This window comes from Liquorilactobacillus sicerae (assembly GCF_029916425.1).
GTDB lineage: Bacteria > Bacillota > Bacilli > Lactobacillales > Lactobacillaceae > Liquorilactobacillus > Liquorilactobacillus sicerae.
Genome location: NZ_JAHAVQ010000007.1, coordinates 57,672 through 115,342, shown reverse-complemented (window position 1 = coordinate 115,342; position 57,671 = coordinate 57,672). Strand labels below are relative to the sequence as shown.

The following is a 57,671-nucleotide window of genomic DNA, read 5'->3' as shown; positions in this document are numbered from 1 at the left end:
AATTACTGTTAAGTTAGGGTGAGGTGGGAGGAAATGATTGAGCTAACATCATTAAATGGTTCAAGATTTTACTTGAATCCAGACTTAATATATCGTGTCGAACAAGTGCCTGATACTACAGTTACTTTGACTACAGGTAAAGTCTTAGTAGTTAAGGAAAAAGCTATTCAAATTAGACAGTTAATCATTGACTATCGGCATCAAATTTTAGTTGGGATCCAAAGAAGAGTTTAGAGTAAGGTGACTGATAATGGCAGATGAAGAAAATGGCAAGAAAAAATCTAAGGGAAGAAAATGGCTGATTATTATTCCACTCGTTTTGGTTTTAGCCGTTGGAGGTGGAGTCGCTGGGAATTATCTTGCTAGCAAATATTTAGGTAACGAAAATAAAACGGAAAAAAAAGAAAAAACTGGTGGTGTAGCTGCTAGTAAAGAAATATATCCGATGAATAAGTTTTTAGTTAATTTGGCAACTGATGGCTCAAGTTCTCAAAAGTACATTAGTATAAAACTATCATTAGTTATCTCGAAGAAAGATGCATCTGGTGTCAAGAAGAATCAAGCTTTAATTAGAGATAGTGTAATTAATGTATTACGCCAAAAAAAAGAAAGTGATATTTTGTCTGGGCAAAATGCTACGCCACAATTGAAACAGGAGCTTGTAACGACGATCAATCAGAATTATGGGAAGAATGTGGTGTCTGAAATATTTATTACGGATATGGTGATCCAGTAATTTGGAGGGGAACTATGCTTTTAACAGTCATTAAAATGATCATTGGTTTAGTGATCGTTATTTATCTAATTAACATTTTTTTGAAATATCTGAATCATTATTCATTGAAGACTAATAAAGCATTACGAATTTTGCAGAAAATTCCAGTTAGTAAGAGTTCATCAATTGGAATTGTTCAGATTTTGGATCATGTGTATGTGATGAGTTTTTCTGAGAGTCAAAATCAAATTTTGTTTGAGTTGTCAGTGCAAGAAGCTCATAAATTATTAAAAATAATTGATCAGCAAAATTTTTCAGATACGAAACAAACAAAACAAGCTTTTCAGGAATTGATAAAAAAATTTCAAGATAATTTGCAAAGTAGATATGATAATAAAAAGAGGAAGAAGTAAATGAAAAGAAAGGTTTTTTTACCGTTAGCAGCAGGGCTTGCAACTTTAATTTTTACTTTAAATATAGCAACACCGGTTTTAGCTATTAATGCGAAAAACCTTTCTTCAACAGTCAACAATTTACTGGGGAGTAATGGCAGCTCGTCTCAGATTATTAATACTTTTTTACTGTTAACAATCTTGTCTTTTATTCCGCTTTTGCTAGTAATGACAACATCTTTTACACGAATTATCATGGTGCTTTCTTTTACGCGAAGTGCTTTAGGTACACAGTCAAATCCTCCTAACCAAGTGTTGATTGGTTTGGCTTTATTTTTAACTTTTTTCATTATGCGGCCTACATATAGTAATATCTATCAGCAGGCAGTAGTTCCATATGAAAAACAAGAAATTACCCGAACACAAGCAATTAATCGTTCGGAGATCAGCGTCAAGAAATTTATGTATCGACAAACACGTCAAAAGGATATTCAACTATTTGTTTCTCAAAGTGATCATCCAAATCAGAAATATAGTTCATATAAAAAGATACCATTAACAATTATTACACCTGCGTTCATTTTAAGTGAATTAAGAACGGCCTTTAGTATTGGTTTCTTGATTTTTATTCCTTTTTTAATTATTGATATGGTAGTTTCAAGTGTATTGATGTCAATGGGAATGGTGATGTTGCCTCCAGTGATGATCTCATTACCATTTAAACTTTTATTATTTGTACTTTCTGATGGTTGGTATTTACTGGTGGAATCTTTAATTAAAAGTTTCAACAGCTAAGGAGGAACACTAGATGTCAGTTGAGTTAGTCATGGATATAATGCGAGATACATTTATTCGAGTATTATTGGTTTCTGGACCGGTTTTGATAGTGGGAATGATAGTCGGTTTAATTATTAGTATTTTGCAGGCTACTACTCAGATTCAGGAACAGACATTGAGTTTTGTGCCTAAACTAGTGGCTGTATTTTTAACTTTGATTCTTACTGGGAATTTTATGATAAATATATTGTTGGAGTTTGTTAAATATATATTTAAGCTGATTTCATCACAGTGAGGAGAGACATGCTTTGATTTCGAATGGTCAAATTCAGGTAGTGGCACTTTTATTGTGCCGAATCATGTCATTTATTGCGGCAGCTCCCGTTTTTTCACAGAAAGACTTTCCCAATCTAGCAAAAATAATTTTGGGGTTTGGTATTATCGTATCAGTTTACCCTCAAATTGATAATTATCATGTAATAACTAGCCTAATAGCCTTTTTACTGATAGTTGTTAAAGAAATCTTGGTTGGATTAGCGATGGGATATATTGGGCAATTAGTTTTTAATGCAATCTCAATCGCTGGACAAATGATTGATTTTCAAGTTGGTTTTTCAATGGCTCAAGCTTATGACTCAACTTTTCAGGTTATGTCTTCGCAATATGGGAAAATGTATTATTGGTTAGCTGTGGCACTCTTTTTTATGATGAATCTTCATCAACAACTGATAATCGGTGTCATTAAATCTTTTAAAATAATTCCTTTAACTGGTGGGATGGCAGATGGAGCTACTATCCAGGGTGTTGTTAGATTATTTTGTCGTACATTTATAATGGCGATTGAATTAGCAGCACCTTTGGTAATCACGATGCTGATAGTTAATTTATTACTGGGCATTATCTCACGTTCAGTTCCGCAACTGAACGTTTTGATGCTTAGCTTATCATTGCAGGCGGGGTTGAGTTTTTTAATAGTTTTAATTATGTTGCCAAACATTGTTGATACGTTACAGCAAGTTTTACCACATAGTGTTACTAATATGGAAGAGTTTGTCAGAGCACTTAAATAAGAGGTAAAAATGAAAGATAGAGATAGTAAAACTGAAAAACCAACTGCTTATCGATTACGTCAAGCAAGACGTGAAGGAAATATACCGCGAAGTCAAGATCTAAATTCTGCAATTTTATTACTTGTTTTTGCCTGCGTTTTTGTTCCATTATGGGAATTTGTAGTCGAACATATATTGCCTTACATGATCGAAAATTTTGAACAATTAGCTAATTATCGACAAATGATTACAGATTTACCTAAGATTGCAGTTCAAATAATGCTTATGATACTATTTCTTTCAGCTCCTTTTTTTGCTATCAGTCTTTCATTAGGCTTTTTAACGAATTTTTTACAGGTTGGGGTAGTTTTTACTGCTAAAACAATAAAACCGGATTTTAAAAAAATCAATCCATTGAGTGGCTTTAAACAAATTTTTAGTATACGAGGATTGGAAAACCTGATAAAAACAATTGCTAAATTTTTAATAGTTGTTTATTTCTGTTATCAAAAGTTTATGAAGTATTTGCCCACGCTGTGTAATCTAAGTGATGTTGAACCAGTCCAAGATCTTTACTTTTTATTGAAATTTGCCCAAAGCCTTTCACTTGAAATTTCAATTATTTTGCTTGTTTTGGGATTTTTTGATTATGGTTTTCAATTTTATACGCATCGACGGGATTTGAAAATGACTAAACAAGAAGTAAAAGACGAGTTTAAGCAACGTGAAGGAGATCCAAAATTTAAGTCAAAACGCCGTTCTAAATATATAGCTATGATTCGTAACTCTCTCCAACAAGTTAAAAATGCAACGGTTTTGGTTACAAATCCAACGCATTTAGCATTGGCAATTAAATATGACAAAAATGATGAAGGTGTGCCGGTTCTGTTGGCTAAAGGTGCAGACCGGTTGGCACAACGAATGAAAGAAGAAGCCAAAAAGCAGCAAGTGCCAATTATTGAAAACCGGCCCTTAGCATGGGCACTTTATCGTCAAGTTGAACCAGGAGATTTTGTCCCAGTAGAACTATATGAATCAGTAGCTGAGGTTATTGCAACAGTTTACAAATTAAATGAGGAAAATCAGAATAAAATTTGAGAGTAAGGAGCGTCAAGTATTATGAATCGAATATTTGGCAAAAATATGACTAAATCTGATATCTGGGTGTCTTTTTTAGTCGTTACTATTATCGCATTAATTATTATCCCATTACCCAGCGTGTTGCTGGATATTTTGATCGTTATCAATTTAACTCTCTCAATGAATATTTTATTAATAACTTTATTCACTAAATCAGTATTAGAGTTTTCTTCATTTCCAACTTTACTGTTGTTTACTACGATGTATAAATTGGGCTTAAACATGGCGTCAACTCGCTTAATTCTAACTGATGGTAGTGCTGGTCAAGTTATTAGCGCTTTTGCTAATGTGGTGACGGGTAGCAATTACATTGTTGGGATTATTTTATTTGTTATTATCATGATTGTTCAGTTAGCAGTTGTGACTAATGGTACAGGACGAGTTGCAGAAGTTGCTGCTCGCTTTACTTTGGATGCCATGCCTGGGAAACAAATGGCAATTGATTCTGACTTGAACTCAGGAATAATTGATGAAAAGGCTGCCCGAAAAAAGCGTGAAGATTTACAGCGTGAGGCTGATTTTTATGGCTCAATGGATGGTGCTAGTAAGTTTGTTAAAGGTGATGCTATTGCTAGTATCTTAATAGTTTTGATTAATTTGATTGGCGGACCGATAATCTTTACAGTTAACGGAAGTTTATCAATTACTGAAGCATTGAGTCAATTCGGAAAACTTTCAATTGGTGATGGTTTAGTTAGTGCGATCCCTTCCTTATTAATTTCAATTGCTACTGGTGTTATTGTTACTCGTTCTGATAATGAACAATCTTTTGGATCTTCTTTATCAGCTGATATATTACGTAATCCGCAACTATTTAGAATTATTGCTGTGGTTTTATTAATTTTATCAGTTGTTTCCGGTTTCCCGTTCATCCCATTTGCATCAGTGGGGGTTATACTTTTTTTCATCAGTTCTCTATTGGAAAAAAGAACTGTCAGGACGTTATTGAAGAAAAAACGCCAAGAGCAAAAACTGGAACTAAAGAAGAAAAAGTCAAGTCAGCAGGTCAAACAATCAGTCGCCTCTTTTCAAGTTGACCCTTTGGCAATTGAAATCGGATATGGCTTGATTTCTTTAGTAGACAGTTCAATTGAAAATAGTTTAATGGACCGGATTGTTTCAATTCGTCAGCAAATTGCTAAGGAGTTGGGTATCTTAATTGGTCCGGTTAGAATAAGAGATAACTTGTATTTAGAGTCGAATGAATATTCAATTAAAGTTCGTGGGAATGAGGTAACAAAAGGTAAAATTTATCCGAATAAGTTTATGATTATTGCTCAGGATAATGATAAGTTTTCTTTTAAAGGTATCAAAACTAAGGATCCTGCATTTCATTTGGATGCTCTCTGGATTGATGCTAAGGATAAAGAAAAGGCAGAATTACAAAATTATACAATTATTGAACCTTTGACTGTAATTGCAACTCATTTAAAGGATATCATTTCCAAGCATGCAACGGAGCTATTAGGCAGACAAGAAGTAAAAAAACTGTTAGAAGGAATTAAGAAACAGTCAGGAGTTGTAATTGATGAGTTAATACCAGATGTCATGCGTTTGGGGGAAGTTCAAAAAGTATTACAAAATCTTTTAGCAGAGCAAATTCCGATTAATGATCTGACAGTTATTTTAGAGACCTTAGCTGATTATGGACCGGTTACTAAGGACACCGAAGTTTTAACGGAATATGTTCGTCAAGCATTGAAAAGAACTATTGCTGCTAAATATGCTGGTGAGTCGCAGTTAATTAATATTGTTACAATTCATCCACGCGTGGAAGAAATGGTTGCTCAAAATATTCAAAAAACACCGACAGGATCCTATCCAATTTTAAAATCAGAAGCAGTTAATCAAATTTTGAAAGCTGTAGGAAAAGTTCAAAAGGAATTGGTAATGAAGAATACAAATTTTGTTATTTTGGCATCGCCCAAAATCAGATTAGTGTTTAGAAAATTGATTTCAATGAATTATCCTGATATTGCGGTTCTTTCATTAAATGAAATTCCCAATGAGGTTAAGATTCAAACCGTTGGAAGTATTGATTTTTGATAATTGATACAGGTTGGAAGGAGTCTTTTAATGTATGGCGAAAAACTTGAAGACAAGGTCGTCAAATATTTGCCTTTAGTTGAAAAGGTTGTAAACCGAATCTCCATAAAAAATTCTGAATATGAATATGGGGACTTATATGATACAGGGGTCATTGGTTTAATTGATGCTTTACAAAAATTTGATAATAATAAAAAAGTTCCATTTGAAAGTTATGCTAAAATCCGGATCAAAGGAGCGATTATAGATGAGGTTCGTCAACATGCCAAACTTTCTCGTTATAAAATGGCAAGAATCAACAATTATTATCAAGTTAAACAAAATCTTGATCAAAAACTGAAAAGAGAAGCTACGGATCAAGAAATTACTCAAGCAATGAATATCTCAATTGCTCAACTGAATGAAATTTATGAAGGTATTCATTATTTAGCAAGTATTTCATTGGAAAGTACTATTTTTCCGCAGTCAGATTCATTTTCATTGGAAGATGTTTTAGAAGATTCTAAAGCGCAAAATGGTGAGAGAAAGTTGTTATACCAAGAAAAGAAAGATGCTCTTGTTTTAGCGATCAAAAGGTTAAGTCAGCGTGAGCAACTGGTTTTAAGTTTGTACTATCAGCAAGGGGCAACTTTGAAAGAAATTTCTAAAATATTAGATATCTCGGTTGCTCGTGTCTCCCAAATTCATGGAAAAATAATTATAAAGCTTCGAGACTTGATTGAGGAGGAAATGAAATGATCAGAGGATTAGATACCCTTTATCAAAGTGTCAATATTTTGGAAAAAAGGCAAGAGAATACTAGTGCGAATATTGCAAATATTGAAACAACAGGTTATCAGGCAAAAGAATTATTTCAATCAACTTATAAAGAAGTTCAAATGCATAACTATCAAGGTGGAGAAGATAACGATCAGCGTATCGATTATGATGGTTTTACGTATGGCAATTATATAGCGGGCTCTTACTTGGATTCTTCTAAGGGAGCACTTGAATCAACTGGTCGTTCGACAGACTTTGCAATTAATAGTGATGGTTACTTTACAGTTAGAATGAGTAATGGACAAATAGCTTATACAAGAAATGGTAATTTTGAACTTAATGATCAAAATCAATACGTTACACAAGAAGGCTATCAGGTATTAAGTGCCAACGGAAATCCTGTGACAGCAACGACGACGGGGACTCCTGATTTTGGTATTGTTTCTTTTGATGATGATCAGACACTTCAAAGCTTAGGTAATGCTTATTATTCTAGTCAAAGTGCGGGTACTCAAGTTGCTTCGCCTAACATTGAACAAGGATACCTTGAAGAATCAAATGTATCAGCATCAGATGAAATGGTATCTTTAATTCAAACTTCGCGGGAATTTGAAGCCAATCAAAAGGCCTTAAGTGCAACTAACCAAACCTTAGATAAAGCAGTTAATTACCTTGGCAAGATTTAGCTTGGGGGGATTTCATAATGAATGTTAGCGATATCTTATCAATTAATCAAAGTGGACTAGATGGACTTCAAAATAGTTTGGATACTATTGCAAATAATGTCTCTAATGTTAGTACAGTTGGATATAAAAGTCGAGATACAAGTTTTGGTGAGGCACTAGAAAACTCGATTACCCAGCGAGATGCGAATTATGATACTAGTCAACAAGAAAGTTTAGGAATTGCATCTGGTATGACAGCACAACAGGAATCAATCAATTTTACCCAAGGAGATTTAAAGTCTACTGACTCACAATATGATTTAGCAATTGAAGGCAACGGATTTTTTGGTGTTCGAGATTCCAGTGGGCAACTTTATTTAACAAGAGATGGAGATTTTCATCAGGATGCTGACGGTAATATAGTTAATAGTAGTGGATATAAGCTTGATATTCAAACAACAATTCCAGAGAGCCAGTGGCCACAAGGAACTTTAACAGTTAGTTCATCAGGACAAGTGTCAATTGAAAGTGATGGACAAACTACCCAAGTTGGTACGGTAACTCTTTATCAGCCGACAGATTTGCAGGATTTGCAAGAAGTTGGCAATAACTTGTACCAGTTAACTGGAGGAAATCTATTATCTTCAGCGAATGGAGGTTCCAACTTTGGAAGTATCAAGCAGTATTGCCTAGAAGATTCTACAGTTGATTTAAGTGATTCCATGAGTAATTTAATCTTAACGCAACGAGCATATGAACTAAATGCGCGTTCGTTAGAAACGACAGATGATATATTAGGCACAATTAATCAATTTACAAGTTAGAAGGCTGTCAATGATTAAATTTGAACATGTTTCCAAAGTTTATAGCGGTGGGACCCAAGCTTTAAAAAACATTTCATTCAAAATCGAACAAGGAGAATTTGTTTTTTTAGTAGGATCTAGTGGAGCTGGAAAAACTACGACCTTAAAGTTGATGGATAAAGAAGAATCGCTAACTATGGGATCAATTCAAATGGGAAATATGTTTGTCCAGAAAATAAAACCGCAGCAAACTTATTTATTACGACGACAGATTGGAGTCGTCAGGCAAAAGGATATATTCATTCCAAAATTAACAGTATTTGAAAATCTTACTTATGTTTTAGAAGCGTTAGAGTTTGATGAAGATCAAAAATCACAACGTGCAATTCAAGTTTTAAAGACAGTTGGAATGTTAGCTTATAAAGATAATAAAATTAATGAACTATCAGTTGGTCAGCAAAAAAAAATTGCAATTGCTAGAGCGATAGTTAATCATCCCTTTGTCTTATTGGCAGATGAACCAACAGCTAATTTGGATCCTAAATCTGCAATGGAAATAATGAAGCTTTTTTTCAAACTAAATATGAACCAGACAACAGTTATTATGGCAACTCATGATAGTACAATTGTCAATACTTTACGTCATCGAGTGATTGAGCTTCAACAAGGGAAGTTGATCCGGGATGAGAAAAATGGAACTTACTCCATATTCTCAGATCCTAAAGATGTTTATATTTGGTAAGCATCAGACTTAATTTCTTAAAAATATTACCGATATTTATTATTGGTAGTAGTGCTCAATATTTAGAAAGGAAAAAGGTGATGATGTTTATTTCGGACATTTGATTTTCGGTAATCATAAATTAGTTGTTAGAAGGAGTTAACTATGAAAAAAAAGTTTAGCAGTTATGCAAAAATAATTAAATGGTCTTCATTTATTCCATTTTTGTTAGCAGTTTTGGTTTTAATTTTTTGTTATTACATTGTAATTAAGCCGAGCGAAAGCGCCGCTCTAAATTCACGTTTTAATCTTTTTTCAATAATAATTTCCTTAGTTTTTTTAGTATTGTCAGTTATGTCAAATTTTGTTACGCCCGGGAAGAGTTCTGGAGATCTAGAAAGATTAGAACAGGCATTTGAAAAAGTCAGTGCCGGGGATTTGACCAGTGTTAATAATTTAGAAAAAGTCAAACTGGGGAATACGCTACTGGATAATTTTAAAAGTAAATTTATTGGGATTATTAATATTTTTAAGTCGGTAATTATTGGTTTAAAAGATGAAAGCAAACGTTTGGGGGACATGGCAAGTTCACTTTCCAAAACGACGGCACAGTCTAAAAGCTCAGTTGCTAATGTCAAAGACACAATGACTACTATCGCAAATTCTGCAAGCAAACAGGCTACTGAAGCAGAACAGACTTCAAATGACATGAAAGAATTAGCCGGCAAGATTGAAAAAATTCATCATGAGATCGATCGGATGAATGAGTATGCTGATACATCACGAAAAAGCAATGAAACCAATTCTAAAGTCATGGTCAACGTCTATAATACTTGGGAAAAAGAGCGTAATAATCAAGGACAACTCGTTAAAGAAATGAATGATATGAATAAGGATGTGCAAAGTATTGGGAAGATCGTTCATTTAATTAACGATATTTCTGGACAGACTAATTTATTGGCTTTGAATGCTTCAATTGAAGCTGCACGAGCGGGAGAGGCTGGCAAAGGGTTTGCCATAGTTGCGGAGGAAATTCGCAATTTGGCTGAACAAAGTGGTCAATCAGCCAAGAGTATTACAGAAATAATTGAAGCTATTCGCAAAAAGTCGGGACAAATGGTAACAGCGCTAACTGATTCTTATTCAAATGGCGAAAAGCAAACCGAAACGATCAACACAGCGATTGATTCTTCGAAGCAGATTTCATCAGTGGTTGAAAAGTTTGTTGATAGCATTGAATTAGTAAAAGAGCACATTAATGGAATTTCTGAGGAAAAAGATTTGGTTGCTAAATCAGTCAATTCGATTTCAGCATCAATTTCTGAAACTTCAGCTGGGACAGAAGAAGTTACTGCAAGTATTGAAGAGTTTTATCAGGGGTTAGAGAATCTTGAAAAGACGGTTAAAGAAATTGATGAATCTTCAAATATTCTGAAATTCCAAGTTGATAATTTCAAGATCTAATCAAAGGGGGAAAGTGGTTTGGATCAATATGTAGTTTTTAAAAGTCATGATCAATATTTTGCTTTGCCCGTTCAGGTGATTACCAGGATAATTGAAACTGATGATTTTATTTCTTTGCCGGACGTACCTGATTTTGTATTGGGGGTTTTTGAACATCAAAAACATATGATTCCCATTATTGATTTACGCCGCAAGCTGTTTAATGAATTTACAACAAAATCTGATGCAACTAAAGTCATTTTGTGTGACTGGCAGGATCAACATTTAGGACTTTATGTTGAAAATATAATTGGAATTGAACATCTAAAGGAAACAGATTATGAAAAAGAATTGACCAAAGCAGATCTAAAACATGACTATATTGGAAAGTTTTTAAAATTAAAAGATCAAGTAGTGATTTCTTTAGAATTAGAGTTCTTATTTGATAATCAGCAATCAGAGAACTTAACATCGACTGTCGAAAAACTTGAAAAAGCTGAGGAAAATGCAAATGACGATGAATCCCAAACAAGTTGAGGTAAGAATCGGAATTGCAGAATATAAAATTAGCCAAGCGCCCAATCAGTTGCTAACGGTTGGCTTGGGATCATGTATCGGAACCATCATTTATGATGAACAGACTAAGATTGGCGGTTTAAGCCATGTTATGCTGCCTGATAGTAAACCATTTGCTAGTCGACCAGGCTTGAATCCAGCAAAATTTGCAGATTTAGCGCTTCCTTTAATGGTTGCGGAAATGAATAAAAAGATACCTCATCCGCATTTTAAAGCAAAGATCGTTGGTGGTGCCAATATGTTTAATTTTAAAACAAGTTCTACAAGCCAAAACATTGGTGCGCGAAACAGTGCGGCTGTTAAAGCAACATTACAAAAATTAAAAATACCGTTAGTAGCATCTCATGTTGGTGGAAATAGCGGTCAAACAATGGTAGTTGACTTGAACACTTTTCAAGTTACAGTCAAAATAGTTCATCAAAAAACAGTGTATTTATAAGGACTGGTCGATTATGAATGTTTTAATTGTTGATGATTCTGCTTTTATGCGGAAGGTTATTACTGATTTTGTTAAAAAAATTCCTTGTGTTAAAAATGTTGATTTAGCACATAATGGTCAAGAAGCACTTGATAAAATAAAGCTAAATAATGATATTGATTTAGTGCTAATGGATGTGGAAATGCCAATAATGGATGGCTTGACTGCCTTAAAAAAGATAAAAAGTTTCCAACGAGATTTACCAGTCATGATGCTCAGCGCACTGAATAATCGTCAAGTAACCATTGAGGCACTTGAAGCTGGAGCTGCTGATTTTATTGAAAAGCCAGTTAATTTGTTGAGTATTAGTCAAGACTGGACGGACGATTTTAAAGCCAAAGTCTTAATGGTTGGAGATAAAAAGAATCAATTTCAACATATAAACCATGGTACTGTTGGTAAGGATTCAACCAGCATTATTTCACGTCCAATGCCTGGAGCAATCAATGCTTTGGTAATTGGTGCTTCAACAGGCGGCCCGAAAACATTGTTGGAAATTATTCGCAGTTTGCCACCAGTCTTACGGATCCCGATTTTTATCGTGCAGCATATGCCAAAGGGCTTTACAGCATCTTTTGCGCAACGCATGAACTCAGAGACTAAATGCACAGTGGTTGAGGCAAAGGATGGCATGCCAATTCAGCGACAGGTCTATCTTTGCCCAGGGGACTACCATATGACTTTAGAAACTGGGAAAATAAAATTGAATCAGTTACCAAAGCTTCACGGAACGAGACCAGCAGTTGATTACCTTTTTATATCTGCGGCTGAGGTTTATCGAACAAATTTGGTAGCTGTTTTGTTGACTGGAATGGGTCGTGATGGCGCCAAGGGGATGGCTGAAATTCAGGGCTTAGGTGGTTACAATATTGTCGAGGATGAACAAAGCTGTGTAATTTTCGGGATGCCCGGAAGTGCAGTTGAATTAGGTGTAGTTAATGAAGTTTTGAGTTTAACTGCTATCAAAAAAAGAATTAATCAGATAACTAGGTGAAACAAATGGAACTAAATTTTGATTTTTTTAATAAGTGGGTCCAGATTAAGCTAGGTATCAATCTTTCTGACTACAAGCAACGTCAAATGCAAAGAAGAATTGGCAACATCATGCGTGAAACGGGGGCTCAAACTTTAGAGGAATACGCTCATATTCTGGAAAGAGATAAAGCTGCTCGTGAGGCGTTTGTGGAACATTTGACAATTAATGTTACCGAGTTTTATCGCAATAAAGAATTATTTGCTAATTTTGAAGAACAATTATTAGCGACGGTGATTCCGAATGTTTCGGCTCCTAAGATTTGGAGTGCGGCTTGTTCAGATGGTGCTGAACCATATACTTTATCAATTATTGCTGAGAAGAATCATTTATTAGGAACGAAAATTGTTGCGACCGATATTGATAATGATATTTTAAAAAAAGCCAACATTGGAATTTATCGCAAAGATCAAGTTAAGAATCTTTCTTTACAAGATGTAAAAAAGTATTTTGACCAAGTCGATGATAGTCATTATCAGATCAAACAATTTTTAAAAAGTCGCATAGTTTTTAAAAAACAGGATCTATTAAAGAATAGTTACGAAAGAGACTGTAACGTAATTGTTTGTCGCAATGTCACAATATATTTTAAGCCGGAAGTTCGTGATCGAGTATATCAGAAATTTAGTGAGTCACTGGCCCCGGGAGGTATTTTGTTTTCAGGAGCAACCGAAGCAATTAACTTTCCTGAACAATATGGACTGCGAAAAATAGATTCCTTTATCTACCAAAAAGTATAAAGCAGAAAGGGGCTGAAACTAATGGATGATAACAGTGCTTATCGTGAACTTTTTTTTGAAGAAAGTGAAGACAACCTTCAAAAACTGAATGATAATGTATTGGAACTAGAAAAAGAACCCGATAATAAGGATTTAATCAACGAAATCTTTCGTGCAGCCCATACGTTAAAGGGTAGTTCAGCGACAATGGGTTATGATGTTATGACGAAACTTACCCATCGAATGGAAGATATTTTTGATTTATTTAAAACTGATAAATTAAAAGTTAATGGAGACCACATTTCGCTGATTTTTAAGTGCCTGGATAAATTAACAGAGTTATTAAATGATCTGCAAGATGACAAAGATCTTAGTGAGGATCAAATCAGTGAGCTAATTACTGAATTAAATAAAGTAGAAACGAGCGCAACTGGTAAGTCAGTTGAGGATAACTCTGACTCTGTAAGCGGCCAAGAAGACAAAAAACCGCAGACTAAACTTGATACGGTTTTTTCAAACTTGGAAGAACCGGATTTAGATGTTGTTGAACAAGCAAAGAATTCTGGCCACAATATTTTCACAATTGCAATTCGGCTAGATCAAGGTACCTTATTGAAGGGGCCGCGGGTCTTCTTGATCATGCAAAAGCTTGATGCAGAGGGTGATGTGGTCCATACAGAGCCAACAGCTGATTTACTAGAAAATGGTAATTTTGACACGGATTTTAAGTTAGTCTTTGTAACGAATAGTTCATTAGAAGAAGTTAAGTCAATTATCAATAGCAGCAGCGAAATTGATCAAGTGATCGTTGAGAGTTTTGATGGAGAAAAAGCAATGAAGGCTCAAGAGGATCGTAAGAAGAATCCACCGGCTCCTCAAAAAGTCGAAGCTAAGCCTAAAGCTGCTGCACCGGCTAAAAGGACTGCAAAAAAGCCAAAAAGCAGTGAAAAAAAGCAAGAAGCAGCACATCATCCACGCAATCAATCGATTCGAGTTGATCTTGGACGTTTAGATCGCTTTTTGAACCTAGTCTCGGAACTGGTCGTTTATCGTAATCAAATGGAAGATTCAAGCCATCGCAATGATTTGGATGGAATTAAGGACTCACTGGAACAAGTTTCAAGATTAACTTCAGAGTTGCAGGATTTAGTCCTTCGAATTCGAATGCAGCAAGTTAGTCTGGTCTTTAGTCGTTTCCCGCGGATGATTCGTGATTTGAGTCGGGATTTGCATAAAGAGATGGATCTTGTCATCATTGGTGAAGATACCGAACTTGATAAAACCGTTGTTTCTGAATTGGGTGAACCATTGATTCATATGTTGCGTAATTCAGCTGATCATGGAATTGAGGATCCAGATACACGTGAAAAATTAGGTAAACCGCGAAAAGGGACAATAACTCTTTCTGCTTACCAAGAAGGAAATCAGGTTATTATTACTTTGGAAGATGATGGCAAAGGTGTTGATCCGCAAGTTATCAAAAAGAGCGCAGAGGAAAAAGGAATCAATACTGACGGAATGTCTGAGGATGAATTACGATTATTGATATTCCATCCTGGATTTTCAACTGCTAAAAAGATAACTAATATCTCTGGCCGTGGAGTTGGCTTGGATGCGGTGAAGACTAAAATTACCAGTCTAGGTGGTTCAATTGAAATGCGCAGTCAGGTCAATGTTGGTTCGAAGTTCATTATTAAATTGCCGCTGACTTTATCGATAATTCAAGCATTGATGGTCAAAATTGGCAATGAAAACTTTGCAATTCCATTAGATGTGGTTGAAAGGGTCGTAATGCTAGATGAAAGTGAAATCATTTCAACAGCTGAAAATGAGGTTTATCGTTATCAAGGTGGAATAATTCCGATTATTAGAACAAATGAACTGCTGAAAATTAAATCCACTGCTGAGGACAAAAAGTTTGCCATCATCGTTAAGAGTGATCAACAGTATTTCGGGATTTTGGCTGATCAATTGATTGGACAAAAGGAAATTGTCATTAAGAAAATTGATCCAGTTTTGCAAAAAATCAATCGCTATCAAGGTGCAACAATTTTCAATAACGGGTCAATTGCACTGATTTTAGATGTTAACGCACTATGCCAAGGTAAAGGAAAAGTTAAATCATGAAATATACCGATTTACAAATTGATGGGTTACGTGAAATAATAAACATCGGTGGTGGGAATGCAGCCACTAGTATTTCCAAGATGGTTAGCCAAAAGATCGAGATGAAAGTTCCAGAAGTTAAAATTTTAACATATTCAGAACTGTATCAAAAAATCTTAGCTGATGATGTTGAAGTTATTGCTGTAATTAGTAGAATAATAGGTAAATATGAAGGTGCAATTTTGTTTGTTGTAACCAATGATGCAGTTGATCAATTATCTAGTTTGATATTAGGAAATTCAGATCAGCAAGAACAGCAGATAAAACTTTCCGCTATTAATGAATTATCGAATATTGTTTCAAATTCATTTTTAAATGCGATTGGCAAGGTGATAAATGCTCAGTTGATTTCTTCACTGCCACAAATTACTAATGATTTCTTTGGGGCAATAATTAGCAGTGCTTATATGGCATTTGATAATTATGATGAGCAAATTATGGTAATTCGAAATGAGTTCTCTTATTCGAAGCAAAAATTAGATGCTTCGCTGTTCTTAATTCCCGAAGAGGGCGTTTTGGACAAAATGATTGAATCATTAGGAATTTGAAAGGAGTATATAGAAGTGGGAAAAAAAATATTAATCGTAGATGATGCGGTGTTCATGCGAATCAAATTAAAAGATATTTTGGAGAAAAATGGTTATGAGGTGGCTGGTGAGGCTCAAAACGGGAAAGAAGCTATTGAAAAATATCAAAGTGTCAGTCCAGATTTAGTGACCATGGATATTACGATGCCAGAAGTTGATGGAATTCAAGCTTTAAAGAAGATCCGAGAAAATGATGGCAGTGCCAAAGTTATTATGTGTAGCGCGATGGGACAGCAAGGAATGGTGATGGATGCCATCAAGGCTGGAGCAATTGACTTCATTGTTAAACCATTTGACACGGAACGGGTTATTAAAGCTGTTGATAAGGCACTTTCGTAAACTGCGGGGAGATGTAGCAGATGCAGATGATTTTATTTAAATTGAATCAGCAGTATTATTTGATTTCAGCAGCTTCAGTTGAAGAAGTAATTGATACAGTTGAAATTACACCAGTTCCCTTAGCACCTAAATGGGTCAAAGGACTGATCAATTTAAGAGGAGCTGTGATGACGGTCGTTGCTTTTTCAGATTTAATCAATATGTCGGAACCTAAGGAAAATAAGAATATTTTGATTATGAAAAAAGATGATCAAAGGAAGGGCTTATTGATTGAAGAAGTTATTGAAATTCTTAATGTTGATTCTTCCGAGATCGTTTTAAGCAGTGATAGTAAGAAGAAGAATCCGGATTATTATTCAGGAGTAGTTTCTTTTCCCGATAAGGTTGCTAATGTTATTGATATTAATAAAATTATTTTTTAAAGCTTAAGGAGGAGTTGTTATGGATCAAGTATTGTCCCAGCAAGAGATCGATAAATTGCTGAAGGCTATGAACAATGGTGAAATTGATCAAGAAGAAATTGAGGAACAGACCAATAACACTCCTAAAGTCAAGCCTTATGATTTTAGAAGGCCATCTAAGCTTTCTAAAGAATATGTCAATACATTGCATATGATTTTTGAAGATTTCTCTAAAATGGGAACTAATGTGTTGTCTAATTTATTAAGGGTAAATGTTACGTTTCATTTGGCATCAATCGAACAGATCAGCTTTGATGAATTCATTCACTCGATTCCGCGAATAACCTTAATCGGTTTATTTCATTCTAAATTAGCGGAAGATGATTCAGTAATGAAGGGAATTCAAATGGTTGAGATGAACCCACAATTATGTACTAAATTAGTTGAGTTATTGTGTGGCGGAAGCGAAAACTCGGTAAAAGAAAATCAAAATGGCGGAATAGAAGTCGATGAAAAGAAGTTTACTGATATTGAATTAGCGATTCTTAAGAGTGTACTGGAGGAATTAGGAAAAACTTTTCAAAACTCATGGAAAGATATTGTGGAAATTAAGACATTTTTGGATAATGTTGATGTTAACCCACAATTGCTTCAAAGCATGTCACCTAATGAACCGGTAATTTTAACTACTTTTTCACTAAGTATTGGTGATCTTAAGACATTTTTGAATATTTGTATTCCTTATGTTTTTTTTGAAGGTATTAGTGATAAGCTTAGTTTTAGGAACTGGTTCGATTCAAGTCAAAAATTAAGTGAAGATGATGAGCGCGCATTGCAACGTGGTTTAGATAATGTTTTGGTGAATTTAGAAGCAAGATTGGGGAACGCTAAAATGGAGGTATCCGATTTACTTCATCTTGAAGTTGGGGATGTAGTTAAGCTGAATTGTAAAACTGTCGACCCACTTCCTACTTATGTGAACGGTATGCCGTATTATTATGCCAAGCCTGGCAAAAAAGATGGTAATTTAGCAGTTGAGTTATTAGATAAGTTGGAAGGAGACGCGGAAAATGAGTGATAGTTTATCGCAAGAAGAAATAGACAAGCTAATGCATGCTGATGATCAGACTACATCTTCGCCAGAAAAAAAGACTAAAGAAAGTGGTGAAACCCCGGAATCTGAAAAATCAACAAAAAATGAAACTCAGTCTGAATCAGATCAAATTGATTTAAAAGATGAAAAGACAAAAAAAGATGTTATTGGTGAAGTTGGTAATATTTCAATGTCACAAGCGGCAACCACTTTATCTTCAATTTTAAATCATCGGGTAACAATTACAACTCCGCATGTTACTAAAGTCCATTTTAAAGATTTGATTTCAGAAATTACAACGCCCAAAGTTGCCATGACTGTTGCTTTTAAAGAAGGTCTTGGTGGGACGAATTTAATGTTACTGAAAGTTAAAGATGCAATAATAATTGCTGATTTAATGATGGGCGGCAAAGGTGAGCCCAAATCTGATCAATTTACAGAAATTGAATTGAGTGCTGTTTCGGAAGCTATGAATCAAATGATTGGTTCTGCTGCAACAGCAATGGCAACAATGATCAGTCGAAAAGTAGATATCCTGCCGCCAAAAGTTAATGTATGGAAAGAACCAGAGAATATTAAATATGACTATATTGAAGATAATCAAGAAATTTACAAAATCTCATTTTCCTTAGATGTTGAAGGCTTGATTCATAGTGAGATTATGCAAATCTTTACTGAAGATATGGTGGAAGATATCGTTAGTTCGATGGTAGCTGATAAAGCTGAGGTTGTCAAAAGGGATCAACCACAGGAGCAAAAAGAATCAGCTAAACAATCACCACAGTCAGCACAGGCGGTTCCAAATTCAACAACACAAAATAATAATTCAAACTCCAAAACTAATAAAGCAATTATTAAGGAGCAAGCAGCCGACACTTCGAAGCCGCAAGCAAATGTTAATATTAGTAAACCAGAATTTCAAACCTTGAAGGAGCAAAAAGCGGAAAAAGCTGATAATCTTGATTTAATCTTAGATGTTCCTTTGAATTTGAGTGTGGTGTTAGGTAGAACGGAAAAAACAGTTAGAGATATCCTATCTTTTAATTCAGGTTCAGTGGTAGAACTTGATCGGTTAACAGATGAGCCTTTAGATATACTGTTAAATGGAAAATTAATTGCTACCGGTGAAGTTGTTGTCATTAATGAGAACTTTGGTATTCGAATAACTAATATTGTTTCACAACGTCAGCGAATTGATCATATGGGCTATGAATAACTTTTCCGCAAAAAAGTTGAACAAAAGTGTTTAACTTTTTTTTTATTATCCGATTCATTATACTAGAGTAAAAATAGAATTAAATGGTGGTTTTAATTTTTTGAAAGCTAATTGGTATCAAAGTGACCAGGCCATTATACTTAGCTATTGGTTTTAATTAATGCTTACTTAATATTAACAAATGGTCATAGAATATAAAATAAGTTTTTTAATAATAAAGTTGTGCTGTGAAGGAGGGATTGAAAATGAAAATTGAGGGTGACTATGGAAATAGTTTAAATGTAAATTTAAACGAATTACGATCAAAACTGTCCCAATTAGCTGAGGAAGACTCTACAACAAATGGAGTGGATAGTGAATCAAGTAGTAGTGTTAGTAGCGTTAAGTTTTCTGATGCAGCAAAAAATATATTGGGTAGTGAAAAAAGTGACCAAGATATTGATACTGAAAAAGTTGATTCAATAAAGTCTGCAATCTCTTCAGGAGAATATAGTATTTCACCAGAAAAGATTGCTGATGGAATTTTAGGAGAAATTAAGATACAAGAGGCTTAGTTTATGAAAATTAATGAATTTGAAAAATTGCTTAAAAATTTTTATGAGTTATTGCTAAAAGAAAAAAATTGTTTGATTAATAATCAACCAGGAGAATTATTAAATATAGTAGATAAGAAAAAAGGATATTTAGAACCTTTTCAAAACTTTCATGACAAACCAACAGAAACTGTTAAAGTCTTAGTTGGTCAAATTCAGCGTCAGCAGCGAGAAAACTTATTATTAACTAAACAAGCAATAGGTTTTGAAGAAATGTTGCTAAAAGCTATTCGAAGTAATTTAAAAGGGTCACCTGTTTATTCACAAAGTTCACATCAGAAAATTACTGAGCAACAAACTTCATTAATTGATTGGCAAGCATAGAAAGAAGGGGGGATTGATTTATGAGTTTATTTGGGGCATTACAAGTTTCCAAAAGTGGTTTGAATGCAGATCAGGTTGCTTTGGAAACAACGGGAAACAATATATCGAATGTTAATACTGATGGTTATTCTCGTCAAGAAGTAGATATTGAAGAAAATTCAACAATTTATGAAGCAAGTATTAAAGGGAATTTAGGGACGGGTGTTGATGTCGATGGAGTCACAAGAACAGTAGACGATTATGTCCGTTCTCAAGAACGTGATGCAAATTCAAATTATCAGTATTATTCAACTAAATCTACTGAGCTGGGAGATCTAGAGGACATCCTTGATGAACCTTCAGATAATGGCTTAGTTACACAATTATCAACTTTGACGACTGCTTGGAATACTTTAGCTGAGGATACTGATTCAAGTACTGATAAAACTTCAGTTGTTGAAGATGCTAATACTTTAGCTGAAACGTTAAATCAAATGTCAGATGATATTTCTGATTTGCAAAGTAATATTACAGATAACGTTGTATCAGATGTAGCAAGTTTTAATAGTGACTTAAGCCAATTGCAAACGGTTAATAAAGAAATTTATACAATGGTAAACGATGGACAAACTCCCAATGATTTGCTTGATGAACGAGATTCTTTATTAAAAGATATGTCTGGGTATACAGATATTAGTACCACCTTTGACAGTTATGGAAGAGCCTCAGTATCAATTGATGGGCAGGATGTTCTAACTGCAGATTCTAAAAGTAGTTTAAGCGTTGTTACTGCTAGCAGCGATAGTGGATCGACTGTTGCAAAGAACGGGGATACTGATGATTCTGAGACTGTTAGTGATGATTATGATGTAAATACAATTTTATTAACAACAACTGACAGTGACGGAAATACTTCTTATAGCACACTGGATGTAACCTCTGGTTCAATAGGTGGGTTGAAGGATTCTAGCAGTGAAGTAACCACTCGTTTGCAAGAATTGAATAACTTCGCTGAAACTCTTGCTAAGACGGTTAATACAGTTTATACAAGTGGTGAAAGTAGTACATCTGGTTTCTTTGATTTAGGTGATGATGATAATTATGCTAAAAACATTGCTGTTGAATCTACATTGACTGATGATGCTGATAATTTGACAGCCGGTACGACCAGCAGCTCTGACGAAACTACAATTGCTTCAGCAATGGCTGATTTAGCTGATACGGATTTTGAATTTCCAGTTACTGATTCGGAATTAAGTTCTTTTAGTAGTTCAAGCTTAAGTTTTAGTTCAACAACCAGTAGCGGTGAGACTTATTCTGAGGCATTCAGTAATATTGTTACAAAGAATGCAACTTCTAAATCGGAAGCGGATGATTTATCGACTTCAACAGATTCGGTATTATCTGAACTTGAAACTCAAGATGAATCAGTTTCGGGTGTTTCGTTAACTGAAGAGTTTAGCAATTTAATTCAGTATCAAAGAGGCTATCAAGCAAATGCTAAGGTTTTAAACACGATCTCTGAAATGCTTGATACTTTGATTAATGATATAGAATAGGAGTGATGGATATATGAGGGTCGCAGACAGCACAGTTTATAATAGTTTTATTTCAGGCTATGAAGTGACTGACAGCAAACTTCAAAATACAATGGAGCAGCTTTCCAGTGGAAAGAAAGTTAATTCAGCTTCTGATGATCCAGCAGCAACATCAAAAATCATTAGCTTAAATACTGCAATTTCTCAAAATGATATGTATTCAACGACAATTAGTGATTCAATTTCATGGGATGAGTCACAAGATTCCGCTTTGAGTTCAATCAGCGATGTGATGCTTAATATTAGAACCTTGGTCGAAGAAGCTGCTAATAGTACTAATAATTCAACAGATTATTCAGCAATTAAAGATGAAGTTGAGCAAGATATTAAACAAGTTGTTTCAACTTTAAACACCAAATATAGCGGTAGTTATATTTTTGGTGGAGGTGATAACTCTACAGAACCGTTTGAGTTAGAAACGGACTCTGATGGTAATATTACCGGGTTGACTTATAATGGAGATTCAAAAAATTTAACAAGAGAAATTTCAAGTGGTACAACAGTTAGTTTATTTGCGGATGGTAGTGAATTTTTAACAGCTGATAGTAGTAGTTCATCTGATAGTTCGTCAACAGATAGTACATCTTCAACATTAGGAAGTTACTTTTCTGATTTAATTTCTGCACTAAACTCAGGGGATACAAGTTCATTAAGTGGTGACTTATTAACAGAAACGGACGACTATCGCAATAACTTTGTTAATATTAGAGCTAGTATTGGTTCATTAACAGATCGTTTGGAAACTGCCTCAGATCTTAACAGTACTAGAGAAACTAATCTAAAATCTGATTTATCTGATGTGCAAGATGTCGATGTTGCAGAGGCATATACTCAATTTTCAGAAGAAAAAGTCGCTTATCAAGCTGTTTTGGCAATGGGGACAAAAATTTTAGATACCAGTATTTTAGACTACATCGATTAAAATGCTTACAAGTATTAATCAAGTTTGATTTTTCTAAAGATTGAAAAATGAATTTTGTTTTGAAATTTTTTTCTCTTGAAAAGAGCGTTGCATTGAGTAAATTATCTAGCTTCAAATTGAATAGCTTGAGTAGTTAGTTTATCTGTTCTTTGGGACAGATTTTTTTGTAATAACACTTGTTGAGGTCAATTGTAGGGTGTAGAAAAGAGTTTTTTGAATTAGTGCTGTCAAGAGTGGGCTAAAATTCTTCGCAGCTCTTATCTTCACCAGTGCTGGCAATGGATTGCACTTGTTATTTTTAGTAGAGTTTTATTATATCAGCTCTACAGAATAGTTTATGCCAATACTTTTTTTATCAGCTAATTTTATTTAATTGATTATTTGTTTTTAAGATAGCAAATATGCTGATCATGTTCTAACTCAAGTGGGTTATTGTTTTAATATGTAGTAAAGAGTTTACAAATTTTAAAATAGCTCCAAGTGAATACAATATTTTGTCGTTCTTTTTTTCTGAATTTTTTGGAGTGTTTAAAGTTATTACAGAGTAATATGATAGCGGCAATTATGATTAGGGCTTTAGTGTTTAGCACAATATATTTTTTAAATCTTGAATTAAAGCCTTCTTTTCACCTTCAGTTAATGATCTAGAGGCTTATTTTTTTTAAAAATAACTATTAAATTAAATTAAATGAAACCGATATATATATTCAGAGGGGGACCTCAGAAATTGAATCTAATTAAATGGAGGAGTTTATTATGAGAATTAATACTAATGTATCTGCAATGACCACATTGCGTTACTTAAATGAAGCAACAGATGCTAAAAGTGATTCATTAACCAAGCTTTCATCTGGTTCAAGAATTAATAGTGCTTCTGATGATGCTGCTGGCTTGACTGTTTCCGAAGGGATGAAAGCACAAATTGGTGGTACAGAACAAGCTGAGAATAATGCTGAAGATGGTACATCTTTAGTTCAAACAGCTGAAGGCTCGATGAGTGAAACGCAAACGATTTTGGATCGGATGCGTACTTTGGCAGTTGAAAGTGCTAACGGAACTTTAACTACAACTGATCGTGATTCTATTGATGATGAGTTTTCAGAACTGACTGATGAAATTACACGTTTAGCTAATTCAACAACCTTTAACGGTATTAGCTTATTATCTGGTGGTTCAACTGGTACAACCTTTACTTTCCAAATTGGTGCTTACAGTACTTCAGAAAATCAAATTAGTGTTACTATTGCCGGAATGACTGCTGGTGCTTTGGGCTTGTCTTCTGTATCAATTACAACAGTAACTGCTGCTGAAGCTGCTATCTCAGCAATTGATAGTGCTTTGACACAAGTATCAAGTGCTCGTGCTACACTTGGTGCGGTTGAAAACCGTTTGAGTTATGCGACAAGTAACCTGGAAACTGAAGATGAAAATACTTCTGAGGCTAATTCCCGGATTCGTGATGTTGATATGGCTGAGGAAATGACAGAATATACGAAGCAGAATATTTTGGTACAAGCTTCAACAACGATGCTTTCCCAAGCTAATTCAATGCCAAGTACCGCTTTGACGTTATTACAAAGCCTTTCATAATTTAAGTTATGCGACGAGTGATTTGGAAGCTGAAGGTGAAAATACTTCTGAAGCTAATTCTCGGATTCGTAATGTCGATATGGCTGACGAATTGGCTGAATATACAAAGCAGAGTATTTTGGTATAAGCTTCAACAGCGATGTTTTAGCTAATTCAATGCCAAGTACCGTTTTGACGTTGTTGCAAAGCCTTTCATTGTTAGAATAGTTATTAAATTTTTAAGGAGTTGTTTATTTATTATAAACAGCTCTAATACATAAGCCGTTACTAACCATTTATTTTGCGAAAGAAGGTAGAATAAAATGGATGATAAACATATTACATCAGTTGAAGCTATTTCAGCTATTTTTGAACAACCAGATATGGATTTTACAAGTCAACTAAATACTTTCTTTAAAGGGAAGTTAAAAAAAAAAGTCTTTAGATCACTCCAAACATGATCAAGAAGAAAACGTATGGGATTTAGATGATTTGACAAATAAGATTTCAAAATTAAATCAGGAGTTGCATGTTAATAATATTTCAGCTAGATTTAAAATATACCAAAAGGACAATGGCATCTTTGTTCAAGTTATTGATTTAAAAAGCAATAGAACTATGGAAGAAATTTCTATTGCTGAGATTTCAAAACAGTCTGATAATTTAATTGATAAGGAAGGATAGTGATTAAAATGTCTAGTTTTACGTTGGATGGAATTAGTTCAACACTGGGAACTTATTCAGGTGTTACGGCTGGGACAATTGTTAAGTTGTTAACATCCAGTTCTCTTTATGTAAGGAGAGCCGATGCAGAGGATGAAATTTCTGAGATTGAAACCAAGGAGTCAGCTTGGAGTACAATTAACTCGGAATTATCTTCTTTTTTAGATGATTTAGAAACACTTCAGTCAGACGATACTTATTCGACTAAAACTGCTAGTTCATCTGATTCGAGTGTAGCAACAATTTCTGGAACAACCGATGCAGATGAGAACACTTATACGTTAAAAGTTGATCAATTAGCGACAGCTACGAAGATTACGGGATCATCAATTAGTGGCGTTAGCAGTAGTACATCTGAATTAGGTGTATCAGGAACGTTAACTTTAGCAAATTCAGATTCAGATTCAGAAAGTGCTAGTATTTCAATTAGTTCTACTGATACTTTGAAATCAATCGCAACTAAAATTAATGCTTTGACAGAAGATAGTACGGATTCAGACGGAAATACAACTGAAGGAACGCACATTAAAGCTTCAATTATTGATAGCCATTTGGTATTAACCAGTACAACTGATGGAGATAATACAATTACCTTATCTGGAGAAGACAGTGATGGAAATGAATTAGCTGATGATTTGGGCTTATCTTCTGATGCTGGAGCAACAACTAGTAGCGGGCAATCGGCTATATTTGAACTAGATGGATTAACAATTACACGAAACACAAACACAGTTGATGATGCTATTGAAGGGGTAACAATTACGTTGAACAGTACCAGTGATAGTGATGTAACCTTATCACTGACTAATGACACTTCAAATATTGTGACTGCTGTTGAAAACATGGTGTCTTCTTATAATACTCTAATGGATACAATTGATGATGATTTGGATGTTGGTGATCCAAGCTCATCTTCGAATACTACTGGCCCATTAGTTGGAGATACTCAATTGATGGTACTACAAAATACATTAAGTAGCTTGATAACAACTGCTAATAGTTCAAGTTCGATTAATGCGAATTCATTGGGCATAGGCTTCACGGATACTAGTGGGACTTTGAGTGTTGATACAGATGAATTAGAAGAAGCAATCTCAAACAATGCAACTGCTGTAAAAAACTTTTTCTATTCAGAAACGACAACTTCTGATGGTAATATTGTTCTCTCTTCTTCAGGATATACTACTAAATTATCTGATTTGGTCAATGAATATGTTTCAAGTGATTCAGTTTTAAGTTCAAGTGTAATAGATACAGTTGAAGAGACATATGAGAATCAAATTGATGACTTAAATGATGAAATTGATACGTTTAATGATCAATTAACAACATTAAAAGAACAGTATGTTGACAAATATACCGAACTTGATTCAGTTATTATGGAAGCTGAGGCGCAGCTAAGCGAATTTTCAAGTCTAAGCGATTCATTATCTTCGTCTTCATGAGTTTTATCATAATTAGGGGTCGATAGTTATGGAAAAAGTAAACAACGGGCAGTATGATCGAGTTAAAGAATTAAGCAAAATTTTGGCTTTATTACAGCAATGTGAAAAAAGACCCGAAGATGGTAAAAAAATTTTCTCAAATATTCAGTCTAAATTGGATTTTTTGAAACAAAATAATTTATTAGTTAATTTAGATAGTGAATGCCAAGAACTAGTAAAAAAAATAGTTTATCATTATAAAAAAATTTTACCGATGTTAAGACAGAATAGAAAGGCCCTTAAAAAAGAATTATTAGAATTGACTTATTCACAAGATGCGATTCGAACATACTTAAATCATCAAGGATATCATCATTTAATTAATTTAAAATTTTAAGGGAGGAAAAGTAATGGGATATCGTGAAGTAAGCAATGATTACTTAAGAACTCAAGTAATGAGTGCTTCGCCAATTAAATTGATTGTTATGCTTTATGAAGGGGCTATTAAAAGTATGAAAATAGCCAAACTGGCTATTGAGCAAAAGGATGTCCCTCGAGCGCATCGTTACTTGCAAAGTGCTAAAAAAATTGTTAATGAATTGAAAAATTCAGTTGATACAAGCGTTGAAGGGGATATTCCAGAACATTTGATAAGTTTGTATGAGTATTGTAGCAATCAACTAGCTGTTGCAAACTTAACTAAAGATACCAAGCCAGTGGATACTGTAATTCATATTATGACAGAATTACTAAGTTCTTGGGAAAAAATAGCTAAACAGGATTAATTAAAAATGATTAATAGTAATTTAAGGGGTAGTTAAATGGTTAATAGTAAAGAAAACAATGCTGTCTTAAAGTTTATCAAAGAAAATCAGCGTCCGTTTAGCTGTACCTTGACAATATCATTATTAGTTTCTAACAGCATCAAGACAATTCAAAACTGTCTTGATTCTTTGGTACCATTACTTAATCAGGTTTCAAGTGAATTAATAGTAGTTGATACAGTTGGTGAAGAAAAAAGCGATGGCTCATTAGCAATTGCAAAAAAATATGCTGATCGAGTTATTCATTATAAATGGAATGATGATTTTGCCGCTGCAAGGAATGTTGGATTAAAAGCTGCTAAGGGCGAATGGTTTTTATTTATTGACGATGATGAGTGGTTTGAAGATGTTTCGGAATTAGTTGCTTTTTTTAAAGAACCTGCAGCTATGAAACACTATTGTGCTTTGGCATTTAACAAGCATAATTACTTCAGTGTGGGTAGTGATTCATATAATGATATTATGGTCACTCAATGTACGCGATTATTCAAGAGTACAAAGTTCAGACATCCAATTCATGAGAATTTACATCCTATTGTATCGCCGATTAAGCATGTTAATTGTTACGTTCATCATTATGGTTATGCAGGAGAAAGAATCAATAGAAAGCTTGATCGTAATAAGCCGTTGATGATTGAGGATTTAAATCAAGAACCAACTAACATGCATTTATGGGCACAATTAATTACAAGTTATGATCCCTCAATTGACCAGGAACGAGAAATAATATTAAAAGATATCAAAAAAGCTATTGTTGAGTTCCAACGTTTTAAATTGAAGGGGCCAGAGAACTTTAGTAATTTTGTGGTTGTTTTTTGTTGGAAATTAGTCTGTTTATCAGTTGAAAAAAAATGGAGTGCTATCATTCACCAATGCCAGCAATTTGTTGATATGTATGGAAAAAGGCTTTCAAGTTTTCAATGGTGTGCGATAGATTATTATTTATTTAATGCTTTGATTAATAGTCCTAGAATTGTGCAGTCAAGGAAAATTCTTTGGGATGTTCTAGAGGATTACTTGAACAAGCTGGAACTTTTGGAGAAGACAAGCCAAAGTGGTGTCGATGAATATACACCATTTTTAAGTGATAAAGTAAGTTATAAATGTTTTTATAAATTCTTCAATGATTTATTGCAAGATGCTAAAGTTAATAAGGATTGGTTAAGAATAAGAGGATTTATTCGTAAATTACCATTAAAATATGCTGAAAAAGAGTACAATCATATTTTACCTGTAATTATAGAATCAGTTCTGGCTGGTGACCAACAACAGATAGAAATGCAATATTTATATAATCTGGCCTTTTCAAAGGATGGTCTTATAAAAAAGCAAAATGTAGTTTTTGCTGAAACTATGCTAAAACTTAAGCACGATCCAGAAAAAAGAGTTAAATTAGAAAAGTTATTAGCGAAGCTGCAGGGTAATAGTAGTTATTTAGAAATTCAAAGAGCTATTTTTTATAATTATGATAAGAAAGAATTGCAAGGCTTAATAAGACGCTTATCAAAGAACCATCTAATAAATGATCAAATTGATGGAGAAGAACTTTTTCCGTTACTGATTGAAAAGGGAGTTAGTCCAGATTATTTTGTAAAAAAGCTATCATATAATAGGTGGAATCAAGTAATTCAGACAGTTGCTGAAAAATTAGTTTTTGATCGGGGAGAGTTACTTAATTTTATTTCGAAAGTAAGACAAACATGGGTAGAATGTATCTCGCGTCAAATGCTGATTGTTTTATTGCGTAGAATGTATTTGTTTAGCAATTTTTCGACAATTACAGAAATTCATAAGCAATTGCCTATATATATAGCAGAAACAATTGATTTAGGGAAGAAAATATATAGTGCAGAATTGTTTGAAGATCAAGATAAAATTTCTTTGTTGCCAACAGAGTTTAAATTTGCTTTGAAGATGAAAATGGCTTTACAGTATTTATCTGAAGGTAATCAGAAATTGTATTTAAAGAGCTTGAGAATGGCTCTTGGGGATTTACCAACGTCTAAATTTATGATCAGTAAGTTAAAGTGGGAATTTATTAATAAAAGGACGAAGGTAGATAAAGTAGATCAAAAATTTGAGTTGCTTGGGAAACAAGTAAAACAGCAAATTCTCTCCATGCTGTTAAAAGGTGAGAATGAATCAGCATTACCTTTGATTAAGCAGTTAAAAGAATTAATGCCGACAGATCCTGAAACTGAAAATTTATATAAAGAAATAATGAAACGGATTTAAAGTTCTTCTTGTTATTTCGACACTGAGGCTGTAACAAAGCAGGAGTTTTGTGTCAGCCTTTTAATTAATTTTTAGGGGGAAATTCGTTTTGAAATTGGGACTATCAATTTGCATAATTACTAAAAATGAATCTGCAAACTTAGCAAAATGCTTAGCATCGGTCGGCGCTCTAGCGAATGAAATTGTTGTTGTTGATACGGGTTCAACAGATCAAACATTGAAAGTTTGTCAAAAATATACCAGTCGAATATTCGCTTATAGTTGGAGTAATAATTTTTCAGCAGCTCGAAATTTTGCTCTTACTAAAACGACCAACGACATTGTCTTAATGATTGACAGTGATGAAGTGCTAAAGGATTATGATTTAAAAACGTTGAGAGAGTCTATTGAAAATCTTGGTCAATCAATTGGTCGTCTAACGCGAAAAAACTATACAAACTGGAATTCAAAAAGTGCCCAGATAAAAGCAGAGAAAATAAGTAGAGTTTTTTCAAAAAAATATTACAGGTATATTGGCCGAGTTCATGAACAATTAGTTAGAAATGATAGCTCGACAAAAAAAATTAATTACATTGATTTACCGATTGTTTTGGAACATTTTGGCTATCAGCAAAGAACTAATTTAAATTTAAAAGCAAAAAGAAATTTAGAACTTTTAAAGCTTGATTTAGCAGATCATCCTGATGATCCATATATTCTTTACCAAATTGGAAAATGTTTTAATTTCTTACAACGGGATGATTTGGTAGTTTGTTATTTAAAAAAAGCTTTAGCCGTCGAAAAGAATCCTTTTAAGAGTTATGTTTATGATTGCGTTGAAACTTTAGGATATGCTTTCAATAGAACTCATCAATCTGAATTGGGAATTAGATTGCTGCAGCAGTATTCAATTTATCAAGGAGTTGCGGATTATTGGTTTTTACTGGGAATTTTACAGATGAATGCGGCACTATTTGAACAGGCAGTGGCTTCATTTTTACGGGCTACAAAATGTAAACATTTTAACACCTTAGGAATTAATAATTATTTATCTTATTATAACATTGGAGTTATTTATGAAGTTCTGGGAGAAAAACATAAGTCACTGGAATTTTATCAAAAGTGTGGAGATTATGCTCTGGCTAAAGAAGGTTTAAAAAGAATCAATGCTAATTAAAAAATGGGTTTGATAGCTTTGAAATGAATAGTCCCTAAAGTTAGTGGTTTATTTTAAGTTTATTGATGTCGTGATTAGTCCTAATTTGTAATATGTGTGTTGTTTAATGTAGAAAATGAGCAAAGTAATTTATAACATGAGGGAAGAATACAAATGATTTTTTTTAAGAAAAAGAAAAAAATTCTAGAGTTAGTAGATGCTACTCAAGAGATGGTCGGGCTCTTAGATCAAGAGCTTGATTTGAATAAAGCGCTGGCTAATTGTATGAAAGCAATTGAGGTAGTTGAGGATAACTTGGAGGGCGAACTGCCTGCATCAGCTAGATCAAACCTAGATGACTTGCAAGTTATCCATGATGCTTTGCAACTGGTTTATCAAAAAGAGATTTCATTAAATTCAGATTTGATTCATAAATTACAAAATATGCTCGTTTCTGTTCAAAAAAATTTAAATCGAGCAATTCCAGTAAAATTGAACATTGCTTTTATGCCATATAAAGTAACTATGTGGGACAGTTTAGCTTCAATTTATGAGGCTGCTAAAAAGGATCCAGCTTGCGTTGCTAAAGTAATCCCAATTCCATACTATCAGTTGGCCAAGAATCGAGCAACTCCAACTTATGAAGGGAAGCTTTTCCCTAAAGATGTTCCAGTAACCTCTTATCAAGATTACAATTTGGCTAAGGAAGAGCCAGATATTATTTTTATTCATAATGCTTATGATCAATTTAATACGATTACGCGTGTCGATGAACGCTTCTTTACTTCAAATTTAAAAAAATATACTGATATGTTGGTGTATGTACCTTATCATATTACTAACTTTATTAGACTTAATAATAATAAACAGTATATTGCTTACTCAATATCAACTATGGCAAACATTGACAAAATTGTACTTGCAGGTCAATTTGTTAAAGACGCAGCAATTAAATATGGAGTACCTGAAGAAAAAATAATAGTAGCCGGTTCTCCTAAAATGGATGCAGTTTATCAATTTGCAAAAAGAGCAAAAACGATCCCTGAAAAATGGAGCGATCAATTACAAAATAAGTTTGTTTTTGGATTAGATATTAATTGTATGGATTTAATAAATAATCCATTTGGAGAATTTGCTTTGATTGAACAAGTTTTTGATGCGGCACGGATGCTACCAAATTGTGCAGTTATTTGGCGACCGCATCCTTTAACTAGGACGGCGATTGTCCATTATATTCCACAGATGTTAACGAAATATGACAGCCTAGTGGCAGAAATTAAAGAACATTCAGTAAGATATCCAAATATAGTTTTCGATGATGGTTCGGAATATTTAACTTTTTTTAATGCTACAGATGCATTTATTTCAAATCCTGGGTCGTTGATGACTTTATATACGATTACTGAGAAGCCAATGATTATGTCTACTGGATCCTTTGGTAACGAAAATTTACTACCTGAAAAAGCCTTTTATTATTTTTATGATACAGAGTATCCTTGGTATCGGATTGCTGAAGGCCTTGTGAAGGGAAAGGATCCAAGACAAGAATTTCGTAAAAATTTAGCGGAAAAATTATATACAAATACAAGAGGCGATAGTGGTCTTACAATTTTGAAGATCATCAAATCTGCTATAACACAATGATATTTCACTTACAAAACATGGCAATATTAGGGAGAGTTTGATAGATGAGAAAGCTAAACATCTTTTTAGATAATTTAGGTCGATATGATTTCGATAAACTAAAAAAGAAAGCTGAAAACTTCGACGTTATTTCTTTCGATGTTTTTGATACCTTGATTAAAAGAGATGTACCAAGACCAAAAGATGTTTTTAAGATTATTGAAAAAAATTATAAAGTGACAAATTTTTATGAAAATAGGGTTGAAGCTGAAAGGACCGCTAGAAGAAAGCTTAATTTAAAAAAAGATGTTACTTTAAATGATATTTATAAATTTTTCTCTGATAATGCTGTGGATATTGAATATTTAAAAAAACTAGAAATTAAGACTGAATTGAAGGTTTGTAAAAAAAATCTTGCAATATTTGATTTTTATAATTATTGCAAAAAAAATAAAAAAGTAATTATAATTTCTGATATGTACTTGCCTAGGAAGATTATTAATGAAATTTTGATAGAAAATGGATTTACGGGATTTAAAATGCTCTTTGTTTCTAATGAGGTTGATCGAATTAAATCGGACGGTTCTTTATTTGAATATGCGATGAAAAAAATCAAGGCTAAAAAAATTTTACATATTGGGAATTCATTTAAAGCAGACTATAAACCGTCATTGAATTCAAAAAATATTAGATCTTTCAAGGTTCCTACTAATTTTTTTAGAACTTCTTCCAAAAACAGATACTTTTTATATCAAGAACGAGTTAAACAAGAAGAAGCAGATTTTTTAACAGCATTTATAAATAATCATATAAAACTGGATGATTATTACTACAGTGTTGGTTTTAAAGCTTTAGGTCCAATTTTGTGCGGCTTTACAAGGTGGTTGCATGATGAATTTCAAAAAGAAAATTTCTATAATATTCTTTTTGAAACCCGAGACAGTCAAATTATAGAGGACTGTTACAAAATATTATATCCAAATGATAAAAATATAAGTAAATTTTCAAAGTTTACAGTTTCTAGAAGGTCAATTTTAGTTCCAGCATACTATTTATTGAAAATGAATTATGAAGAAATTATAAACTCTTTGCCAGTCCCTAGAACGACTACAATGATAGCAATCTTTGATGGATTAGGTTTAAATGTTGACAATTATGAGCAGCAATTAAAAAAATACGGATTTAAAAAAGCTGAAAAAATAAATAAATTGAGAGATCAATTTTCAAAAAATAAAAATTTTCAAAAACTTTTTGCAGAAATATATCAGGACATAATTGAGAACTCAAAAAAAGAGTTTAAGGGATTGTTCGAATATTTAAGTAAGTATGATTTTTCGAAAAAGACAATTCTAATAGACCTGGGCTGGAAAGGAACCACTCAAAAGTATCTTTATGAAATTTTAAATAAACTAGATATTGAAAGTAATCTAGAGGGAAGATATCTGGGACTGGCTAAAGCTTCAAAAGAAAATTTGAATGGTCAGAATGCTAAAAGTTATTTATTTGATAATTTTAATAGCAGAAATGAAAGAGAACTTGAATTACCATTTATTGGTTTATTGGAAACCTTTTTTTTAGAGAGAACAGGATCCGTGAAAAATTATTCCGTAGTGGATGGAAAGGTGATTGTTAATAAATATAAATACGAGTATGAGGAAAGTAGCAATGATATTGGGCAGATTCAACAAGGTGCTTTAGACTTTGCACAACAGATTCAATCAAGTGAGTTGTTTAATTATTTGGATTTTTCTAAAGAAGTAGTTTTTGAAAATATGTTTAATTTGGGATGCAATCCGACGCTTAATGACATAACTAAGTTTGAAAAATTTAAATTTCTCTCCAGTGGGGAAAACGTAAGTCTTATAAATAAAAATAGTGGAATTTTAAATAGGAATAAAATATATGATGATTTTGGTATTTCTCAATGGAAAATCGGATTTTTGAAAAGTTTGTTCAGATTAAATTTAAATTATATTAAATTATATGAGCATTTTAATAATAAGCAAGGCATAAGCAGTTGGTAAAACCTTATTTTTCAATAAAATTATTGAGTAATATTTTAGGAGTATGATGGCAATGAATATCGCTGTTATTTTTGCTGGTGGAGTTGGCAAAAGAATGCATAGTAAGGATATACCTAAACAATTCTTGAAAATACATGAAAAACCAATTATAATTCATACCCTTGAATTATTTGAAGATAGTTCGGAAATTGATGCTATCATAATTTCGTGTGTCGGCAATTGGATAGGTTATTTGAACGATTTAATCATAAAATACAATCTAAGAAAGATTCAAAAAGTTGTCAAAGGGGGACGAACTACCCAAGAGTCTATATATAATGGTTTGCATGCAGCTGAGTGTATAAGTAATGGTGATGAAGACATTGTACTAATTCACGATGGTGTACGACCATTAATTAATAAAGAAACGATCCATAATAATATTGTTTCTGTAAAAGCACATGGATCGGCAATTACTTCAACAAAAGTTAAAGAAACGGTTCTAATAGTCGATGATAATGAGGCAATTAAGGGCGTTCCTAATAGAGCATATTCACGGTTAGCTCGAGCTCCGCAAAGCTTTTATCTAAAGGATATTCTTGCAGTTCATCAAAAGGCCATTCAACAACAAAAGCTTGATTTTATAGATTGTTGTTCCATGATGCAGTATTATGGGAAAAAATTATTTTTAGTTGATGGACCACAGGAAAATTTAAAAATTACTACTCCAGATGATTTTTATATGATGCGTGCATTGCTGGATGCTAAAGAGAATGCACAAATTTATGGAATAGAGGATTATGATGAGTGATATTTTAAAAAAGGATATGGAAACTTTTGCGAATAGTGCTTTTCCTTTTGAAAGCTTCTGTGGTAAAAAATTTTTGATTACTGGTGCTACAGGACTGATTGGATCATTAATTGTCAAAACTTTGCTTTTCTTGAATGAGAAAAAAAGTCTTAATATCAGTATTTGGGCAAATGTCAGAAATATTAATAAAGCGATCAAACTATACGAGCCTTATTTGAAAGACACTGCACTGCATTTTTGTGTAGCTAATTTGGGTAAAGATAAGTTAGTTTGCGATGATAAAATTGATTTTATTATTCATGCGGCTTCAGTGACTGCTTCAAAAGTTATGGTTACGGATCCAGTTGGTACAGTAAAGACATCAGTTATCGGTACCAAGGATGTTTTAACTTTTGCGGTTCAAAATAAAGTTAAGTCAGTTGTATATATTTCTTCCATGGAGGTTTACGGGGAAGTTGCTGGAAAAGAAAGAGTATCCGAAGAAAATCTAGGTTATATAGATTTAACTAATCCGCGATCTTGTTATCCTGAAGGGAAGAGAATGTGTGAAATGCTTTGTACGGCATTTCACACCCAATATGGTTTAAACGTTACCTCAGCTAGACTTGCACAAACATTTGGTGCGGGAATTTTACCAACGGAAAATAGAGTTTTTGCTCAGTTTGCTAAAAGTGTAGTGAATGGTGATGATATTGTACTTCATACAACAGGAAAATCTGAAGGCAACTATGTTTATACAATGGATGCAGTAGGAGCAATATTGCTTTTATTGTTAAAGGGTATTCCAGGTCAAGCATACAATATATCAAATCCTAAAAGCCATACCACGATAAAAGAAATGGCTAAATTAGTGGCTGTTAGGTTCTCAAAGGGGAAAAGTCAGGTAGTTATTGATATACCTAAGGAATCTAACTTGGGATATGCACCAGAAACAAAGTTATGGTTAGATATTTCTAAAATTAAAAAACTAGGTTGGTATCCGACAGTAGGATTGGAAGAGTCTTATAAAAGAATGATTATTTGGTTGATTGAGCAAAAAACTAACATGTAATTTAAATTTTGCAGGCTAATAGTGATCTTCGAATTGAATAGAACATGACTGAAGTATTTGAATAATTAGGTAAGGTGAAAATCAATATGAAAAAATGTGTTGTGGGGATACCAATTTATAAGGCTAGTTTAAATGCTTTAGAAAGAATTTCATTACGAAGAATCAGCCAATGTTTTAGGAATGAAGATATTGTGTTTATTGTTCCTAAAAATTTGAATTTTGATTTTTCTGATGAGCTTTTAGATTATCAAGTGTTTCGTTATCCAAATAAATTTTTTAAAAATCGTAAAAGTTATAGTCAATTACTATTGTCCACTACCTTCTATGAATCTTTTAAAGATTATGAATTTTTACTGATTTGTCAATTAGACGTCTTTGTATTTTCAAATCGTTTAAATGAGTTTTGTGATTTGAATTACGATTATATTGGAGCACCGGCCTATTTTCCTTTTGGAGCAAATGTCGGAAATGGAGGATTTTCACTTCGAAAAATAAAAAGTTGCATTAGAATGTTAAAAATGAGAGATAAAATATATTTGAACAATTTATGGCAGATAGATTTAGAGTTATTAGAAGATCAGTTTTTCTCTTACTGTGGAATTAGACCGGAATTAGGTTTTAAAGTACCAGATGTTAAACTGGCAGAAAGTTTTGCAATAGATGCCTATTTTGATGATGGACATTATAATACAGAAAAAGAAGTTCCATTTGCTATACATAAGTTTAATTTTGTTTCTTCTTTATGGAAGAAAAAAATTTGTGATATTGGTTTTAAATTGCCTAAAAATACCATAAATGAAATTCAAGCTTTTAAAAAAGGAGTTGAACAAGTAAAAAATGGATATTGGGAGTACAAATTGTATCAATCTCCAAATTTATTAAAATTAAAGAAAGTATTTGATAGTATATTCCCTTTTAAAGTTATATCAATATGGGGATTTGGAACTAACGGGAATCGTTGTCAAAACTTGCTTAAATTAGTGAATATAAGAATAATATGTATATATGATAATGCCTTTACATATACCAGATTTGTGAACGGAATACTGTACACGAATCTTTATCAAACAGGTTTGAAAAAAAACATTCCGATTTTAATTTCAACATCAAATTTTGAGGATGAAATTTCTGATAAATTGATGGCTTTAGGTTTGAAAAAAAATAAGGACTTTTTTTTATTTAGTGAAATTGAAAAGGAAATTCTTAAAGCTTATTTTGATTACTAATATAGTTAGATAAGTTTGCTTGCATCAATTGACTAAAACAATTGGTGGCTAACAAGGATGCTAATTTTTTATAAATAGTTGTGTTACAAGAAATGAAAACATGTATTAGTTTAGATAGTTCAGTGATGATTGAAGCTTAAGTCGCGAATTCAAACATCTGTACAAGGAGTACTAATTTGAAAAAAATTTATTTATATGCAAGCATTAGGAGATTAAATAAATTTATTAATAAACCTTCTTCATTAAAGTATGGAGAAAATATGGTTTCAATTGAACAGAGATTATTAATTCCTGGAGTTTTTAAGTTTTTAAAAATACTGACAGGAAGTTATTTGCCTTGTAAGAAAAGAAAATATTATTTTTCGATAGTTGCCATTGTTAAAAATGAAGGTGAATATCTTAAAGAATGGTTTAATTATTATCTTTCTTTGGGCGTGGATCATTTTTTTATCTATGATAATGGAAGCTCAGATAAAACACAAAACGTTATAAGAGAATACAAAAATTGTATTACTTATAAAAAGTATGATGGTTATGCAAAACAAATGGATGCTTATAATGATGCATTAAATAACTTTGGTAAATTAACAAAATATATGGGCTTTTTAGATATTGATGAATTCATAGTGGTAAAAAATGGTAAGGGTTTAAAAGAAATTTTTGATAAGTTCTTTAGTCTGCCCCATGTAGGGGGAATTGTAATAAATTGGCAAATTTTTGGTTCCTCACATTATAAAAAAAAGCCACAAGGATTAGTTACGAATAATTTTGTTTATCGGGCTAGAAAGGACTTCTATACAAATAGACATATTAAAAGTATTGTTGATCCAAGAAAAACAATAGGTTTTATAAATGAACCACACAGTGTATGCTTTTTACCAGGTTTTTGGGCGATTAACGAAAAAAAAAATAGGGTTGATGGGCCTTTAGCAAATGAAGTGTGCACAGAAATTATTCAATTAAATCATTATTTTACGAAATCAAAAGAAGAATTTATTAAAAAAAGGCAAAGAGGACAAGCAACGGTGGAGAAGCCAAGGACATTAATGGATTTTACTTTCCATGATAAGAATGATTTATTTGATGATACATTAAGATCTTATAATAAACTCCATAATCTTAAATAACTTTGCCGAAAGCACAAAATGTTTTGTGTAAGGTTTTAATAACATTGTTAGATCAGAAAAGAATTCCTCAAAGCCAATTCAAAGATATTTAGTTCATGCTACAAGTAATATTAAAAGAATGCAATTGCTTAAGGATTTTAAGGCTAAGCTAAAAATAAACCAGTTTCATTGAAGTTGTAAAATTAGTTTGCCTAAACATTTTAGCATTTTTGAGTTCTTATTTTTTATATTTGTATTTTTATTAACAATTTCCAGTTTTTAACCGATATAAACTACTAGGTTCGGTCTCTTTGGAAATATTCAGGAGGATAATTAATCATGGATGTATTTTTGTTAGTAGGTATTATTGTTGGTACAGCTGCCATTTTAGGTGGAATGTTGATTAAAGGTGCCAGCATTACAATTTTGCTTAGTCCAGAAGCTGCCTTAATCATCATTGTTGGGTTAATTGCTGCAACAATCAATTCTTTTCCACTTCAAGAAATTAAAAGAATTCCTAAAATAGTAAAGGCTTTGTTTTCCAATCGATCTTATGATTATGGTAAAATTGTTGGGCAAATCGTCGAGTTATCAAATATTGCCAGAAAAGATGGTTTACTAGCTTTAGAAGGTCCAGTTGAGAAGTTGGACAATCCATTTTTAAAAAAAGGGATGGAAATGGTAGTTGATGGTGCTGAACCTGAAGAAGTTCGTAGTGTTATGGAAAGTGAAATTGAAAGCATGGAAGAACGTCATCGGGTTGGAGCTTCAATCTTTAAAACAGCTGGAGCGACATCACCAACACTTGGAGTTTTAGGTGCAGTAATTGGATTGATTGGGGCCTTAGGTAACTTGGAGAATATTAGCAAGTTAGGTGAAATGATTTCTTCAGCCTTCGTTGCTACGATGTATGGTATTTTTTTAGGATATGTTATCTTGATTCCGGCTGGTTCAAGGCTAACTTCTAAATCTGAAGAGGAGATTCAGGCGCTTGATTTGATTTTGGAAGGTGTTATGGCTATTCAGGCAGGGATGCCACCGCGGAGCATCGAAAGAAAATTAAATAGTTTATTGGCACCTAAACAGAGATATCAAGATAAAGAGGAACGCTAGTCTATGAGAAAGAAAAAGAAAACTGAGACGTCTTCAGAAGGATGGCTTTTGCCGTATTCTGATATGATGACTTTGCTATTGTCTCTTTTTATTGTGTTATTTGCAATGGCCAAAATTAATGAAACAAAATTTCAAGAGGTCAAAAACGAATTTGGTACGATTTTGTCTAACCATTCGAATAGTTCGGAGGCTAACAAGGACGTAATCAAATTAAAAGAAAGTGGGACCAATAAAAAAAGTATTCTAAAAAGTTCAGCAGCAGCATCTTCATCATCAGTGGCACTTACAAGGCGGGAACAAATGGAAACTCAGCAGTTAAAAAGTGTTGAGCAAAAATTGAATCAAATTATTGAACAAACGCCTGATCTTGCAAATAATGCTGATGTCAGCCTTCAATCAGATGGAATTCATATTAATATGAAGAGTAACGTCTTGTTTTCGACGGGGAGTGCGGCATTAAGTGATGAAGCTAAAAATAATTTGAATGCTTTATCGTCACCTTTAAAGCAGTTGAATGAGAATCCTGTTGTCATTGCTGGTTATACAGATAATGTGCCTTATCAAGGACAGAATGGAGAGTATCAGTCAAATTGGGACTTGAGTGCAGCAAGGGCTATTCAGGTGATGCAATATTATGTGAATAATAGTGTTATTAGTAGCAGTAATGTTTCAATTCAAGCATATGCTGAAAATCAACCGCGAGCCTCGAATAATACGGCGGAAGGAAGAGCTCAAAATCGTAGAGTTGAAATAATTATCCAAAGAATAAACTATGATAAATAAAAAACAAGATTTAAAATTGAATTGCCATCTAGCAAATTATTAATTATGATTGAACTGTTCATTTTAACTGAATGAGCAGCTTTTTTTATATAGAAGATTTGGTTTTATCATTACTAAGGGGGTAATATTTTGGCTTTAACAGAGCAAGAGCTAATTGATTCATTAAAAAGCATTGATACTATTAAAGAATTAACAGATAAATACGACTTTCATGCAATTTTGTTAACGACTGCTAGAATTGTTGGAATTTCTCCACAGAATTTGATGAACCGGTTTAGCATAGAAGAAAATGACAGATATTATTTAAAAGAATTGAAAGATTTAACTTGTCATATTGATTATTTTCGCGAATTGTATTCTTTTTTAGCAGATGATTATTCAAAAAAAGTTTTGTTAAATATGCTTCGCTATCGAATTCTACCGATGGCAAGTTTTATTAGTAACGTAATAATTCATGGTGATGATCAATTTTTTGTAAGGAAATTAATTAAATGTTCCGGGAAAGAAATTTTCGTGGATTGTGAAGATAATATTGGAAAAATGACAGAAATTTTTCTGAGTGATTATCATGATTATAAAAAGGTTTATATTTTTGAGTCAGCAATTAGGAATCTGATTAAAAATCAGCAAAAATTAAAAAAATATGAAAATTTGGAAATCAAATCTTTACATAATATTAGTCAAGAAGATGATGATATAAGGAGAACCACTTCATTAGATAGTGAAGTTAAAGAAAAAGTTAATTTGATCAAAGTCGATACTCTAAAATCAGCAATTGAAGTCCTAATTGGTGCAAAAGAGCATATAAAAAATGATCGTCCTAAAATAATTGTTTGTTTATCACATGTTTCAAGTCATTTATGGAAGGTTCCGATGTTACTTAAGCAGATATGTCCGAATTATAAATTCTATTTGCGCTGTTATCAGAGAGACCATTCTTCAAGGATAGTTTTGTTTGCCATTCCTAACAATGAAATGTTAAAAGCATCTATAAATAAAGTACTACATTTTTATTCGTTTAATGGAACCTCAGGAAAATGGCGGAATGTTGAATTAACTAAAGAAATTGGAGTTGTTCCGTATTTGTTGCTAAAAAAGTATGGTATTCAGCAAACTTTAGTTACTAAGAAAGATAAGAATATTATATATAGCAACTTAAAAAAGGTTGTTCCGGGTTTGAAAATTGAGTATTTATCAGATAATGATGACTTTATTATTAGTGAATGGGAATTTGTCAAACAAAATTATCGGCAAATGGATGGTTTAATTTTGCGTGGTCCATATCCAACATTTTTCCCAGTCTTGGATTTATACCGGCAACTTAGACCCGATGGATACGTTTATTTATACTTGGACGCAAATGCTGCTTGGATGGATAGAATAGACTGGAAGGATCATCAATTTCAAAAATTTATGGATCAGTGTGATTTGATCACCACTAGTGGTCGAACGATGCAAGAACATTTAAGTGTTAAATGGCCTAAATGGACAATCAATTATTTTCCAAATGGTTTTTATAATTTTTCTCATCATAATTTAGATATCAAATGGGACAAAAAGGAAAAGATAATTTTAACAGTTGGACGTATCGGAACTTATCAGAAAAATAATGAAGCATTATTGCAGGCCTTCTCGGAAATTGCCGATGAAATTCCCGACTGGTCAGTTAAACTTGTCGGCCCAGTGGAGGAGCAATTCAAAAGCTGGTTGGAAAAATATTTTGCGTGCTATCCTAATTTAAAAGCTCGAATTATTTTAGTTGGTGAGATTGTAGATAAGGGAAAGTTATTAACAGAGTATCAAAGAGCATCAATTTTTGCTTTGACCTCAAGATTAGAGGGTGGAACACCAAATGTGATTGCGGAAGCATTAACTGGGGGAGATTGTATAATTACCTCGGGAATTGACGAAGCAGCTGATGCTACCAATCAGGAAAAATGTGGCCGGATCTATCATTCCAATACAGAATTAGCTCAGTTGTTAGTAGAATTATGTACTGATGCAAGTTTGAGATTAAAATTAGAAAAAGCAGCTCGGATGTATAGTCAAGATAATTTTGATTTTGAAAAAATTGTCAAACGTCTCCATACTTTACTTTTTTGGAGGGAAGATTAATGACAGAAATAAGTTTTAACGGAAATGCATGTATTTTTGAAGATAATGAAGGGCGTAAGTCAAAAATTTTTGATATTAGTTATTTAAAAAATCGCAGTTCTTTTTCGATTTACAATTTTAATTCTAGTGGTCAATTGGTACCGGAGTTTCCCCAGTTTTTTAAAAATGTTTTAGAGGAAATCGATGTCATAGAACCTAAAATAACAAATTATAAAAAGTTAGAGTTAATAATTACTATCAGCTTAATTATTAAGCAATTTTTTTACCAACCATTAGATTACCGAATTTTAGAAGTTGGCTGTGATCACGGAACGTTATCTTATTTTGTTGCTAAAGTTTTGTCAGCCTTTGACGATAAAAGTCAACTTTTATGTCTGACAGATCAAATTGTCAATACTACTCAGGATGAATGGCTATCAAAAATCTCACTTCTTAAAAATACAGAGAATATCTCACGCTTGACTACTTCTTATGATGTCTCATGGCTTGATCAACCAGTTTATGATCTGATAATCATTAATGGAAATGTTGATTTTCAACATAGTGATCGGGTTATGAAATCTTGTCTGGCGGCCTTAAAAAAAGGTGGCAGCCTAATTTGCTTACCAGCCAATGATTCCTTTTTGGCGGAAAGCTTTAGATTAGGGTTCTCCAAAGTTAAAGCTTATAATATTGCTAAAAATTCAAAGGTGTTAACGACGACACCTGTTAAACAAGATTATGAGCTAACTTTAGCAAATGATCCGCAAGTAAAATTTACAAAAGCCAAGGAATTATTAATTAGTACGGTTGCTTATCTCGAAAATAATTTGGATAGTAATGCTAATGAAAGCTTGAAAAAATCAATTGATCGATTGATTCAAACAGAAAAAGCAATTAATGCATGTCAAAATGCATTCAAACAGCCAGAAATAAAAAACAAAGTGAATATATTAAAAGAAGTTTTGGTGAATTGTTATGTTGGAAATTATCAAAACTGTGAGCAAAGTAAGAGGTGTTGTATTAAGGCATTCCAAGCTTTAAAACAAGTGGTTAGTGAAAGTTCAGAATTTAATTACTAAGGGTTGAAAGTTAATAATATTGAAGGATCCCTGCTGTTGCAGGGCTTTTTGATAAAATAGATACGAATCACTCCATGGCAGTATAATTAAGTCGTCTAAAAAAATATACAAAGGAGTCTTCTTGCCAGTGTCTACTATACCTCATTTATCTAATGATTTTCAGGTTTCTTTGCATCATTTCATAAAAATTGGTCCACTTAAATACTATTCTTTGTCAGGCTAATATTTATAAGTCGCGTAGTGTGCGAGTCGCCGTACTTTTTGAATAGCTTTTAGCAGCTACTTTCTTGCGCTATTCAATTTTTAGAGCTCATCAGGATTCCCAATTTACAAAAAATTGTGCGCGGCGCTGGCAGATTGAAAATTACTTTAAAGTTGCTAAACAGTATCTTCAATTCAATCAAACTCAGATTCAGAACTATGACAGTCTTTGCGGTCGTATGGCAATGGTGATGATGAGCTACGTTAACTCAACGAGAGAATGTTGACGAGCGTACTTTAGGGGGACTTGTTTTGGTGAATCTTTACCTGATATTCAGGCTGCAGAAACGTTAGACTGGTTGATAAAGCAGCTTATTGGTCTAGTTAAAAATATCATAATGGGTGAAAATATCGGTAATAATCTCTTCTCTGCTTTTATGCAAACATTGTCCGGTAATCTTAATCGATTACTGAGCAATGCGATGTGAAGCTAGTTTGAATAAAATATGGGCTTCGAGGCGTTGGATGACGTGGCTCATACTCTTTTTTGTGTTTTCAACCTTTAGTAAACAAATATATTATTGTTAAATAGGTGCCTAAAAGAGCTTAAATCTTGATTTTTTTTTACGATATATAACGTAGGTGACTTTTATTTATAGCAGAAGGAGAGATTTTTTTTATGCAAAAGAGAAAAAGTATTGGCAAAACCATTGGTATAATGCTAATGCTCACGGTTTTATTAGTTATTATTATTGTTTCAGTTGGTTCATATTTATCAATTAAGAATTTATTAACTGATCGTAACCAACTGAGTCAGCAAAGCGCTCTTAAGACTACTTTGACTAATAAAGATAATTTACGACAGTCAACACAAAAGGAATTATCAAAATTAGCAAAAAACAGTGTTCTTCAAGGGAATAACTATGATACGCAAGCAATTCGTCAAATTTTACATGCTGTCAAGAGTGGCAATCAAGAAATGCTGCAAATTGAATTTGCGACATTCGACGGCAAATTAGTAACCTTTACAAAGGTACCAGCTAGTTTTAATCCAAGAACACGGCCGTGGTATAAAGGAGCGGTGCAAGCAAATGGCAAAGTTCATTGGACTACACCATATAAAGATGCTAGTAATGGTCAGATGGTAACAACTGCTTCAATTATGGTCAAAAATGCCAAGGGCCAAGTCGGAGTTTTAGGAATCGATGTTTCTTACAAGAGTGTTGACAAAACTTTATCTTCTTTGAATATTGGTCGCACTGGTAGTGCTACGTTAGTTTCTAAAGATGGAACAGTTATAAGTTCGGAAGGTAAGTCTAAATATTATACTTTCAAAACTGGAAAGAATATAAAAAAGAATGAAGCTTTTAAAAAGTTATCTGCTAGTTCAGCCAAAAGTGGAAAACTGACTTTGTCAAATGGAACTATGTACTTTAAGAAAGCTGGCAGAGATTGGGCTTTCGCGGTAGTTGACAATAATGATTTAAATACGGAATTATACAGTTTGATTAAAGTTTCAGTGATTGTTGCAATTGTTGTGCTTTTACTCGAATGGCTGATATCCTTAAACATTACAAAGTTAGTAAAGAAAATAACTGCAGTTTTCTTGCGTGCCTTCGAAAATATTGGCAAAGGTAAATATGATAAGATCAAGCCATATGATGATACTAAACATGGCCTAGCTTTGTTGTTTGACCAAGATAGATTAGCACTGAAATTAAGTGAGCCTGATTCAGACGGTCAAGAATTTAATCAGTTAGCTTATGATTATAATCAAATGGTTGCTTCATCAGGCAAAGTCATTAATCAAGTTAAACAAGAAAGTAAAAATGTAGCTGATCGTTCCAATTCATTACTCGGTTTATCGCAACAAACCAGCAAGGCAACTGAAGAAGTGACGGGTATTGCTCAAGTTACTACTTCGCAAGCTCAAGAAACACAAAACAGTGTTACCAAGTTAAAAGACTTATCAGGAATTATTAAAGACATGCGGGCAGAAGTTAAACAAATGACTACGCGTTCACAAAAGTCCGGCAAACTCAATCAACAAAACTTGGAAATCTCTGATCATGTCAACCAAAGCTGGCAGCATGAAGTAACTAAGATGCGTGAGCTTTTACAAAGCATGGGGAATCTAAATGATCAGATTCAAAGTATCAACAAGATTGTAGCGGTTATTAGCGAGATCTCGCATCAAACTAACTTATTGGCGTTAAATGCTTCAATTGAAGCCGCGAGTGCTGGAGAAGCGGGTAAAGGTTTTGCCGTTGTCGCTTCGGAGATTCGCAAGTTATCAAATCAAAGCCGTGAATCAACTAAACAAATTACTGATATCATTGATAAGATTCGACAAGATTCTGAGGATATGTTGAAGAAAACGACGGTTTCAGTTGAAGGCAGTCAAAAACAGACTGATTTAATTGATCGAGCAATCGGTTCATCGAAGAACGTTTTTTCAATTAACCAGCAGTTGATTAAAGATATCCAAACAATTGAACAAGCGAGTCAAAAAATTGAGCAAGTTCAAAGCAAGATTCAAGAAAACTTGGAGAATATTTCTGCTTCGACTGAAGAGAACTCAGCCGGTTCCGAAGAAGTTTCAGCTAACTCTGAAGAAGTTCAAGCAACGATGGAAGAATTTACCAACCATGTAGGTGAGCTGCAGAAAACTTCAAAGGCTTTGCAGAAAGTTGTTGACAGTTTTCAAATTGAAAAATAATTAAAACTTTAGGTTGCTTCCAAAATAATTTAACACGTTTTTAAGTTAAACTTTTAATTTAGCTTAAAAACGTGTTTTTTATAATCTGAAATTGATAAAACAGAACACGTTCTTGCTTTTATAATTTTTGATACTTTGTTGGTTTTTTCGGTTTGAATTTTCTAAAAAGGGTTAAAAAAATATAAAATTTAACGATATATATTAAAGAGATAAGTGTTTCTTTAAGGAGGGGTTTTTAATGAAAAAGAAGCGTAGTTTAGGAAAATCTGTTGGCTTGATGCTAACAGGTACTGCGTTGATTGCTATTATTTTAGTTTTAACTGGTTCGTATATCGCTACACGAAAGTTGCTGACTGAACGAAATGAGTTGAGCCAACAAAGTGCTACTCAATCTTTGATGGCTAATAATAATAGTTTAAAGAGTTCAACCCAAAAAGAGTTAGCTAAGCTTTCTTCAGAAAACGCATTCAAGGGCAAAAAGTTTAACAACAAAAATATAAAACAATTGCTTCGTGATGCACAGGGGGCAAATTCTCAGATTAAGTACAGTGGCTTTGCAACTACAGATGGAAATTACATAACGCTTTCTAAGATGCCTGCTAGCTATGATCCAAGAGTTCGGTCTTGGTATAAGTCAGCGATTGCACATCCAGGGAAGGTAATGTGGACCTCACCTTATAAAGATGCAGGAACCGGACAAATTGTGACGACGGCTTCACTGGCGTTTACTAATCAAGGTGGGCAAACAGGGGTTCTAGAACTTGATTTGTCATATAGTAATATTACTAAAGCTGCTGCTGCTATGAAGATTGGTCGAACTGGAAGTGCAACTTTAGTTTACAAGGATGGCACGATTATTGCCTCAGCTGGTAAATCTAAAAATTATACTTTTAAACAAGGTAAAAGCATCAAAAGTAACTCCGTCTTCAAAAAGGTTGCTCAAGCTAAAGCTCAGCAAGGGACAGTAAAGGTCGACAAGGTTGGTACAGTTTATTACGATAGGGGCAGTAAAAATAGTGATAACTGGGCCTTTGCAGTCGTCGATAAAAATGATCTAAATACCGAATTACGTAGCTTAGTTATTATTTCATTAATCATTGCGGTGATTGTAGTCCTGATTGAATTAATTGTTTCACAACGCATATCGCGACTGATCAAGAAAATTGCGGCAGTTTTCTTACGGCATTTTGAAGAAGCAGGCAAGGGCAATTACAGTAAGATAAAACCTTGTACTGACAAACAGCGTTCAGCTTTTCTGTTTAATCAAGATCAGTTAGCTTTGAAAGCTACTGAACCAGATGTTAATGGTCAGGAAATCAATCAGTTAGCTTATCATTATAATCAGATGGTTGATTCATCAAGCAAAGTCATTAATCAAGTTAAACAAGAAAGTAAAAATGTAGCTGATGGTTCCAATTCATTGCTTGGTTTATCACAACAAACCAGTAAGGCAACTGAAGAGGTGGCACAGGCTATTACGGGTATTGCTCAAGTTACTACTTCGCAAGCTCAAGAAACACAAAACAGTGTTACCAAGTTAAAAGACTTATCAGGAATTATTAAAGACATGCGGGCAGAAGTTAAACAAATGACTACGCGTTCACAAAAGTCCGGCAAACTCAATCAACAAAACTTGGAGATCTCTGATCATGTCAACCAAAGCTGGCAGCATGAAGTAACTAAGATGCGTGAGCTTTTACAAAGCATGGGGAATCTAAATGATCAGATTCAAAGTATCAACAAGATTGTAGCGGTTATTAGCGAGATCTCGCATCAAACTAACTTATTGGCGTTAAATGCTTCAATTGAAGCCGCGAGTGCTGGAGAAGCGGGTAAAGGTTTTGCCGTTGTCGCTTCGGAGATTCGCAAGTTATCAAATCAAAGCCGTGAATCAACTAAACAAATTACTGATATCATTGATAAGATTCGACAAGACTCTGAGGATATGTTGAAGAAAACGACGGTTTCAGTTGAAGGCAGTCAAAAACAGACTGATTTAATTGATCGAGCAATCGGTTCATCGAAGAACGTTTTTTCAATTAACCAGCAGTTGATTAAAGATATCCAAACAATTGAACAAGCGAGTCAAAAAATTGAGCAAGTTCAAAGCAAGATTCAAGAAAACTTGGAGAATATTTCTGCTTCGACTGAAGAGAACTCAGCCGGTGCTGAAGAAGTTTCAGCTAACTCTGAAGAAGTTCAAGCAACAATGGAAGAATTTACCAATCATGTAGCTGAGCTGCAGAAGACTTCGCAGGCTTTGAAGAAAGTCGCTGACAGTTTTCAAATTGAAGGCAAATAGGGGCCCTGTTAATTTGTTTGCCAATTAAAAAATGTTGAGTTTAAAATAAATATTTATACTCAGATTATTTATAGTTTTTGTCACACCCACTAATTTTAGCTTTTCAAAAAATTAGTGGGTGTGATTTTGTTAATCTGTTAAATAAATTCCATGTTTACATGGTTATGATATTCAGTACAATTAGGCGGATATCATTGCATGGAATGATTTTTCACAAAAAGCAGTAGAAAATAAAGGGTCTATACTTTCTGACATTGGTGGAACATAAAATCCAATATCAGTTTCTTTAAAGTTGAAGACCTTAGAACTGTTAGCTTTGGCGTTGTTTATCATTTCAAAGTGATCCATGCTCGCCTTAGTTATCAGTTTTCTCGTTGCCCCCACTGTGGTTTTGCATCGCTGATTAAAAATGGTACTACTTAGACAAAGCTCCGTTTGACGACGCTCAATGGCCCAATGATTTTGTTGTACCTGCGGAAACAACGCTATTTTTGTAAATCTTGTCAGACTACTTGTGGTGCCAACACTCCAATCGTTGAAAAGAATCATTCTCTTACCAGGGGTCTAAAATCAGCTGTCTTTAAATTAGCCCAACAATCACTGCCTGTTACGACGATTGCCAAAATAGTCGGGATCTCTCCTAGTTTAGTTGCACGGATTTTATATCATGATTTTCAAAGGCCTCAGCGCCTAGCCAAACTTCCTGAACATCTTTATTTTGATGAATTCAAATCACGTATTCATTTATTGCTATCGCTGCTAAAAAGCACAATTTGATCTCAATTCTTGATGATCGCTTGTCTAAAAACATTTACAAACCTGAAGAAGAATTTAAAATATGTTTCAAACAGCTGTGAATCAGCGTTTTCCAATGGACCGATCGAAGGAATCAATCGCAAAATTAAAGCACTTAAACGGATCTGTTACGGATTCAAAAATATGGTCCATTTTTATGCCAGAATTCTTTTAATTGTAAAATAAAGAAGCCCCCCTACTCAGAGGGCTTCATGGCTCCACCAATCCGATTTTGACGGAGATTAACAATAAAAAGAGTTAAGATATTCTAACCAGAACATCTTAACTCTTTTCGCTTTTGATAAATTAATTAATTCAAATTCATATGAATTGCAAAGCTTGGTTGCCAGTATTGGAAACTCTTAATGCTAACAGATTCGCCACTCTTTGGAGCTGCAATATAACTGGTACCGCCAAGATAAATTCCAACGTGATATGCTGATCCAACACTACCCCAGAAAATCAAATCACCGGGTTGAGCTGATGAAACAGAAACAGCTGATCCAATAGTTGATTGAGCTTCAGAAGTTCTTGGCAAGCTAATTCCAAAGTGTGCAAAAACATATTGAACGAAACCAGAGCAATCAAATCCGTTTGGTGTTGTTCCACCATAAACGTAAGGTACACCAATAAATTGTTCAGCGTAACTAATTACTGAAGAAGCTGAAACTGATGTACTAGTCGTTGTTGTTGTACTTGTAGCAGTGCTTGAACTAGCTTGAGAAGTTGACGAACTTGTTGCTGCTGATGAACTTGTTGCCGCTGACGAACTACTTGAAGCTGCAGTTGTTTGAGCAGTAGATGTCGATGAACTTGTAGCAGTGCTTGAACTAGCTTGAGTAGTAGAAGTTGTTGCAGAGCTGGTTGCTGCTGACGAACTGCTTGAAGCTGTATCTGCTTGAGTAGTAGAAGTTGTTGAGCTTGTAGTGTCAGCAGTTGTAGTATCAGGTGTTTTAGTTGGGTTATTGATGGTTAAAGTTTCACCAACCGTTAGGACGCTGCCCAAACTGTTCGAACTTCTTAATGAGTCAACTGATACACCATAAGCTTGAGCAATCGAGTAAAGTGAATCACCAGATTTAACTGTATATGTAACATGATTTGTTGAAACAGTTTCGCTTGATGTTGTAGTAGTTGTCTGCTGTGTATCAGTATCCTGAGAAGTCGTTGTAGCAGTACCATTAACTTTCAAGACTTGACCTGGTGTGATCAGATCACTAGTCAAACTGTTTAATGACTGCAAATCTTCAACAGTTGTATTATACTCTTTAGCCAAATCCCAAAGAGTATCACCTGATTTAACAGTAACGGAACTAGTAGTTTTAGTCGAATCAGAACTGTCAGGAATCTTTACGGTTTGATTAGTTACAATTAAGTGAGTATTTTGATTGATATTATTTAAAGTTTCAATAGATTTAATTGATACGTTGTATTTCTGAGCAATTCCCCAAACGGTATCATTCTTCGCAACTTTTACAGTAGTTGCTGCGTTAGCATTTGCTGTAGAAGCGAGGAAGAGTCCAGCGGCACCCACAGTACCTGCGATAATTGTCTTTGCTGATTGTTTCAAAAAATTCACTCCTACCTTTAAAAATTTATTAAGTACTTTATAAAACTAATTGACTATATTCTACCTTAATAATGTTGCAAGAGAGTAGAAAAAATATTACAAAAGCCTTTAGTTTGTAATATTTGCCGATAAATCCTATTATCAAGCCTTTTCTGACCAAAAAATAATTTTTAAGGATAAGTTGCTTTTTAAAAATTATACTTTAAAAGCCAGATCTTAAAGCTGATTGGCACCTAAATTAAAAATAAAAAGCTTTAGGGCTTTAAATGTTACAATTTATTTACAAAAAGGTAAAATTGAAAGCTCAAATATTTCAATTTATTTTAATAAGAGATCCTAGAAAAGTGGCTTTTTAGAATTTTAAAAATTACAGATAGATTACGGTTAGCAAACAATATAACATAGAAAATTGAACGAGTTTTTGATATGATCGCTTGACTATAAGCTTTGGAACGATTATTAGCAATGAAAGCGCCTTGACATTGTTAAAATAATGAGCTACATTCGGAACATTGGTGAGTTTTCGATTAATTTTTTCTTAGCTTAATTTTAATCAGAAATAAAGCCAAAAAAATTAAGAAAGAAGTGGGAAGCTTGCAGCGTATCTATAATTTTTCAGCTGGTCCAGCAATTTTGCCAGTTGAAGTTGTCAAAACAGTTCAAGAAGAACTGCCATCGTATCGTCGTAGTGGAATGAGCATCATGGAGATCAGTCACCGCTCCTCACTTTTTACTGATCTCCAAGAAGCAGCTGAAGCAGATTTGAGGAAGCTGATGCAGATTCCTGATAATTATGATGTCTTATTTTTGCAAGGCGGGGGTACTTTACAATTTGCAATGACAGCAATGAATTTAGCTGTTAAAACCAAAAAAGTCGGCTTTGTTGATTCTGGTCATTGGGCGCAACGGGCAATGGAAGAAACGGCTTTGGTCAAAGGAACTAAAGCTGTCGTGGTTGCTTCAAGCAAGGATCAAAAGTACACACAATTACCGACGATCAAACCAATTAGTGGGCAGTTTGATTATTTGCATTTAACTGTTAACAATACGATTGAAGGAACGATGTATCATCAAATTCCAGCGGGCTTAAAAAAGTTTCCACTGGTTGGCGATATGTCTTCAATTATTTTAGGCTACAATTATCAAGTAACTGATTTTGATTTGATTTATGCCGGAGCTCAAAAAAATATTGGTCCAGCAGGCTTAACAATCGTGATTTTGAAGCATGAATTGCTGCAGGATGCGCCTGACTTGCCGGCGATGCTGAGTTATCCTAAACAAGTCCAAAAACATTCAGCTTTAAATACACCACCAGTTTTTGCTATTTATGTTGCCGGTTTAGTCTTCAAATGGTTACTGGCTCAAGGCGGTGTTGCAGCAATGCAAGAAAAAAATGAACAAAAGGCCCAGTTATTGTATGCTGAAATTGAAAATTCGAAACTATTTAGGTCTCCAGTTGCCGTTAAGGATCGTTCCTTGACAAATATTCCGTTTGTAACCGGCTCAGCAGAACTGGATCAGCAATTTGTTGCTGAATCACAAGCAGCCGGATTGTTGAATTTGAAGGGTCACCGTTCAGTTGGTGGAATGCGTGCTAGTTTGTATAACGCAATGCCGTTAACGGGAGTAGAGCGACTAGTTGAATTTATGCAGGAATTTGAAAGACAACACGGGGGACAAAACTAATGAAAATGGATATTAAAACCTATAATGTAATTGCTCAGGAAGGTTTGGATGTTTTTCCAGCTGAGAAATATACAGTCAATCAAAGCCAAAAACCAACTGCTTTATTGATCCGCAGTCAAGATATGCACAAAACACATTTTGGCACTAATGTTTTAGCAATTGCTCGGGCCGGAGCGGGGGTCAATAATATTCCTTTAATTGAAGCGGCAAATAATGGCACGGTCGTTTTTAATACACCAGGTTCAAATGCCAACGCTGTTAAAGAATTGATCATTGCCTTACTGATTTTAGCTGTTCGTCCGGTTGTTCCAGCGGCAGCCTGGGCCAAAAAAGTTGTTGGCGCGGATGTTAGTTTACAGACTGAAAAAGGCAAAAATCACTTTGCTGGCACTGAGATTCAAGGTAAAACGCTCGGAGTGATCGGTTTAGGCAATGTTGGATCACGCGTTGCTCAAGCAGCTGCCGGCATGGGAATGAAGGTGATCGGTTATGATCCTTATATCAGCGTTGAACATGCTTGGAAAGTTTCTAACCAGATTCCACGGGCCGAAAAATTGTCGCAATTGTTGCCAAAATGTGATTTTGTAACGATTCATATTCCGTATACAGACAAAAATCGGGATTTGATCACGGCCAAAGAATTAGCCTTGATGAAAGATCAAGCAATTCTTTTCAATTACTCGCGGTGGGGGATCGTTAATGAGAATGATGTGGTTGCTGCTTTGGACCAAAAGCATTTACGTAAGTATCTGACGGATTTTAGTTCCAACAAAATTGTTGGTCATCCAAAGATCATGATCACGCCACATATTGGCGGAACGACCCAAGAAGCAGAAGTTAATGGTGCTATCATGGCTGCACAGACTTTGCGCCAATATTTGGAGACCGGCAATATTGTTAATTCAGTCAACTTTCCCACAGTAGAAATGCCATTTGAGTCGCCAGTTCGAATGACTTTGATTCACCAGAACGTTCCAAACATGGTTGGCCGGATCACGACGATTTTAGCCAATGATAATATCAACATTGATAATATGATCAATAAAAGTCGGGGACAATTTGCCTATACGGTGATTGATATTGGTCAGCAACCGGCTGAGCAATTAGAGAGTTTACAGAAAGAATTATTAGAAATTCCAGAGGTTATTCGGGTCCGGGTTTTGAAAAACGAATTCTAAATTGATATAATTAAGTTCCTTGGCAGGGGCACATAAAAATAGCGATTAAGACTTTTAAAAATCTTAGTCGCTGTTTTTTTGAAGGTAAATTTACGGGTTAATTAGGCTGATTCATTTAGTTTGCGATAAGCTAGTGAAAGCAGATAAAAAGCTGTTTCAATCGTTGCAATGAAGAAAGTGACTGGCCAGTTGGTTAAATAGCCCAGGTATAAGCCACCCCAAGTACCAATTAATGCCAAGACGATGCTTAGACCAATCAGGCCACCGACTGAGCGGCAAAATGGCTGGGCGGCAGAACTCGGCAAAGTCAATAAGACAAAAATCAACAATGCACCAACGATTTGAGCGGCCACACTAACGCTTAGTGCGACCATGATTAAAAAGGTCAAGGTCATCCAGTGCCGGGAAACATGCTCAGTTTCTGCTCCGGTGCTGTCAAAGGAATCAAACTTTAATTTGCGATAGATCAAAGCTAAAATACCAAGGACGATGATAGCGATCGTCACAATTTGCCAGACATTTTGCTGAGTGATCCCGACGATGCTGCCAAATAAAATGCTGGTCGCATAAGAAGCATTTTGACTGGAAAGCGACAAAAACAAAACACCTAGGCCCATGAAAAAGGCAGAAACGGCACTGATGACTGAATCACTGGCATGATTGCTGCTTTGCTCGCTGATTCCCAGTTGATCCGCGGCTAAAGCACTTAAAATAGTGAAGACCATCATTCCCTGAAGTGGCGTCCAACCAATCCAAGCTCCAAAAGCGGCACCTGAAAAACCGATTTCGGACAAAGTGTGGGTCATGAAAGGCAAGCGGCGAGCAACGACAAAAACACCAATTACGCCACACAAAAAGGCTACAGCGGTGCCAGCGGCAAATGCATAACGCATGAAAGCAAAGTTAAACATTTTCCCCCTCCTTTTTCAACTGCAGATCGGCGGTTGAACCGCTGGTGTAGGAACCAGATCGCAGTTCCAGAAAATGCTGGCCAAATTTTTTAACGAGCGGCCAATCATGGGAAATGAAGATGATCGTCATTTTCGTGATCTGATTTAAATGCTGAACAGTTTCTAAGACTTCGTATTTGGCGTCTTGGTCCAAACTGGCAGTTGGTTCATCGAGAATCAGCAATTGCGGCTGATTCAAGATGGCTTGTGCCAAATACGCCCGTTGCTTTTCGCCACCTGAGGAAGTTCCTAACCGCTGATTTTGCTTGGCAGTTAATCCAGTTCGTTCCAAAGCTTGAGCGATTGCTTGTTTTTCATGCTTACTGAGCCAAGGGGTGAAGGAATTGCACAGCTTTAGACTGATAAAGTTTTTGATGGATAATGGATAATCACCGCTCAAATTGCGAAATTGTGGGACATAACCGATGTCGGCGGCGGATTTTAATTGATCGTTAAAACTGATTTTGCCGGCAGTGGGATGAAGTTGTTGCAACAACAGTTTGATCATGGTAGTTTTACCGGTACCATTAGCTCCCAAAAGACAGAAAAAGTCACCTTGATTTAAGGTGAAACTCAAATCAGTGAATAATTTTCTGGATCCAAAAGCCATTGCCAAATGCTCAACTTGAATCAAAGGTTGGTCTGACATCATAAATTCCTCTCATCTAAAAAGTAATAATTACTATTTATTATAACAAATCAGCCCATTTTGTAAAGTGTAATAATTATCATTAAATTTTATTTTTTACCCTGCCATTCAGTTTGGAATTCTGCCAAAAAGTTCAGCATAAATTGTTGACGCTGGTGAGCCAGCTGCTTGGCGGTAGCGGTATTCATCATTTTTGCTAATTTTAACAGCTTCTCGTAAAAATGATTTATGATCGTTTCATGAGTCAAATCACGGTATTCCGCTTTCGAAAATTCGCTGCGAGGAGCAATTGCTGGATCATAGATTGTTTCTTGATGGGCACCGCCATAATAGACTGCTCGAACAATGCCGATTGCGCCGATGGCATCCAAACGATCGGCATCTTGGACAATTTGACCGCAGAATGGCAAAGAGATAGGTTTTTCTAAACTTTTGCTAAAAGACATATTATGGGTAATCAATAAGATTTGTTTGTTTTGTTCAGCAGAAAAACCAATTTTTGTTAAGAATTGCTGCAACTGCTGTTCACTTTGTTGCGGGTCGGCCACTAACTTATCATCAGCAATGTCATGTAAATAGGCTGCAGTTAAAGTAATCATGGGATCGGCTGGTTGACTTTCATGTTCTAGAATGTAACTGGCATTTTTGACAACTCTTAAAATATGATCGAAGCCGTGACCAGTTTGATCATTTTGCATTTTTTGCTGAGCAAAGAACCGAACTTGATTTAAAACTTGAGAATTATTCACTTAGCAGACTTCCTTTCATTGAAGGTTGGCTTACCAAAAGCTTGTATCTAAATAATGCTTTTCTTGCTAACCTAGTAGATTTGATACGAGTAGGTCATGATAGAAGGTCCACAAAAATCTAATTGTGATAGAGGAGATCGTGAACCAAATTAAAGAAATTAATTAATCAGGCAGCTGGTTTATTTGATTTTTTATGAATTACCCAGATTTGTTCGGAATATATTCTAGAATATCACCAGGCTGGCATTCTAGAACGCTGCATATTTTTTCTAAAGTATTAAAGCGAATGCCGTGAGCTTTGCCAGTTTTTAAAATCGATAAATTAGCAGGAGTAATGCCAATTTGTTGAGCCAGATACTTAGAAGAGACTTTTTTATCTAGTAGTATTTTATCTAGATTAACTTTGATCATTGTAATATCACCACGCATTATGCTAAATAACTTTGTCTGATTCTTCCTGTAAAGCTAACCCATATTTAAAAACCAAATAAATTACGTAAATAGCAGCTAATGTGACAGGGCTGCCCAAGGTATTGCCGAATGAGGAAGAAAAAATGTCAGTTGTATTTGCTGACAAATATTTATCAACTAGAAAGTTAGCGGTCCATTGAATAACAGTTCCTGCTAACATTACAAAGAGTATTTTTTTAATCAAGTTTAAATTTGATTTTGTAAAAAACTTACTTTCTTTTATATTCGCAATCAATAGATGTAAATAATGCATAATTAATGCTAAAGAAAGACAAATTAAAATTGCACCTAAAAGTATTAGAAGTAAGCCACTCAAAGATAGGCTACTATTTGGTAGTTCTTTTGTTATATCTTGTTCGATTCCTGCACCCAGTTCAGTATAATTAGCGATTGTAATAATTGTTCCTGCTAATAAAATAGCCCCAATACAAAAGAAAAAAAACCACTGTGCAATGATCGTAACTAATGCTAAAACTTTTAATAAAGTGTTCTCAAAAACCGTAACAATTTTTCCCCTTATTTCCATATTAATCACCTCTAATGTTATTGTAAAACAATTACAAATTATTGTAAAGCAATAATAAAAGAATACAAACAGTGATTAAAAATCTCCATCGCCACAATTTTGGCAAGTTTTTTATGTAACTGTGTAATTGAGACGTGAATTTTAAATTAGTATCTTTTTGATTTAGATTAAGCTGAATACTTCATGTTGTTAAGTAGGAATATTCAGCTTGATATTTAAAAACAGTATTTTAAAAAATAATGAATCTTTATTCATCGTATGCTTATTAATACCAAATATTAAATTTTTATTAAGCTAGAATGTTGACCTATAGCTAAAGATGATAGTGAATGAGTTACTTCTAATGTATGATAATGCATTTTATTTTGAAAAAACTAATTATTATGATAATATAAATATAGACAAAGACGCATCTAGCAAAGACTGCAAGATTGAATTCGGAGCTTGGTGCTTTTTTTCTACCGTTGTTTAGAACTATTGTCACTGAAAGGAGGGAGCGGTTTAAGACCGCGAACAAATGAAGTTATTGATTGTTCTAG

At 34.0% G+C, this 57,671-nt stretch carries 60 protein-coding genes (1 of these 60 only partly in view); 54 read left to right on the top strand and 6 right to left on the bottom strand.

Features of this window, described 5'->3' with window-relative positions; translation table 11 throughout:
* The first annotated feature begins 33 nt into the window (after positions 1-33).
* The 51 genes from KH893_RS06345 to KH893_RS13185 all read left to right on the top strand — a co-directional run bounded on the left by KH893_RS06345 (position 34) and on the right by KH893_RS13185 (position 49,539).
* Positions 34-234, top strand: a complete 201-nt coding sequence (locus KH893_RS06345; protein WP_281165311.1) for a flagellar FlbD family protein — start codon at positions 34-36, stop codon at positions 232-234.
* A gap of 16 nt (positions 235-250) precedes the next feature.
* A complete protein-coding gene (locus KH893_RS06340) occupies positions 251-736 on the top strand; it encodes a flagellar basal body-associated FliL family protein (protein WP_281165310.1) in 486 nt (161 codons plus the stop codon).
* A 14-nt stretch (positions 737-750) separates the two neighbouring features.
* A complete protein-coding gene (locus KH893_RS06335) occupies positions 751-1,128 on the top strand; it encodes a flagellar biosynthetic protein FliO (protein ID WP_281165309.1) in 378 nt (125 codons plus the stop codon).
* The gene (gene fliP, locus KH893_RS06330; RefSeq protein WP_281165308.1) at positions 1,129-1,902 is read left to right on the top strand and encodes a flagellar type III secretion system pore protein FliP; all 774 of its coding nucleotides are present in this window, start codon (positions 1,129-1,131) and stop codon (positions 1,900-1,902) included. It abuts the gene before it with no gap.
* 13 nt (positions 1,903-1,915) lie between these two features.
* The gene (gene fliQ, locus KH893_RS06325; protein ID WP_281165307.1) at positions 1,916-2,179 is read left to right on the top strand and encodes a flagellar biosynthesis protein FliQ; all 264 of its coding nucleotides are present in this window, start codon (positions 1,916-1,918) and stop codon (positions 2,177-2,179) included.
* Positions 2,180-2,192: 13 nt separating this feature from the next.
* On the top strand, positions 2,193-2,954 hold the full coding sequence (gene fliR, locus KH893_RS06320; RefSeq protein ID WP_281165306.1) for a flagellar biosynthetic protein FliR: 762 nt from the start codon (positions 2,193-2,195) through the stop codon (positions 2,952-2,954).
* 9 nt (positions 2,955-2,963) lie between these two features.
* Positions 2,964-4,031, top strand: a complete 1,068-nt coding sequence (locus KH893_RS06315) for an EscU/YscU/HrcU family type III secretion system export apparatus switch protein (protein ID WP_281165305.1) — start codon at positions 2,964-2,966, stop codon at positions 4,029-4,031.
* A gap of 21 nt (positions 4,032-4,052) precedes the next feature.
* Positions 4,053-6,119, top strand: coding sequence for a flagellar biosynthesis protein FlhA (gene flhA / locus KH893_RS06310; protein ID WP_281165304.1), 2,067 nt, complete (start codon positions 4,053-4,055; stop codon positions 6,117-6,119).
* A gap of 30 nt (positions 6,120-6,149) precedes the next feature.
* Entirely contained in the window at positions 6,150-6,857 is a 708-nt protein-coding gene (locus KH893_RS06305) for a FliA/WhiG family RNA polymerase sigma factor (RefSeq protein ID WP_281165303.1), read from the top strand.
* Complete coding sequence (locus KH893_RS06300) at positions 6,854-7,564, top strand: flagellar hook-basal body protein (protein ID WP_281165302.1); 711 nt, start codon at positions 6,854-6,856, stop codon at positions 7,562-7,564. The genes KH893_RS06305 and KH893_RS06300 overlap by 4 nt, the downstream gene beginning before the upstream one ends.
* 17 nt (positions 7,565-7,581) lie before the next feature.
* Positions 7,582-8,367, top strand: a complete 786-nt coding sequence (locus tag KH893_RS06295) for a flagellar hook-basal body protein (protein WP_281165301.1) — start codon at positions 7,582-7,584, stop codon at positions 8,365-8,367.
* Between the two features lie 10 nt (positions 8,368-8,377).
* Positions 8,378-9,088: a cell division ATP-binding protein FtsE gene (locus KH893_RS06290; RefSeq protein WP_281165300.1), complete on the top strand. Its 711-nt coding sequence runs from the start codon at positions 8,378-8,380 to the stop codon at positions 9,086-9,088.
* A 144-nt stretch (positions 9,089-9,232) separates the two neighbouring features.
* Positions 9,233-10,531: a methyl-accepting chemotaxis protein gene (locus tag KH893_RS06285; RefSeq protein WP_281165299.1), complete on the top strand. Its 1,299-nt coding sequence runs from the start codon at positions 9,233-9,235 to the stop codon at positions 10,529-10,531.
* Between the two features lie 18 nt (positions 10,532-10,549).
* A complete protein-coding gene (locus KH893_RS06280; protein WP_281165298.1) occupies positions 10,550-11,047 on the top strand; it encodes a chemotaxis protein CheW in 498 nt (165 codons plus the stop codon).
* Positions 11,016-11,525 carry a chemotaxis protein CheD gene (locus tag KH893_RS06275; RefSeq protein ID WP_427859977.1) on the top strand — a complete coding sequence of 170 codons (510 nt, stop codon included), beginning with the start codon at positions 11,016-11,018 and terminating at the stop codon, positions 11,523-11,525. Before KH893_RS06280 ends, KH893_RS06275 begins: the two co-directional genes overlap by 32 nt.
* 13 nt (positions 11,526-11,538) lie before the next feature.
* Entirely contained in the window at positions 11,539-12,558 is a 1,020-nt protein-coding gene (gene cheB, locus KH893_RS06270) for a chemotaxis-specific protein-glutamate methyltransferase CheB (protein ID WP_281165296.1), read from the top strand.
* Between the two features lie 5 nt (positions 12,559-12,563).
* Complete coding sequence (locus tag KH893_RS06265; RefSeq protein WP_281165295.1) at positions 12,564-13,337, top strand: CheR family methyltransferase; 774 nt, start codon at positions 12,564-12,566, stop codon at positions 13,335-13,337.
* Between the two features lie 21 nt (positions 13,338-13,358).
* Entirely contained in the window at positions 13,359-15,443 is a 2,085-nt protein-coding gene (locus KH893_RS06260) for a chemotaxis protein CheA (protein WP_281165294.1), read from the top strand.
* Complete coding sequence (locus KH893_RS06255) at positions 15,440-16,030, top strand: chemotaxis protein CheC (RefSeq protein WP_281165293.1); 591 nt, start codon at positions 15,440-15,442, stop codon at positions 16,028-16,030. Before KH893_RS06260 ends, KH893_RS06255 begins: the two co-directional genes overlap by 4 nt.
* 15 nt (positions 16,031-16,045) lie before the next feature.
* The gene (locus tag KH893_RS06250) at positions 16,046-16,408 is read left to right on the top strand and encodes a response regulator (RefSeq protein ID WP_281165292.1); all 363 of its coding nucleotides are present in this window, start codon (positions 16,046-16,048) and stop codon (positions 16,406-16,408) included.
* 20 nt (positions 16,409-16,428) lie between these two features.
* Positions 16,429-16,830, top strand: a complete 402-nt coding sequence (locus KH893_RS06245; RefSeq protein WP_281165291.1) for a chemotaxis protein CheW — start codon at positions 16,429-16,431, stop codon at positions 16,828-16,830.
* A 19-nt stretch (positions 16,831-16,849) separates the two neighbouring features.
* Positions 16,850-17,887, top strand: a complete 1,038-nt coding sequence (gene fliM / locus KH893_RS06240) for a flagellar motor switch protein FliM (protein ID WP_281165290.1) — start codon at positions 16,850-16,852, stop codon at positions 17,885-17,887.
* Positions 17,880-19,118 carry a flagellar motor switch phosphatase FliY gene (gene fliY / locus KH893_RS06235; RefSeq protein WP_281165289.1) on the top strand — a complete coding sequence of 413 codons (1,239 nt, stop codon included), beginning with the start codon at positions 17,880-17,882 and terminating at the stop codon, positions 19,116-19,118. Before fliM ends, fliY begins: the two co-directional genes overlap by 8 nt.
* 245 nt (positions 19,119-19,363) lie before the next feature.
* A complete protein-coding gene (gene flgM, locus KH893_RS06230; protein WP_281165288.1) occupies positions 19,364-19,672 on the top strand; it encodes a flagellar biosynthesis anti-sigma factor FlgM in 309 nt (102 codons plus the stop codon).
* A 3-nt stretch (positions 19,673-19,675) separates the two neighbouring features.
* Positions 19,676-20,035 (top strand): hypothetical protein, encoded by a 360-nt coding sequence (locus tag KH893_RS06225; protein ID WP_281165287.1) that lies wholly within the window; start codon positions 19,676-19,678, stop codon positions 20,033-20,035.
* Positions 20,036-20,055: 20 nt separating this feature from the next.
* Positions 20,056-21,573 (top strand): flagellar hook-associated protein FlgK, encoded by a 1,518-nt coding sequence (gene flgK, locus KH893_RS06220; protein WP_281165286.1) that lies wholly within the window; start codon positions 20,056-20,058, stop codon positions 21,571-21,573.
* A gap of 13 nt (positions 21,574-21,586) precedes the next feature.
* On the top strand, positions 21,587-22,534 hold the full coding sequence (flgL, locus tag KH893_RS06215) for a flagellar hook-associated protein FlgL (protein WP_281165285.1): 948 nt from the start codon (positions 21,587-21,589) through the stop codon (positions 22,532-22,534).
* Positions 22,535-23,290: 756 nt separating this feature from the next.
* Positions 23,291-24,124 carry a flagellin N-terminal helical domain-containing protein gene (locus tag KH893_RS06210; protein ID WP_281165284.1) on the top strand — a complete coding sequence of 278 codons (834 nt, stop codon included), beginning with the start codon at positions 23,291-23,293 and terminating at the stop codon, positions 24,122-24,124.
* Between the two features lie 22 nt (positions 24,125-24,146).
* Entirely contained in the window at positions 24,147-24,251 is a 105-nt protein-coding gene (locus KH893_RS06205) for a flagellin (RefSeq protein ID WP_281165283.1), read from the top strand.
* Between the two features lie 175 nt (positions 24,252-24,426).
* A complete protein-coding gene (locus KH893_RS06200) occupies positions 24,427-24,564 on the top strand; it encodes a hypothetical protein (RefSeq protein ID WP_281165282.1) in 138 nt (45 codons plus the stop codon).
* Positions 24,565-24,595: 31 nt separating this feature from the next.
* Complete coding sequence (locus tag KH893_RS06195; protein ID WP_281165281.1) at positions 24,596-24,787, top strand: flagellar protein FlaG; 192 nt, start codon at positions 24,596-24,598, stop codon at positions 24,785-24,787.
* A gap of 8 nt (positions 24,788-24,795) precedes the next feature.
* A complete protein-coding gene (fliD, locus tag KH893_RS06190; RefSeq protein WP_281165280.1) occupies positions 24,796-26,271 on the top strand; it encodes a flagellar filament capping protein FliD in 1,476 nt (491 codons plus the stop codon).
* Positions 26,272-26,299: 28 nt separating this feature from the next.
* Positions 26,300-26,647, top strand: a complete 348-nt coding sequence (locus KH893_RS06185) for a hypothetical protein (protein ID WP_281165279.1) — start codon at positions 26,300-26,302, stop codon at positions 26,645-26,647.
* A 13-nt stretch (positions 26,648-26,660) separates the two neighbouring features.
* The gene (fliS, locus tag KH893_RS06180; RefSeq protein ID WP_281165278.1) at positions 26,661-27,035 is read left to right on the top strand and encodes a flagellar export chaperone FliS; all 375 of its coding nucleotides are present in this window, start codon (positions 26,661-26,663) and stop codon (positions 27,033-27,035) included.
* A gap of 36 nt (positions 27,036-27,071) precedes the next feature.
* On the top strand, positions 27,072-29,309 hold the full coding sequence (locus KH893_RS06175; RefSeq protein ID WP_281165277.1) for a glycosyltransferase: 2,238 nt from the start codon (positions 27,072-27,074) through the stop codon (positions 29,307-29,309).
* A gap of 88 nt (positions 29,310-29,397) precedes the next feature.
* Positions 29,398-30,465 carry a glycosyltransferase gene (locus tag KH893_RS06170; protein ID WP_281165276.1) on the top strand — a complete coding sequence of 356 codons (1,068 nt, stop codon included), beginning with the start codon at positions 29,398-29,400 and terminating at the stop codon, positions 30,463-30,465.
* Between the two features lie 153 nt (positions 30,466-30,618).
* Positions 30,619-32,088: a hypothetical protein gene (locus tag KH893_RS06165; protein WP_281165275.1), complete on the top strand. Its 1,470-nt coding sequence runs from the start codon at positions 30,619-30,621 to the stop codon at positions 32,086-32,088.
* A gap of 44 nt (positions 32,089-32,132) precedes the next feature.
* Positions 32,133-34,091, top strand: a complete 1,959-nt coding sequence (locus KH893_RS06160) for an HAD-IA family hydrolase (protein ID WP_281165274.1) — start codon at positions 32,133-32,135, stop codon at positions 34,089-34,091.
* A gap of 52 nt (positions 34,092-34,143) precedes the next feature.
* The gene (locus tag KH893_RS06155; RefSeq protein ID WP_281165273.1) at positions 34,144-34,881 is read left to right on the top strand and encodes an IspD/TarI family cytidylyltransferase; all 738 of its coding nucleotides are present in this window, start codon (positions 34,144-34,146) and stop codon (positions 34,879-34,881) included.
* Entirely contained in the window at positions 34,871-35,932 is a 1,062-nt protein-coding gene (locus tag KH893_RS06150; RefSeq protein ID WP_281165272.1) for an NAD-dependent epimerase/dehydratase family protein, read from the top strand. The genes KH893_RS06155 and KH893_RS06150 overlap by 11 nt, the downstream gene beginning before the upstream one ends.
* 86 nt (positions 35,933-36,018) lie before the next feature.
* Positions 36,019-37,158: a DUF5672 family protein gene (locus KH893_RS06145; RefSeq protein ID WP_281165271.1), complete on the top strand. Its 1,140-nt coding sequence runs from the start codon at positions 36,019-36,021 to the stop codon at positions 37,156-37,158.
* Between the two features lie 176 nt (positions 37,159-37,334).
* Positions 37,335-38,285, top strand: coding sequence for a glycosyltransferase family 2 protein (locus KH893_RS06140; RefSeq protein ID WP_281165270.1), 951 nt, complete (start codon positions 37,335-37,337; stop codon positions 38,283-38,285).
* Positions 38,286-38,603: 318 nt separating this feature from the next.
* On the top strand, positions 38,604-39,377 hold the full coding sequence (locus tag KH893_RS06135) for a MotA/TolQ/ExbB proton channel family protein (protein ID WP_281165268.1): 774 nt from the start codon (positions 38,604-38,606) through the stop codon (positions 39,375-39,377).
* A gap of 3 nt (positions 39,378-39,380) precedes the next feature.
* Entirely contained in the window at positions 39,381-40,160 is a 780-nt protein-coding gene (locus tag KH893_RS06130) for an OmpA family protein (RefSeq protein ID WP_281165267.1), read from the top strand.
* Between the two features lie 129 nt (positions 40,161-40,289).
* The gene (locus KH893_RS06125) at positions 40,290-42,275 is read left to right on the top strand and encodes a glycosyltransferase family 4 protein (protein WP_281165266.1); all 1,986 of its coding nucleotides are present in this window, start codon (positions 40,290-40,292) and stop codon (positions 42,273-42,275) included.
* Positions 42,275-43,336: a hypothetical protein gene (locus KH893_RS06120; protein WP_281165265.1), complete on the top strand. Its 1,062-nt coding sequence runs from the start codon at positions 42,275-42,277 to the stop codon at positions 43,334-43,336. Before KH893_RS06125 ends, KH893_RS06120 begins: the two co-directional genes overlap by 1 nt.
* A gap of 287 nt (positions 43,337-43,623) precedes the next feature.
* Positions 43,624-43,824, top strand: a complete 201-nt coding sequence (locus KH893_RS13190; RefSeq protein WP_427859964.1) for a transposase — start codon at positions 43,624-43,626, stop codon at positions 43,822-43,824.
* Between the two features lie 392 nt (positions 43,825-44,216).
* The gene (locus KH893_RS06110) at positions 44,217-46,256 is read left to right on the top strand and encodes a methyl-accepting chemotaxis protein (protein WP_281165264.1); all 2,040 of its coding nucleotides are present in this window, start codon (positions 44,217-44,219) and stop codon (positions 46,254-46,256) included.
* A 238-nt stretch (positions 46,257-46,494) separates the two neighbouring features.
* Entirely contained in the window at positions 46,495-48,558 is a 2,064-nt protein-coding gene (locus KH893_RS06105; protein ID WP_281165263.1) for a methyl-accepting chemotaxis protein, read from the top strand.
* 435 nt (positions 48,559-48,993) lie between these two features.
* Positions 48,994-49,335, top strand: a complete 342-nt coding sequence (locus KH893_RS06100; protein ID WP_281165262.1) for a helix-turn-helix domain-containing protein — start codon at positions 48,994-48,996, stop codon at positions 49,333-49,335.
* 12 nt (positions 49,336-49,347) lie between these two features.
* Positions 49,348-49,539 carry a transposase gene (locus KH893_RS13185; RefSeq protein WP_427859961.1) on the top strand — a complete coding sequence of 64 codons (192 nt, stop codon included), beginning with the start codon at positions 49,348-49,350 and terminating at the stop codon, positions 49,537-49,539.
* A 124-nt stretch (positions 49,540-49,663) separates the two neighbouring features.
* Here KH893_RS13185 and KH893_RS06095 read toward each other — a convergent pair whose 3' ends face one another.
* On the bottom strand, positions 49,664-50,923 hold the full coding sequence (locus KH893_RS06095) for a C40 family peptidase (protein WP_281165261.1): 1,260 nt from the start codon (positions 50,921-50,923) through the stop codon (positions 49,664-49,666).
* Between the two features lie 594 nt (positions 50,924-51,517).
* On the opposite strand from KH893_RS06095, the gene serC reads away from it, so the two are divergent.
* Together serC and KH893_RS06085 are read left to right on the top strand one after the other, a co-directional pair.
* Positions 51,518-52,609, top strand: a complete 1,092-nt coding sequence (gene serC, locus KH893_RS06090) for a 3-phosphoserine/phosphohydroxythreonine transaminase (RefSeq protein ID WP_281165260.1) — start codon at positions 51,518-51,520, stop codon at positions 52,607-52,609.
* Positions 52,609-53,787 carry a phosphoglycerate dehydrogenase gene (locus tag KH893_RS06085; protein ID WP_281165259.1) on the top strand — a complete coding sequence of 393 codons (1,179 nt, stop codon included), beginning with the start codon at positions 52,609-52,611 and terminating at the stop codon, positions 53,785-53,787. Before serC ends, KH893_RS06085 begins: the two co-directional genes overlap by 1 nt.
* Positions 53,788-53,888: 101 nt before the next feature.
* Here the strand turns inward: KH893_RS06085 and KH893_RS06080 are convergent, their stop codons facing one another.
* The 5 genes from KH893_RS06080 to KH893_RS06060 form a co-directional block, all read right to left on the bottom strand.
* Positions 53,889-54,698 carry a metal ABC transporter permease gene (locus tag KH893_RS06080; protein ID WP_281165258.1) on the bottom strand — a complete coding sequence of 270 codons (810 nt, stop codon included), beginning with the start codon at positions 54,696-54,698 and terminating at the stop codon, positions 53,889-53,891.
* Positions 54,691-55,389, bottom strand: coding sequence for a metal ABC transporter ATP-binding protein (locus tag KH893_RS06075; RefSeq protein WP_427859957.1), 699 nt, complete (start codon positions 55,387-55,389; stop codon positions 54,691-54,693). Before KH893_RS06075 ends, KH893_RS06080 begins: the two co-directional genes overlap by 8 nt.
* An 86-nt stretch (positions 55,390-55,475) precedes the next feature.
* Positions 55,476-56,135, bottom strand: a complete 660-nt coding sequence (locus KH893_RS06070; protein WP_281165256.1) for an HD domain-containing protein — start codon at positions 56,133-56,135, stop codon at positions 55,476-55,478.
* A gap of 198 nt (positions 56,136-56,333) precedes the next feature.
* The gene (locus KH893_RS06065; protein WP_282564717.1) at positions 56,334-56,546 is read right to left on the bottom strand and encodes a helix-turn-helix domain-containing protein; all 213 of its coding nucleotides are present in this window, start codon (positions 56,544-56,546) and stop codon (positions 56,334-56,336) included.
* 22 nt (positions 56,547-56,568) lie between these two features.
* A complete protein-coding gene (locus KH893_RS06060) occupies positions 56,569-57,132 on the bottom strand; it encodes a DUF2975 domain-containing protein (protein WP_281165255.1) in 564 nt (187 codons plus the stop codon).
* Between the two features lie 517 nt (positions 57,133-57,649).
* Here KH893_RS06060 and KH893_RS06055 point away from each other — a divergent pair.
* On the top strand, positions 57,650-57,671 hold the start of the coding sequence (locus tag KH893_RS06055; protein ID WP_281165254.1) for a glycosyltransferase. The gene runs 1,091 nt beyond the window's last position; 22 of the gene's 1,113 nt are visible here — the first part of the coding sequence; it begins with the start codon at positions 57,650-57,652; its stop codon lies beyond the right edge, outside the window.

What these genes read in the sequence shown, in the direction of transcription:
- KH893_RS06345 (WP_281165311.1), top strand. Translation starts at nt 34, where the DNA reads ATGATTGAGCTAACATCATTAAATGGTTCAAGATTTTACTTGAATCCA.
- KH893_RS06340 (WP_281165310.1), top strand. Translation starts at nt 251, where the DNA reads ATGGCAGATGAAGAAAATGGCAAGAAAAAATCTAAGGGAAGAAAATGG.
- KH893_RS06335 (WP_281165309.1), top strand. Translation starts at nt 751, where the DNA reads ATGCTTTTAACAGTCATTAAAATGATCATTGGTTTAGTGATCGTTATT.
- fliP (WP_281165308.1), top strand. Translation starts at nt 1,129, where the DNA reads ATGAAAAGAAAGGTTTTTTTACCGTTAGCAGCAGGGCTTGCAACTTTA.
- fliQ (WP_281165307.1), top strand. Translation starts at nt 1,916, where the DNA reads ATGTCAGTTGAGTTAGTCATGGATATAATGCGAGATACATTTATTCGA.
- KH893_RS06315 (WP_281165305.1), top strand. Translation starts at nt 2,964, where the DNA reads ATGAAAGATAGAGATAGTAAAACTGAAAAACCAACTGCTTATCGATTA.
- flhA (WP_281165304.1), top strand. Translation starts at nt 4,053, where the DNA reads ATGAATCGAATATTTGGCAAAAATATGACTAAATCTGATATCTGGGTG.
- KH893_RS06305 (WP_281165303.1), top strand. Translation starts at nt 6,150, where the DNA reads ATGTATGGCGAAAAACTTGAAGACAAGGTCGTCAAATATTTGCCTTTA.
- KH893_RS06300 (WP_281165302.1), top strand. Translation starts at nt 6,854, where the DNA reads ATGATCAGAGGATTAGATACCCTTTATCAAAGTGTCAATATTTTGGAA.
- KH893_RS06295 (WP_281165301.1), top strand. Translation starts at nt 7,582, where the DNA reads ATGAATGTTAGCGATATCTTATCAATTAATCAAAGTGGACTAGATGGA.
- KH893_RS06290 (WP_281165300.1), top strand. Translation starts at nt 8,378, where the DNA reads ATGATTAAATTTGAACATGTTTCCAAAGTTTATAGCGGTGGGACCCAA.
- KH893_RS06285 (WP_281165299.1), top strand. Translation starts at nt 9,233, where the DNA reads ATGAAAAAAAAGTTTAGCAGTTATGCAAAAATAATTAAATGGTCTTCA.
- KH893_RS06275 (WP_427859977.1), top strand. Translation starts at nt 11,016, where the DNA reads ATGCAAATGACGATGAATCCCAAACAAGTTGAGGTAAGAATCGGAATT.
- cheB (WP_281165296.1), top strand. Translation starts at nt 11,539, where the DNA reads ATGAATGTTTTAATTGTTGATGATTCTGCTTTTATGCGGAAGGTTATT.
- KH893_RS06265 (WP_281165295.1), top strand. Translation starts at nt 12,564, where the DNA reads ATGGAACTAAATTTTGATTTTTTTAATAAGTGGGTCCAGATTAAGCTA.
- KH893_RS06260 (WP_281165294.1), top strand. Translation starts at nt 13,359, where the DNA reads ATGGATGATAACAGTGCTTATCGTGAACTTTTTTTTGAAGAAAGTGAA.
- KH893_RS06255 (WP_281165293.1), top strand. Translation starts at nt 15,440, where the DNA reads ATGAAATATACCGATTTACAAATTGATGGGTTACGTGAAATAATAAAC.
- KH893_RS06245 (WP_281165291.1), top strand. Translation starts at nt 16,429, where the DNA reads ATGCAGATGATTTTATTTAAATTGAATCAGCAGTATTATTTGATTTCA.
- fliM (WP_281165290.1), top strand. Translation starts at nt 16,850, where the DNA reads ATGGATCAAGTATTGTCCCAGCAAGAGATCGATAAATTGCTGAAGGCT.
- fliY (WP_281165289.1), top strand. Translation starts at nt 17,880, where the DNA reads ATGAGTGATAGTTTATCGCAAGAAGAAATAGACAAGCTAATGCATGCT.
- flgM (WP_281165288.1), top strand. Translation starts at nt 19,364, where the DNA reads ATGAAAATTGAGGGTGACTATGGAAATAGTTTAAATGTAAATTTAAAC.
- KH893_RS06225 (WP_281165287.1), top strand. Translation starts at nt 19,676, where the DNA reads ATGAAAATTAATGAATTTGAAAAATTGCTTAAAAATTTTTATGAGTTA.
- flgK (WP_281165286.1), top strand. Translation starts at nt 20,056, where the DNA reads ATGAGTTTATTTGGGGCATTACAAGTTTCCAAAAGTGGTTTGAATGCA.
- flgL (WP_281165285.1), top strand. Translation starts at nt 21,587, where the DNA reads ATGAGGGTCGCAGACAGCACAGTTTATAATAGTTTTATTTCAGGCTAT.
- KH893_RS06210 (WP_281165284.1), top strand. Translation starts at nt 23,291, where the DNA reads ATGAGAATTAATACTAATGTATCTGCAATGACCACATTGCGTTACTTA.
- KH893_RS06200 (WP_281165282.1), top strand. Translation starts at nt 24,427, where the DNA reads ATGGATGATAAACATATTACATCAGTTGAAGCTATTTCAGCTATTTTT.
- fliD (WP_281165280.1), top strand. Translation starts at nt 24,796, where the DNA reads ATGTCTAGTTTTACGTTGGATGGAATTAGTTCAACACTGGGAACTTAT.
- KH893_RS06185 (WP_281165279.1), top strand. Translation starts at nt 26,300, where the DNA reads ATGGAAAAAGTAAACAACGGGCAGTATGATCGAGTTAAAGAATTAAGC.
- fliS (WP_281165278.1), top strand. Translation starts at nt 26,661, where the DNA reads ATGGGATATCGTGAAGTAAGCAATGATTACTTAAGAACTCAAGTAATG.
- KH893_RS06175 (WP_281165277.1), top strand. Translation starts at nt 27,072, where the DNA reads ATGGTTAATAGTAAAGAAAACAATGCTGTCTTAAAGTTTATCAAAGAA.
- KH893_RS06165 (WP_281165275.1), top strand. Translation starts at nt 30,619, where the DNA reads ATGATTTTTTTTAAGAAAAAGAAAAAAATTCTAGAGTTAGTAGATGCT.
- KH893_RS06160 (WP_281165274.1), top strand. Translation starts at nt 32,133, where the DNA reads ATGAGAAAGCTAAACATCTTTTTAGATAATTTAGGTCGATATGATTTC.
- KH893_RS06155 (WP_281165273.1), top strand. Translation starts at nt 34,144, where the DNA reads ATGAATATCGCTGTTATTTTTGCTGGTGGAGTTGGCAAAAGAATGCAT.
- KH893_RS06150 (WP_281165272.1), top strand. Translation starts at nt 34,871, where the DNA reads ATGATGAGTGATATTTTAAAAAAGGATATGGAAACTTTTGCGAATAGT.
- KH893_RS06145 (WP_281165271.1), top strand. Translation starts at nt 36,019, where the DNA reads ATGAAAAAATGTGTTGTGGGGATACCAATTTATAAGGCTAGTTTAAAT.
- KH893_RS06135 (WP_281165268.1), top strand. Translation starts at nt 38,604, where the DNA reads ATGGATGTATTTTTGTTAGTAGGTATTATTGTTGGTACAGCTGCCATT.
- KH893_RS06130 (WP_281165267.1), top strand. Translation starts at nt 39,381, where the DNA reads ATGAGAAAGAAAAAGAAAACTGAGACGTCTTCAGAAGGATGGCTTTTG.
- KH893_RS06120 (WP_281165265.1), top strand. Translation starts at nt 42,275, where the DNA reads ATGACAGAAATAAGTTTTAACGGAAATGCATGTATTTTTGAAGATAAT.
- KH893_RS06110 (WP_281165264.1), top strand. Translation starts at nt 44,217, where the DNA reads ATGCAAAAGAGAAAAAGTATTGGCAAAACCATTGGTATAATGCTAATG.
- KH893_RS06105 (WP_281165263.1), top strand. Translation starts at nt 46,495, where the DNA reads ATGAAAAAGAAGCGTAGTTTAGGAAAATCTGTTGGCTTGATGCTAACA.
- KH893_RS13185 (WP_427859961.1), top strand. Translation starts at nt 49,348, where the DNA reads ATGATCGCTTGTCTAAAAACATTTACAAACCTGAAGAAGAATTTAAAA.
- KH893_RS06085 (WP_281165259.1), top strand. Translation starts at nt 52,609, where the DNA reads ATGAAAATGGATATTAAAACCTATAATGTAATTGCTCAGGAAGGTTTG.
- KH893_RS06080 (WP_281165258.1), bottom strand. Translation starts at nt 54,698, where the DNA reads ATGTTTAACTTTGCTTTCATGCGTTATGCATTTGCCGCTGGCACCGCT.
- KH893_RS06075 (WP_427859957.1), bottom strand. Translation starts at nt 55,389, where the DNA reads ATGATGTCAGACCAACCTTTGATTCAAGTTGAGCATTTGGCAATGGCT.
- KH893_RS06065 (WP_282564717.1), bottom strand. Translation starts at nt 56,546, where the DNA reads ATGATCAAAGTTAATCTAGATAAAATACTACTAGATAAAAAAGTCTCT.
- KH893_RS06060 (WP_281165255.1), bottom strand. Translation starts at nt 57,132, where the DNA reads ATGGAAATAAGGGGAAAAATTGTTACGGTTTTTGAGAACACTTTATTA.